General features: G+C 70.0%; 50 protein-coding genes and 6 tRNA genes (1 of these 56 only partly in view). 18 read left to right on the forward strand and 38 right to left on the reverse strand.

What is annotated here, in order from left to right; genetic code table 11:
* A partial coding sequence (locus IM725_RS05520; protein ID WP_193779580.1) for a J domain-containing protein occupies positions 1-407 on the reverse strand: 407 nt, incomplete at its 3' end.
* 117 nt (positions 408-524) lie between these two features.
* Here IM725_RS05520 and IM725_RS05525 point away from each other — a divergent pair.
* Positions 525-968, forward strand: a complete 444-nt coding sequence (locus IM725_RS05525) for a GNAT family N-acetyltransferase (RefSeq protein WP_193779581.1) — start codon at positions 525-527, stop codon at positions 966-968.
* A gap of 31 nt (positions 969-999) precedes the next feature.
* Here IM725_RS05525 and IM725_RS05530 read toward each other — a convergent pair whose 3' ends face one another.
* Both IM725_RS05530 and IM725_RS05535 read right to left on the reverse strand, forming a co-directional pair.
* The gene (locus IM725_RS05530; RefSeq protein WP_193779582.1) at positions 1,000-1,185 is read right to left on the reverse strand and encodes a CopG family transcriptional regulator; all 186 of its coding nucleotides are present in this window, start codon (positions 1,183-1,185) and stop codon (positions 1,000-1,002) included.
* Positions 1,186-1,235: 50 nt separating this feature from the next.
* Positions 1,236-1,415, reverse strand: a complete 180-nt coding sequence (locus IM725_RS05535) for a ribbon-helix-helix protein, CopG family (RefSeq protein ID WP_193779583.1) — start codon at positions 1,413-1,415, stop codon at positions 1,236-1,238.
* Positions 1,416-1,610: 195 nt separating this feature from the next.
* Here IM725_RS05535 and IM725_RS05540 point away from each other — a divergent pair, with 195 nt between their 5' ends.
* Complete coding sequence (locus IM725_RS05540) at positions 1,611-3,545, forward strand: PAS domain-containing hybrid sensor histidine kinase/response regulator (RefSeq protein ID WP_287066829.1); 1,935 nt, start codon at positions 1,611-1,613, stop codon at positions 3,543-3,545.
* A gap of 25 nt (positions 3,546-3,570) precedes the next feature.
* On the opposite strand, the gene IM725_RS05545 is transcribed toward IM725_RS05540, so the two are convergent.
* From IM725_RS05545 to IM725_RS05565, 5 genes are all read right to left on the reverse strand, one after another.
* A complete protein-coding gene (locus IM725_RS05545) occupies positions 3,571-4,416 on the reverse strand; it encodes a beta/gamma crystallin family protein (protein WP_193779584.1) in 846 nt (281 codons plus the stop codon).
* A gap of 103 nt (positions 4,417-4,519) precedes the next feature.
* Positions 4,520-6,061, reverse strand: a complete 1,542-nt coding sequence (locus IM725_RS05550; RefSeq protein WP_193779585.1) for a malonate--CoA ligase — start codon at positions 6,059-6,061, stop codon at positions 4,520-4,522.
* Positions 6,058-6,831: an enoyl-CoA hydratase/isomerase family protein gene (locus IM725_RS05555; RefSeq protein WP_193779586.1), complete on the reverse strand. Its 774-nt coding sequence runs from the start codon at positions 6,829-6,831 to the stop codon at positions 6,058-6,060. Before IM725_RS05555 ends, IM725_RS05550 begins: the two co-directional genes overlap by 4 nt.
* 79 nt (positions 6,832-6,910) lie before the next feature.
* Positions 6,911-7,747, reverse strand: a complete 837-nt coding sequence (gene lgt / locus IM725_RS05560; protein ID WP_193779587.1) for a prolipoprotein diacylglyceryl transferase — start codon at positions 7,745-7,747, stop codon at positions 6,911-6,913.
* 97 nt (positions 7,748-7,844) lie between these two features.
* On the reverse strand, positions 7,845-8,789 hold the full coding sequence (locus IM725_RS05565) for a LysR family transcriptional regulator (protein ID WP_193779588.1): 945 nt from the start codon (positions 8,787-8,789) through the stop codon (positions 7,845-7,847).
* Between the two features lie 96 nt (positions 8,790-8,885).
* Here IM725_RS05565 and ilvD point away from each other — a divergent pair, with 96 nt between their 5' ends.
* Positions 8,886-10,580: a dihydroxy-acid dehydratase gene (ilvD, locus tag IM725_RS05570; protein WP_193779589.1), complete on the forward strand. Its 1,695-nt coding sequence runs from the start codon at positions 8,886-8,888 to the stop codon at positions 10,578-10,580.
* 132 nt (positions 10,581-10,712) lie between these two features.
* On the opposite strand, the gene IM725_RS05575 is transcribed toward ilvD, so the two are convergent.
* Entirely contained in the window at positions 10,713-10,949 is a 237-nt protein-coding gene (locus IM725_RS05575) for a TIGR04438 family Trp-rich protein (protein ID WP_193779590.1), read from the reverse strand.
* Between the two features lie 122 nt (positions 10,950-11,071).
* On the opposite strand from IM725_RS05575, the gene IM725_RS05580 reads away from it, so the two are divergent.
* Complete coding sequence (locus IM725_RS05580) at positions 11,072-11,377, forward strand: c-type cytochrome (protein ID WP_193779591.1); 306 nt, start codon at positions 11,072-11,074, stop codon at positions 11,375-11,377.
* A gap of 110 nt (positions 11,378-11,487) precedes the next feature.
* On the opposite strand, the gene acs is transcribed toward IM725_RS05580, so the two are convergent.
* Complete coding sequence (acs, locus tag IM725_RS05585) at positions 11,488-13,473, reverse strand: acetate--CoA ligase (protein WP_193779592.1); 1,986 nt, start codon at positions 13,471-13,473, stop codon at positions 11,488-11,490.
* Positions 13,474-13,646: 173 nt separating this feature from the next.
* On the opposite strand from acs, the gene IM725_RS05590 reads away from it, so the two are divergent.
* Positions 13,647-14,261 carry a YqhA family protein gene (locus tag IM725_RS05590; protein ID WP_193779593.1) on the forward strand — a complete coding sequence of 205 codons (615 nt, stop codon included), beginning with the start codon at positions 13,647-13,649 and terminating at the stop codon, positions 14,259-14,261.
* Here the strand turns inward: IM725_RS05590 and fumC are convergent.
* Entirely contained in the window at positions 14,258-15,637 is a 1,380-nt protein-coding gene (gene fumC, locus IM725_RS05595; RefSeq protein ID WP_193779594.1) for a class II fumarate hydratase, read from the reverse strand. The genes IM725_RS05590 and fumC overlap by 4 nt on opposite strands.
* A 39-nt stretch (positions 15,638-15,676) precedes the next feature.
* A complete protein-coding gene (locus tag IM725_RS05600) occupies positions 15,677-16,291 on the reverse strand; it encodes a cytidylate kinase-like family protein (RefSeq protein WP_193779595.1) in 615 nt (204 codons plus the stop codon).
* Between the two features lie 171 nt (positions 16,292-16,462).
* On the opposite strand from IM725_RS05600, the gene IM725_RS05605 reads away from it, so the two are divergent.
* Positions 16,463-18,016: a fumarate hydratase gene (locus IM725_RS05605; protein WP_193779596.1), complete on the forward strand. Its 1,554-nt coding sequence runs from the start codon at positions 16,463-16,465 to the stop codon at positions 18,014-18,016.
* Entirely contained in the window at positions 18,013-18,795 is a 783-nt protein-coding gene (murI, locus tag IM725_RS05610; protein ID WP_193779597.1) for a glutamate racemase, read from the forward strand. The genes IM725_RS05605 and murI overlap by 4 nt, the downstream gene beginning before the upstream one ends.
* An 89-nt stretch (positions 18,796-18,884) precedes the next feature.
* Here murI and IM725_RS05615 read toward each other — a convergent pair whose 3' ends face one another.
* Entirely contained in the window at positions 18,885-19,514 is a 630-nt protein-coding gene (locus tag IM725_RS05615) for a DUF6806 family protein (protein WP_193779598.1), read from the reverse strand.
* A gap of 96 nt (positions 19,515-19,610) precedes the next feature.
* On the opposite strand from IM725_RS05615, the gene IM725_RS05620 reads away from it, so the two are divergent.
* A tRNA-Leu gene (locus tag IM725_RS05620) sits at positions 19,611-19,694 on the forward strand.
* Between the two features lie 59 nt (positions 19,695-19,753).
* Here IM725_RS05620 and IM725_RS05625 read toward each other — a convergent pair.
* The 10 genes from IM725_RS05625 to IM725_RS05670 form a co-directional block, all read right to left on the reverse strand.
* Positions 19,754-19,829 (reverse strand) — tRNA-Gly (locus IM725_RS05625).
* Positions 19,830-19,846: 17 nt separating this feature from the next.
* Positions 19,847-19,920, reverse strand: a tRNA-Cys gene (locus IM725_RS05630).
* 49 nt (positions 19,921-19,969) lie between these two features.
* A tRNA-Gly gene (locus IM725_RS05635) sits at positions 19,970-20,045 on the reverse strand.
* Positions 20,046-20,108: 63 nt separating this feature from the next.
* On the reverse strand, positions 20,109-22,529 hold the full coding sequence (gene lon, locus IM725_RS05640) for an endopeptidase La (protein ID WP_193779599.1): 2,421 nt from the start codon (positions 22,527-22,529) through the stop codon (positions 20,109-20,111).
* Between the two features lie 137 nt (positions 22,530-22,666).
* Complete coding sequence (clpX, locus tag IM725_RS05645; RefSeq protein WP_193779600.1) at positions 22,667-23,932, reverse strand: ATP-dependent Clp protease ATP-binding subunit ClpX; 1,266 nt, start codon at positions 23,930-23,932, stop codon at positions 22,667-22,669.
* A gap of 138 nt (positions 23,933-24,070) precedes the next feature.
* Entirely contained in the window at positions 24,071-24,679 is a 609-nt protein-coding gene (clpP, locus tag IM725_RS05650; protein WP_193779601.1) for an ATP-dependent Clp endopeptidase proteolytic subunit ClpP, read from the reverse strand.
* Between the two features lie 104 nt (positions 24,680-24,783).
* On the reverse strand, positions 24,784-26,094 hold the full coding sequence (gene tig, locus IM725_RS05655) for a trigger factor (protein ID WP_193779602.1): 1,311 nt from the start codon (positions 26,092-26,094) through the stop codon (positions 24,784-24,786).
* A 36-nt stretch (positions 26,095-26,130) separates the two neighbouring features.
* A tRNA-Leu gene (locus IM725_RS05660) sits at positions 26,131-26,217 on the reverse strand.
* A gap of 98 nt (positions 26,218-26,315) precedes the next feature.
* Positions 26,316-29,444 (reverse strand): efflux RND transporter permease subunit, encoded by a 3,129-nt coding sequence (locus tag IM725_RS05665; protein ID WP_193779603.1) that lies wholly within the window; start codon positions 29,442-29,444, stop codon positions 26,316-26,318.
* Between the two features lie 7 nt (positions 29,445-29,451).
* Positions 29,452-30,579, reverse strand: coding sequence for an efflux RND transporter periplasmic adaptor subunit (locus tag IM725_RS05670; protein ID WP_193779604.1), 1,128 nt, complete (start codon positions 30,577-30,579; stop codon positions 29,452-29,454).
* Between the two features lie 82 nt (positions 30,580-30,661).
* Here IM725_RS05670 and IM725_RS05675 point away from each other — a divergent pair, with 82 nt between their 5' ends.
* Together IM725_RS05675 and hpnD are read left to right on the forward strand one after the other, a co-directional pair.
* Positions 30,662-31,684: a phytoene/squalene synthase family protein gene (locus IM725_RS05675; protein WP_193779605.1), complete on the forward strand. Its 1,023-nt coding sequence runs from the start codon at positions 30,662-30,664 to the stop codon at positions 31,682-31,684.
* Complete coding sequence (gene hpnD, locus IM725_RS05680) at positions 31,681-32,520, forward strand: presqualene diphosphate synthase HpnD (protein ID WP_193779606.1); 840 nt, start codon at positions 31,681-31,683, stop codon at positions 32,518-32,520. Before IM725_RS05675 ends, hpnD begins: the two co-directional genes overlap by 4 nt.
* Before the next feature lie 69 nt (positions 32,521-32,589).
* Here hpnD and IM725_RS05685 read toward each other — a convergent pair whose 3' ends face one another.
* Positions 32,590-33,291 (reverse strand): HAD family hydrolase, encoded by a 702-nt coding sequence (locus tag IM725_RS05685; RefSeq protein WP_193779607.1) that lies wholly within the window; start codon positions 33,289-33,291, stop codon positions 32,590-32,592.
* 17 nt (positions 33,292-33,308) lie between these two features.
* Between IM725_RS05685 and hemH the strand changes: the two genes are divergently transcribed.
* Positions 33,309-34,412: a ferrochelatase gene (gene hemH, locus IM725_RS05690; RefSeq protein ID WP_193779608.1), complete on the forward strand. Its 1,104-nt coding sequence runs from the start codon at positions 33,309-33,311 to the stop codon at positions 34,410-34,412.
* Between the two features lie 28 nt (positions 34,413-34,440).
* Here hemH and IM725_RS05695 read toward each other — a convergent pair whose 3' ends face one another.
* From IM725_RS05695 to IM725_RS05725, 7 genes are all read right to left on the reverse strand, one after another.
* Complete coding sequence (locus IM725_RS05695; protein WP_193779609.1) at positions 34,441-35,343, reverse strand: alpha/beta fold hydrolase; 903 nt, start codon at positions 35,341-35,343, stop codon at positions 34,441-34,443.
* Positions 35,344-35,353: 10 nt separating this feature from the next.
* Positions 35,354-36,406 (reverse strand): branched-chain amino acid ABC transporter permease, encoded by a 1,053-nt coding sequence (locus IM725_RS05700; protein ID WP_193779610.1) that lies wholly within the window; start codon positions 36,404-36,406, stop codon positions 35,354-35,356.
* Between the two features lie 2 nt (positions 36,407-36,408).
* Positions 36,409-37,389 carry a branched-chain amino acid ABC transporter permease gene (locus tag IM725_RS05705; RefSeq protein ID WP_193779611.1) on the reverse strand — a complete coding sequence of 327 codons (981 nt, stop codon included), beginning with the start codon at positions 37,387-37,389 and terminating at the stop codon, positions 36,409-36,411.
* Positions 37,386-38,150 (reverse strand): ABC transporter ATP-binding protein, encoded by a 765-nt coding sequence (locus IM725_RS05710; RefSeq protein WP_193779612.1) that lies wholly within the window; start codon positions 38,148-38,150, stop codon positions 37,386-37,388. Before IM725_RS05710 ends, IM725_RS05705 begins: the two co-directional genes overlap by 4 nt.
* Complete coding sequence (locus tag IM725_RS05715; protein ID WP_193779613.1) at positions 38,147-38,938, reverse strand: ABC transporter ATP-binding protein; 792 nt, start codon at positions 38,936-38,938, stop codon at positions 38,147-38,149. Before IM725_RS05715 ends, IM725_RS05710 begins: the two co-directional genes overlap by 4 nt.
* Before the next feature lie 100 nt (positions 38,939-39,038).
* A complete protein-coding gene (locus IM725_RS05720; RefSeq protein WP_193779614.1) occupies positions 39,039-40,235 on the reverse strand; it encodes a substrate-binding domain-containing protein in 1,197 nt (398 codons plus the stop codon).
* A gap of 142 nt (positions 40,236-40,377) precedes the next feature.
* Positions 40,378-41,853, reverse strand: a complete 1,476-nt coding sequence (locus tag IM725_RS05725; protein ID WP_193779615.1) for a sigma-54 interaction domain-containing protein — start codon at positions 41,851-41,853, stop codon at positions 40,378-40,380.
* A gap of 71 nt (positions 41,854-41,924) precedes the next feature.
* On the opposite strand from IM725_RS05725, the gene IM725_RS05730 reads away from it, so the two are divergent.
* From IM725_RS05730 to IM725_RS05755, 6 genes are all read left to right on the forward strand, one after another.
* Positions 41,925-42,350 (forward strand): RNA-binding S4 domain-containing protein, encoded by a 426-nt coding sequence (locus IM725_RS05730; protein ID WP_193779616.1) that lies wholly within the window; start codon positions 41,925-41,927, stop codon positions 42,348-42,350.
* Between the two features lie 110 nt (positions 42,351-42,460).
* Positions 42,461-42,646, forward strand: a complete 186-nt coding sequence (locus IM725_RS05735) for a hypothetical protein (RefSeq protein WP_193779617.1) — start codon at positions 42,461-42,463, stop codon at positions 42,644-42,646.
* A 276-nt stretch (positions 42,647-42,922) separates the two neighbouring features.
* Positions 42,923-42,994, forward strand: a complete 72-nt coding sequence (locus tag IM725_RS20785) for an ESPR-type extended signal peptide-containing protein (RefSeq protein ID WP_193779632.1) — start codon at positions 42,923-42,925, stop codon at positions 42,992-42,994.
* A 24-nt stretch (positions 42,995-43,018) separates the two neighbouring features.
* Positions 43,019-47,260, forward strand: coding sequence for a beta strand repeat-containing protein (locus IM725_RS05745; RefSeq protein WP_193779618.1), 4,242 nt, complete (start codon positions 43,019-43,021; stop codon positions 47,258-47,260).
* Positions 47,261-47,274: 14 nt separating this feature from the next.
* Positions 47,275-48,927, forward strand: coding sequence for a ShlB/FhaC/HecB family hemolysin secretion/activation protein (locus tag IM725_RS05750; RefSeq protein ID WP_193779619.1), 1,653 nt, complete (start codon positions 47,275-47,277; stop codon positions 48,925-48,927).
* Between the two features lie 190 nt (positions 48,928-49,117).
* The gene (locus IM725_RS05755; RefSeq protein ID WP_193779620.1) at positions 49,118-49,903 is read left to right on the forward strand and encodes an SGNH/GDSL hydrolase family protein; all 786 of its coding nucleotides are present in this window, start codon (positions 49,118-49,120) and stop codon (positions 49,901-49,903) included.
* Here the strand turns inward: IM725_RS05755 and IM725_RS05760 are convergent.
* From IM725_RS05760 to tilS, 4 genes are all read right to left on the reverse strand, one after another.
* The gene (locus IM725_RS05760; protein ID WP_193779621.1) at positions 49,888-50,664 is read right to left on the reverse strand and encodes an SDR family NAD(P)-dependent oxidoreductase; all 777 of its coding nucleotides are present in this window, start codon (positions 50,662-50,664) and stop codon (positions 49,888-49,890) included. The two genes, IM725_RS05755 and IM725_RS05760, sit on opposite strands and share 16 nt — an antisense overlap.
* Before the next feature lie 178 nt (positions 50,665-50,842).
* Positions 50,843-50,935, reverse strand: a tRNA-Ser gene (locus tag IM725_RS05765).
* Between the two features lie 58 nt (positions 50,936-50,993).
* On the reverse strand, positions 50,994-52,262 hold the full coding sequence (locus tag IM725_RS05770) for an aspartate kinase (protein WP_193779622.1): 1,269 nt from the start codon (positions 52,260-52,262) through the stop codon (positions 50,994-50,996).
* A gap of 105 nt (positions 52,263-52,367) precedes the next feature.
* Positions 52,368-53,309 carry a tRNA lysidine(34) synthetase TilS gene (gene tilS / locus IM725_RS05775; RefSeq protein ID WP_193779623.1) on the reverse strand — a complete coding sequence of 314 codons (942 nt, stop codon included), beginning with the start codon at positions 53,307-53,309 and terminating at the stop codon, positions 52,368-52,370.
* 90 nt (positions 53,310-53,399) lie between these two features.
* Between tilS and IM725_RS05780 the strand changes: the two genes are divergently transcribed.
* Positions 53,400-54,155 carry a TonB family protein gene (locus tag IM725_RS05780; protein ID WP_193779624.1) on the forward strand — a complete coding sequence of 252 codons (756 nt, stop codon included), beginning with the start codon at positions 53,400-53,402 and terminating at the stop codon, positions 54,153-54,155.
* A gap of 9 nt (positions 54,156-54,164) precedes the next feature.
* Here IM725_RS05780 and IM725_RS05785 read toward each other — a convergent pair whose 3' ends face one another.
* The 3 genes in view from IM725_RS05785 to cysS are tightly spaced (at most 29 nt apart) and all read right to left on the reverse strand, a layout consistent with a single transcriptional unit that may run on beyond the window.
* Positions 54,165-55,142, reverse strand: a complete 978-nt coding sequence (locus IM725_RS05785) for an acetyl-CoA carboxylase carboxyltransferase subunit alpha (protein ID WP_193779625.1) — start codon at positions 55,140-55,142, stop codon at positions 54,165-54,167.
* 29 nt (positions 55,143-55,171) lie between these two features.
* A complete protein-coding gene (locus IM725_RS05790; protein WP_193779626.1) occupies positions 55,172-55,822 on the reverse strand; it encodes a DNA-3-methyladenine glycosylase family protein in 651 nt (216 codons plus the stop codon).
* Positions 55,819-56,091 carry the end of a cysteine--tRNA ligase gene (gene cysS, locus IM725_RS05795; RefSeq protein ID WP_193779627.1) on the reverse strand. Its footprint extends 1,104 nt past the window's final position, so only the last 273 of its 1,377 coding nucleotides appear in the window; its start codon lies beyond the right edge, outside the window; the stop codon is at positions 55,819-55,821. Before cysS ends, IM725_RS05790 begins: the two co-directional genes overlap by 4 nt.

Below are 56,091 nucleotides of genomic sequence, written 5' to 3' on the forward strand. Positions count from 1 at the left end.
GCCCCGCCGATCCCCACGTTGACCTTGCCCGTGCCCTCGCAGGTGGGGCAGGGCTTGCCGTCTTGCCGCCCGCTGCCGCCGCAATCGGGGCACAGGTCCTCGCCGGTGCCCGGCGCGCCCTCGGGGGCCTCGTCGCCGGGCTTCATCCGCGGGACGGCGGGTGCGCTGACGCCCTGCACGTGCGGCGCCCCCGGTCCCGCGGCGGCGCGCGCCGGGCCTGCGCCGGCCCGCCCGGGGGGCGCCCCAGTGCCGGGCTCGCCGCCGCGGACCTCGGCCGCGTCCTGCGAGGCCCGGTCGATGTCGATGGCGGCGCCCGGGTCTTCTTCACCGGCCACCGATTCGCCCAGGTCGGCGGCGTCCGTGCCGGGTGCGCCACCCAGCGGGGCCGTGGAAAACGGAGAGTTCATGCGGCCATTGCACCGCAGGCGCGCACATCGCGGGCCCCGCCGCGCTGCAAGAGTCGTAACGGTCCGCGGCCCGGCCGTGGGCCGGCCTGGGCCCGGCACCCGCGGCACAATCGGCGCATGGCCACCATCCGCTCCGCCCTGCCCTCCGACGAAGCCGACTGGCGCACGCTGTGGCGCGGCTATTGCGATTTCTACGGCCAGGACCTGCCCGAGGCGGTCACCCAGCGCACCTGGCAACGCATCCTGGACCCGGACTCGGCCTTGATGTGCCTGGTGGCCGAGCAGGACGGCCGGGTGCAGGGCTTCGCGAACTGCGTGGTGCACGAGAACACCTGGGAGGTGCAGCCGGTCTGCTACCTGGAGGACCTGTTCGTGAGCCCGCAGGCCCGGGGCCAGGGCTTGGGCGGCGCCTTGCTGGACTGGCTGCGCAATGCCATGCGCGCGGAAGGCTGGGCCCGCCTCTACTGGATGACGCGGCGCGACAACGCACGCGCGCGCAGCCTGTACGACCGCTTCGCGCAGGCCGACGATTACGTTCGGTACGTGATTCAGCAGCGCTGAGGCACGGGCCGGCGGCCGGTGCCCCGCATCCTCAGCGGGCGCTGCGCTTGCGGGTGGGCGACTGGACCAGGCGCACCCCGTGCTCTTCGAGATATTCCCGGATCAGCCGCCGCATCACCTGCGAGGGCGTCATCTCCTGGGAATGGCAAAGCTTCTCGAACGCTGCCTTGCGGCCGGGGTCGATGAGTACGGTCAGCCGCGCGGTCTTGTTCTCCATGGGCGAGTCTCGATGTGCATCAGATTCTAATGCGCAGCGGCTCGCCTTTTTCAACCGGCCGACTTTGTCCCTCCAGCCGAAGGCACGGCAACCCCGTGCTTCTCCAGGTATTGGCGGATCAGCTGTCGGACCACCTGTGATGCGTTGAGGTCCTGTTCCGAGCACAGCGCCTCGAAGGCGCGCTTCTTGTCGGGGTCGATCAGGACCGTCAGTCTTGCCTTGTCTTCCATGTGCAATAACCGATGAATAACATGATAATACTCTGCACTAGGCCATTGGTTCCCGCCATGTCTGCGATTCGCATGCGGACGCAAGATGCATCCGCCTCCAACGGCGTGGTGCGTCCGTCCCGCGCGTAGGACACCGCCGCATCCGCGTCCGCAATCGACCCGCCACGCGGAAGGCGCACCAATAATCCTTCACTGGTGTCTCCGTCCACGCTCACTTCCCCCGCGAACCCCGGCCTGCGCGTTCCGGGTGGCGATCCGTCTTTTGAAGACCGGTTCCGCCGACTCGTTGAATCCGTCATCGACTACGGCATCTTCATCCTGGACCCGCAGGGCCGGGTGATGTCCTGGAACTCGGGCGCCGGCAAGCTGCAGGGCTACACGGCGGATGAGATCGTGGGCCAGCATTTCTCCATCTTCTATCCGCCCGAGCTGGTCGCCAGCGGCTGGCCCGACGAGGAACTGCGGCGCGCGGTGGAGTTCGGACGCCTCGAGGACGAGGGCTGGCGCATACGCAAGGACGGCAGCCGCTTCTGGGCCAACGTCACCATCACGCCCATCCACGACGGCCAGGGGCGGGTCGCCGGCTTCGCCAAGATCACGCACGACCTCACGGAACGGCGCGCGCACGAGGAGGCCTTGCGGATCAGCGAGGAGCGCTTCCGGCTGCTCGTCAGCAGCGTGCGCGACTACGCGATCTTCATGCTGGACGAGGACGGCTTCATCCGCAGCTGGAACAGCGGCGCCCAGGCCATCTACGGCTACACGCCGGCCGAGGCCATAGGCCGCCATTTCGGCATCCTGTACACGCCCCATGACCAGCAGGCCCGCAAGACCGAGATCGAGCTGGCGGCGGCGCGCAACCACGGCCGTTGCGAGGACGAAGGCTGGCGCGTGCGCAAGGACGGCACGCTCTACTGGGCCGACGTGGTCATCACCGCCATGCACGGGCCGCAGCAGCACCTGCTGGGCTTCGCCAAGGTGACGCGGGACATGACCGAGCGGCGGCGCCTGGAAGAGCTGGAGCGCTCCAGCCGGCGCATGAACGAATTCCTGGCCATGCTCGCGCACGAGCTTCGCAACCCGCTGGCGCCCATACGCAACGCGGTGACCGTGATGCAACTGGAGCCGCTGGAAAGCCCGACGCTGCGCAACTGCCGCGACATCATCCATCGCCAGCTCACCCATGTGACCCGCCTGGTGGACGACCTGCTGGACATCGGGCGGCTCGCGAGCGGCAAGATCAAGCTTCGGCCCGAGGTGCTCAGCCTGTCGGAAGTCGTCTCGCGCAGCGTGGAGGCGGCGCGCCCGCTGGTCGAGTCGCGGCACCACCGGCTGCAGGTGGTGCAGCCGCCGGCGCCGGTGTTCGTCAACGGCGACGGCACGCGCCTGGCGCAGATCCTGCAGAACCTGCTGGTGAACGCCGCCAAGTACACGCCCGACGGCGGACGCATCGTGATCCGCGTGCAGCCCGGCGAAGGGCACGTGCACGTCACCGTCGAGGACAACGGGCGCGGCATCGCCCCGGACGAGCTGGAGGCCATCTTCGAGCTGTTCCGCCAGGGCGGCGAGCACACCCCCAACGAGAGCGGTCTGGGCATCGGCCTGACCCTGGCACGATCGCTGGCGGAGATGCATGGCGGCTCGCTGGAGGCGCGCAGCGCCGGGCCGGGCCACGGCAGCAGTTTCACCCTGAGGCTGCCCACCGTGCCGCCCAAGCCCTCCGAGGACTCCGACCCGGCCGAACGCCCACCCGGGGGCCAGCGCGTGCTGGTGGTGGACGACAACCGGGACGCGGCGGACACCACGGCCGCGGTGCTGCGCATGCTGGGCCATGAAGCCGGCTGCGCCTACTCCGGGGCCGAGGCGCTCGCGCTCGCGCCGGACTTCTCGCCCCAGGTCGTGATCCTGGACCTGGCCATGCCCGACATGTCGGGCTTCGAGGCCCTGGCCGGCCTGCGGCGGCAGGCCGGCGGGAACTCGCGCTTCGTGGTCGCCATGACGGGCTACGGCGCCGCCGAGGACCGGCAGCGCACCCGCGACGCCGGCTTCGACGCCCACCTCACCAAGCCGGTGGAACTGGACGCGCTGGTGAAGCTGCTGGGCGAGGCCGGCGGCCGCGCCACCGGTTGAGCAGCTGCGCGCGCCAGCCCCCGCCTCAGTTGCGCGGTTCGCCCTCGGCGTTCACCGCCAGCGTGGGACCCGGGGCGCTGGTCATCTGCACGCGGTGCTCGACGCCGCGCCAGTTGTAGGTGACGTCCCAGTAGTCGGGCGCTGCATTGCTGACGTTCTCGCAGCGCTGCACGTCGCGCGAGCCGGCCGGCGGCGCGGCGCCATTGGCGACGTTGCTGCCCACGGCCGCGCCGGCCACCACGCCGACGCCCGTGGCCACGTCGCGGCCCGCGCCGCCCCCCACCTGATGGCCCAGGATGCCGCCGACGATGCCGCCGATGATGGCGCCGGGCACGTTCGGCTGGGCCTGCTGCGGCGCCACCTGCTGGCGCTCGACCCAGCAGCGCTGCGTGGGCGGGCCCACCACGGCCCGCACCGAGGTCACCGGGGCCTGGTACACCGTCTCGCCACTGCGGCGCTGCCAGGGCTGCTGCGGGGGCAGCACAGGCGCCACCGGCTGCGGCACCACCGCCACGGTGGGCGGCGGGCCTCCCTCGTCGCCGTAGCGGCGCCCCGGCTCCAGCGGGCGGGCCGAGGAGATGCGGTGGTTCAGGCCGATCTCGCGCAGGGACGGGTAATTGCCGCGCAGCAGGACGACGCAGCGGCCCTGGAAGCGAACGTCCTCGCACACCTCCCAGCGGCCGTGGTCGATCACCACCGAAGCGGCACGGTCGTTGAAATCGATGCGGTTGAAGTTCCAGAGCCTGTCGTCGATGGTGACGGAGCGGCCCCGGAAGCCCTCATGCTCGTAGAAGGTGATCTGCGCCGCGGCGTGGCCGGCGGCCACGAGCGCTGCAGCGGCCACGGCCGCGCGGATGGACAAGGGGGTCATGCACTCTCCTGTTGTGTGAGGGGCCTCGCGGCCCACCCCTCATTCAACGCACGACCGCCAGCCCATGCGGACCCGGGCCGGGTGACAGCGAGGTGAAGTTCTGTCAGGCCGCGCGGCTTTTTGCAAAAAGCTCGCGGTACTGCTCGCGCAACAGGTTCTTCTGAACCTTGCCCATGGTGTTGCGCGGCAGTTCGTCGGCGACGAAGCAGCGCTTGGGGATCTTGAAGTTCGCCAGCTGCGCCTTGAGGGTGGAGATCAGGCGTTCGCCGTCGAGCTGGGCGCCGGGGCGCCCGATCACCACCGCCACGCCGACCTCGCCGAAATCCGGATGGGGCACGCCCACCACGGCGCTTTCGGCCACGCCGCTCATTTCGTTGATGCAGGATTCGATTTCAGCCGGATACACGTTGTAGCCGCCGCTGATGATGAGGTCCTTGCTGCGGCCCACGATGGTCACGTAGCCCTGCGCGTCGACCTTGCCCACGTCGCCGGTCTTGAACCAGCCGTCCGGGCTGAATTCCTCGCGCGTCTTCTCGGGCATCTGCCAGTAGCCCTTGAAGACATTGGGCCCCCGCACCTGGATGCCGCCGATCTCGCCGACCGGCACGTCCTGGCCGTGGTCGTCGCGCACGCGAAGTCCCACACCCGGCAGCGGGAAGCCCACCGTGCCGCCGCGGCGCTCGCCGTCGCCGGCGCGGTAGGGGTTGGAGGTCAGCATGATGGTCTCGCTCATGCCGTAGCGCTCGAGGATGGTGTGGCCGGTACGCGCCTTCCACTCGTTGAAGGTCTCGATCAGCAGCGGCGCGGAGCCGCTGATGAAGAGCCGCATGTTCGCCACCGCCTCGCGCGTCAGCGCGGGCTCGGCCAGCATGCGAACGTAGAGCGTGGGCACGCCCATGAAGACCGTGGCCTCGCGCAGTTTCGCCACCGCCAGCCTGGCGTCGAACTTGCCCAGCCAGATCATGCGGCTGCCGTTGAGCAGTGCGCCGTGCAGCGCCACGAAGAGTCCGTGCACGTGGAAGATCGGCAGCGCATGCACCAGCACGTCGCCAGGCACCCAGCCCCAGTAGTCGCGCAGAACCCGGGCGTTGGACAGCAGGTTGCCGTGCGTGAGCATGGCGCCCTTGCTGCGGCCCGTGGTGCCGCTGGTGTACAGGATGGCCGCCAGGTCGTCCTCGGCCACGACGGCGCATTCGTGCTGGTCGCTGTGGTGCATCGCGCGCTCGAGAAGGCTGCCCGTGCGGTCGTCGCCCAGCGTGAAGACATGGTGGGTGCCGGCCTTGAAGGCGATGCGGCTCACCCAGCCGAAGTTCTTCGGCGTGCACACCACCACCGCGGGGCTGGCATTGCCCACGAAATACTCGATCTCGCCGGCCTGGTAGGCCGTGTTGAGGGGCAGGAACACATGGCCCGCACGCAGCGTGGCCAGGTAGAGCATCACGGCCTCGACCGACTTTTCCACCTGCACCGCGATGCGCGAGCCCGGCGGCAGGGCCAGGCCCTGCAGCAGGTTGGCCATCATGGCCGAGCCGCGCTCCAGGTCGCGCCAGGAATAGGCCAGGCCGCTGTCGGTGTCGATTGCGACCTCGTCAAGGTTCGCGGGGAAGGCCGCACGCAGGGCGGCGAACAGGTTGTGCTGTCTCATGGTTGCTGGAAATCGGGTTTTCTCTTCTCGATGAAGGCCATCACGCCCTCCCGGTGCTCAGCCGTGCGGGCGTAACTGTACGCGCCTTCCAGGATGGCCGCCGGTACGGCCCGCGCCAGGGCCCCCAGGGTGCGCTTGTTGAGGCGGGCCGCCTGCGGCGCCAGAGACGCGATCCGGCGCACCGTGGATTCAGCGGCCGCGTGCAGTTCCTGCGCGGGCAGCACGCGGTTGAGGAAGCCGCGCGACTTCATCTCCTGCGCGTCCAGCACCGCCGCGTCGAGCAGGAACTCGCGCGCCGTCAGTGCGCCCACGGCCTGCGCCACCAGGGCCGCCTCGCGCGGGGCCATGGGGAAGCCCAGGCGTGCGATGGGCGCGCCGAAGCGGGCGCCGGCCTCGGCGTAGCGCAGGTCGCAGCAGCTGGCGATCTCCACCCCCGCGCCCATGCAGGCGCCTTCGATGCAGGCCACCAGGGGCAGCTCGCAGGCCAGCATGGCCGACAGCCCGCCCCAGACGTCCTCCTCGTGGAAGGCGGCGAGCGAGGCCTCGTCGAAGCGGAACGCCGGGTATTCGGCGATGTCGCCGCCGGCGCAGAAGGCGGCGCCCTCCCCGGCCACGAGCACGCAGCGCAGGCCGGGGGCCGTCTGCAGGAACTGGAAATGGGCGCGCAGCTCGCGCCACATGCTGCGCGACATCGCGTTCAGTTTGCCGGGATGCGCCAGGGTGACGCGGGCCAGCGGTCCCTCGATCGAAAGGCGGACGGTGCCTGCCATGCGGGTGTCTCCTCGGGCGCCATTGTGCCGGGGCCGGCGCCCGGCCCCGCCCGCGCCCGCCGGCCGCTGCCGACCGCCCTCAGGCCGTGCGGGTGGTGGCGCGCGGGGCGGGCCGCGAGCCGGCCCACAGGTACAGGCCGATGCCGGCGAGCACCATGGGCACGCACAGCCACTGGCCCATGGACAGGCCCAGGCTCAGCAGGCCCAGGAAGGCATCGGGCTCGCGGAAATACTCGGCAGTAAAGCGCAGCACGCCGTAGCCCACCAGGAACACGGCCGCGACTTGCGCGGGCTTGCGTTCCTTGCGGGCGTACAGCCAGAGCAGCATGAACAGCAGCAGGCCCTCCAGCAGGAACTGGTAGACCTGCGAGGGGTGCCGCGGCACCATGGAGCCGCTCTGCGGGAAGATCATCGCCCAGGGCAGCGAGGGGTCGGCCGGCCGGCCCCAGAGCTCACCGTTGATGAAGTTGCCCACCCGGCCGGCCGCGAGGCCCGTGGGCACGCAGGGGGCGATGAAGTCCATCACCTGCCAGAAGGGCTTGCCGCGCGAGCGCGAGAACCACCACTGCGAGACGATCACGCCCAGCATGCCGCCGTGGAAGCTCATGCCGCCCTGCCAGACGAAGAACACCTCCAGCGGATGGGCGGCGTAGTAGCCGGGCTTGTAGAACAGGCAGTACCCCAGCCGCCCGCCCAGCACGACGCCGAGCACGCCGAGGAAGAGCATGTCCTCCACGTCCCGGGGCGACCACGCGCCCGGGCCCTGGATGGATGCGAAGGGCTCGTGCTTCAGGCGCAGGCGCGCCAGCAGCATGAACAGGCCGAAGGCGGCGAGATAGGTGAGTCCGTACCAGTGAATGGCGACCGGCCCGACCTGCAAGGCGATCGGGTCGATGTGGGGATACATGAGGGCCATGGGGGCGTATTGTGGGGCCAGCCGGGATGCCACGGGCCCCGGGCGGGGGCTGGCTTCGCGCCTGCCCAGCCGTGCGCGTGCCGGCCGCCCCGCGCCCCTACGCGCCCGGCGGCGGGGACAGCCCCGGACGCGCAGCCGCCGTCTCGCGGGCGAAGGCGATGAAGCGCTCCAGCACCGGGGGCACGGCGGCCGGCGACCAGACCAGGCTGGTCTCGCACACCGGCACGGCCACGCCGCGATGGGCCGGCTGGCGGTAGGCCACGCCGGGCCGCTGGAACTGGCGCACGCTCTCGGGCACCCAGGCCAGCCCCAGGCCCGCCGACACCAGGTTGACGATGGTCTGCATCTGGATCGCCTCCTGCGCCACCTCGGGCGAGCGCCCGGCGGCGTGGTACATCGCCACGATCGCGTCGTGCAGGGAGGGCAGGCTGCGGCGCGGGAAGATCACCAGCGGCTCGTCGAGCACGCGGCGAAGGGCCGGCGCGCGCGCGGCCGCCAGCGCGTGCTGCTCGGGCAGGGCCAGCACCAGCGGTTCGCGGGCGATGCGCAGGTGCGCCAGGCCAGGCGGCTCGAAGCCGGGCGAATGCAGGATGACGCCGGCGTCCACCTCGCCCCGTGCCAGGGCGTCGAGCTGCACGTCGCCCGTGGCCTCGACCAGCTCGAAGGCGACCTGCGGGTGCAGGGCGCGGAACTCACGCACCCAGGCCGGCAGCAGGCCGAAACCCACCGTGGAGACGAAGGCCAGGCGCAGCCGCCCGCTTTCGCCGCCGGCCGCCGCGCGCGCGCGCTCCGGCAGCATCCGGGCGCGCGCCAGCAGCTCGCGCGCCTCGGGCAGCAGGGCCTCGCCCACCGCGGCCAGCCGCACGCTGCGCTTGTTGCGTTCGAACAGGCGCGCGCCCAGCAGCGCCTCCAGCTGGGCGATGCCCTGCGTCAGCGGCGGCTGCGTCATGTGCAGGCGCGCGGCCGCGCGGCCGAAGTGCAGCTCTTCGGCCACGGCCAGGAACTGGCGCCACAGGCGCAACTCGATCAGCGGCTCATTCATATACCAAGCATATTACTGGAGTCGATTTATTGGATTGGAAAGAATCACAGGCAGGGCGCATACTCGCCCGCATCCAACCCGCCAGGAGATTCGTTCGTGGAAGAAAAGCCGATCCAGATCAACCGCCGCAGCGCCAACATCACCGAAGGCAAGTCGCGCGCACCCAACCGCTCCATGTACTACGCGATGGGCTACGAGGAAAGCGACTTCCGCAAGCCCATGGTGGGCGTGGCCAACGGCCACAGCACCATCACGCCCTGCAACAGCGGCCTGCAGAAGCTGGCCGATGCCGCCATCGCCGGCATCGAGGAAGCCGGCGGCAATGCCCAGGTCTTCGGCACGCCGACGATCTCCGACGGCATGGCCATGGGCACCGAGGGCATGAAGTACTCCCTGGTCAGCCGCGAGGTGATCTCGGACTGCATCGAGACCTGCGTGCAGGGCCAGTGGATGGACGGCGTGGTGGTCGTCGGCGGCTGCGACAAGAACATGCCCGGCGGCATGATGGGCATGCTGCGGGCCAACGTCCCGGCCATCTACGTCTACGGCGGCACCATCCTGCCCGGCAGGTGGAAGGGCGAGGACCTGAACATCGTCAGCGTGTTCGAGGCCGTGGGCCAGAACGCCGCCGGCAAGATGAGCGACCAGGAGCTCAAGGACATCGAGCAGCACGCCATTCCCGGCACCGGCTCCTGCGGCGGCATGTACACGGCCAACACCATGTCCTCGGCCTTCGAGGCCATGGGCATGTCCCTGCCCTACTCCTCGACGATGGCCAACCCCCACGACGAGAAGATGAACTCGGCCAAGGAATCGGCCCGCGTGCTGATCGAGGCCATCAAGAAGGACCTGAAGCCGCGCGACATCGTCACGCGCAAGTCCATCGAGAACGCGGTCGCCGTGATCATGGCGACCGGCGGCTCGACGAACGCGGTGCTGCACTTCCTGGCCATCGCGCACGCGGCCGAGGTCGAGTGGACCATCGACGACTTCGAGCGCGTGCGCCAGCGCACCCCGGTCATCTGCGACCTCAAGCCCTCGGGCAAGTACCTGGCGGTGGACCTGCACCGCGCCGGCGGCATCCCGCAGGTGATGAAGCTGCTGCTAAACGCCGGCCTGCTGCACGGCGATTGCATGACCATCACGGGCAAGACCATCGCCGAGACGCTGAAGGACATCCCCGATGCGCCGCCGGCCGGCCAGGACGTGATCCGCCCCATCGCCGAGCCCATGTACAAGCAGGGCCACCTGGCCATCCTCAAGGGCAACCTGTCGCCCGAAGGCTGCGTGGCCAAGATCACCGGCCTGAAGAACCCGGTCATCACCGGCCCGGCGCGCGTGTTCGACGACGAGCAGTCCGCGCTCAAGGCCATCCTGGACGGCAAGATCAAGCCGGGCGACGTGATGGTGCTTCGCTACCTGGGCCCCAAGGGCGGCCCCGGCATGCCGGAGATGCTGGCGCCCACGGGCGCCCTGATCGGCGCCGGCCTGGGCGAGAGCGTGGGCCTGATCACCGACGGCCGCTTCTCCGGGGGCACCTGGGGCATGGTGGTGGGCCACGTGGCGCCCGAGGCCGCGGTCGGCGGCACCATCGCGCTGGTGAACGAGGGCGACTCCATCACCATCGACGCGCACCAGCTGCTGCTGAACCTCAACGTCCCCGACGAAGAGATCGCGCGCCGCCGCGCGGCATGGAAGGCACCGGCCCCGCGCTACACGCGCGGCGTGCAGGCCAAGTTCGCGTTCAACGCGTCCAGCGCCAGCAACGGCGCCGTGCTCGACAACTATTGATCCAGAGGTCGGGCGCCCCAGGCGCGCAGGGCCAAGCCCTGCGCCCTTCCATGGTCACCACGGAACCGGCTTTGCCGGGCCGTCGGTGACGCCCCCTTGAGGGGGAAGCGCCGCAGGCGCTTCGGGGGTGGCTCATCTTCTTGTCTTGATCCCGATGTTCGCCTTGGCCTTGTCGATGCGGGCCTGCTTCTTCACGTTCTCGCGTTCCACGGCCTTGCGCTTGGTGTAGCCCGACCAGTCGGCCCAGGCCCACCAGGCCACGGCAGCCCCGAAAGGTGCCAGCACCATCCACCAGGCCCAGCCCGCGACGGGGCCGAACTCCAGGTACTTCATGGCCAGCAGGATGACCCCGAGCCCGAGCAGATACATACGTCTTTCTCCAAGGATGAGCGGCGAAGCGGCACCGGCTGTGGGGTTGTTGTCCCGGGGTCAACCGGGGCCACTACAATCGCGTTAAAAGCAATGTAACCCAACCTCTCACGGAACCTCAAATGAAGAGCACCCTGATCGCCCTGCTGGCCGTCGCTGCCCTGCCCGCCATGGCCGCCGACGGCATGGCCCTGGCACAGTCCAAGAACTGCCTGGCGTGCCACGCCGTGGACAAGAAGCTGGTCGGTCCCGCCTACAAGGACGTGGCCGCCAAGTACGCCGGCCAGAAGGATGCCGCCGCCAAGCTGGCGGACAAGATCATGAAGGGCGGTTCCGGCGTCTGGGGTCCCGTGCCCATGCCCGCCAACACGCAGGTGAACGCGGCCGAGGCCAAGCAGCTGGCCGAGTGGGTGCTGTCGCAGAAGTAAGCCTTCCGCGATCCCCGGCAAGGCCCGCCTCGGCGGGCCTTTTGCTTGGGCAACACGCCGCATGAAAAAAGGCCCGCATCTGCGGGCCTTGTCGTTTCCGGGTGCGGGCGTCAGTTGGTTTGCGCCAGCTGCTCCAGGATGGCCGGGTTCTCCAGCGTGGAGGTGTCCTGCGTGATGGCCTCGCCCTTGGCGATGGAGCGCAGCAGGCGGCGCATGATCTTGCCGGAGCGGGTCTTGGGCAGGTTATCGCCAAAGCGGATGTCCTTGGGCTTGGCGATGGGCCCGATCTCCTTGGCGACCCAGTTGCGCAGCTCGTTGGCGATCTGTTTGGCTTCCTCGCCGGTGGGGCGCGGCCGCTTGAGCACGACGAAGGCGCAGATCGCCTCGCCGGTCAGGTCGTCCGGGCGGCCCACCACCGCGGCTTCGGCCACCAGGTCGGTCTTGGCGACCAGCGCGGACTCGATCTCCATGGTGCCCATGCGGTGGCCGGAGACGTTCAGCACGTCGTCGATGCGGCCGGTGATGCGGAAATAGCCCCGGTCGGCGCTGCGCACCGCGCCGTCGCCCGCGAGGTACAGGCCCTTGAGCTCCTCGGGGAAGTAGCTCTTCTTGAAGCGCTCGGGGTCGTTCCAGATGGTGCGGATCATGGACGGCCAGGGGCGCTTGACCACCAGGATGCCGCCGGCCCCGTTGGGCACGTCATGGCCGGCCTCGTCGACGATGGCGGCCATGATGCCGGGCAGCGGCAGCGTGCAGGAGCCCGGCACCAGCGGCGTGGCACCCGGCAGCGGCGTGATCATGTGGCCGCCGGTCTCGGTCTGCCAGAAGGTGTCCACGATGGGGCAGCGCTCGCCGCCCACATGGCGGTGGTACCACATCCAGGCCTCGGGGTTGATCGGCTCGCCCACCGAGCCCAGGATCCGCAGCGAGGACAGGTCCCAGTTCTTCGGATGCACCTTCTCGTCGCTGTCGGCGGCCTTGATCAGGGAGCGGATGGCCGTGGGCGCGGTGTAGAAGATCGTCACCTTGTGCTTCTCGATCATCTGCCAGAAGCGGCCCGCGTTCGGGTACGTCGGGATGCCTTCGAAGACCACCTGCGTCACGCCGGCGGCGAGCGGGCCGTAGGCGACGTAGGTGTGGCCGGTGATCCAGCCGATGTCGGCGGTGCACCAGAAGACGTCGCTGGGCTTGACGTCGAAGGTCCACTGCATGGTGAGGTTGGCCCACAGCAGGTAGCCGCCGGTGGCGTGCTGCACGCCCTTGGGCTTGCCGGTGGAGCCCGAGGTGTAGAGGATGAACAGCGGGTGCTCGGCGCCCACGGGCTCGGGCGCGCAGGTGGTCGACTGGCCCTGCAACACCTCGTCGAAGGTCTTGTCGCGCCCGGCCACCATGTTGCAGGGCGTCGCCGTGCGCTGGAACACCAGCACCGACTTGATGCACTCGCAGCCGCCCATGGCGATGCCCTCGTCCACGATGGACTTGAGCGGCAGTTCCTTGCCGCCGCGCATCTGGAAGTTGGCGGTGATCACGGCCACGGCGCCGGCGTCGATGATGCGCTCGTTCAGCGCCTTGGCCGAAAAGCCGCCGAAGACCACGCTGTGCGTCGCGCCGATGCGGGCGCAGGCCTGCATGGCGATGACGCCCTCGATGGTCATCGGCATGTAGACGATGACGCGGTCGCCCTTCTTGATGCCCTGCGCCTTGAGCGCGTTGGCGAACTGGCTCACGCGGGCGAGAAGTTCCTTGAAGGTGACGGTGGTGACCTTGCCGTCGTCGGCCTCGAACACGATGGCCGCCTTGTTCTCCGTCGGCGTGCCCATGTGCTTGTCCAGGCAGTTGGCCGAGGCGTTGAGCTCGCCGTCGTCGAACCACTTGTAGAAGGGGGCATTGGACTCGTCCAGCACGCGGCTGAAGGGCTTGTTCCAGACCACGTTCTCACGCGCCAGCCGGGCCCAGAACCCCTCGAAGTCCTGCTCGGCTTCGCGGCACAGGGCCTCGTACCCGGCCATGCCGGAGATGCGGGCCGCCTTGACCACCGCCTCGGGGGGCGGAAAGACGCGGTTTTCGACCAGGACGGATTCGATGTTGCTGCTCATGGCATTGTCTCCACTGCACAAGTTGGTTTGCGGCGCAACTGTCGGGTGCCGCACTTACACGCCACTGACGCTGGGGGCCTGCGCGCCATTCCTAACACGGGCCTGACAAAGCGGCGACGGGGATGTCCCGGACGCAACCCATCCGTAGAATGCACGCAAACCCGGACCCACGCATGGACCCCCAGCAACAGCCCCGACCCGCTCCCAGGCTCAGGCCCCTGCCCGGCCTGATCTTCGCCAGCCGCTGGCTGCAGCTGCCACTCTACCTGGGCCTGATCGCCGCGCAGGGCGTGTACGTCTACCACTTCTGGGTCGAGCTGGTGCACCTGCTGCAGGCCGCCTTCGGCAGCCAGGCCGCGCTCCAGAGCCTGGTGGACAGCATAGGCTACAAGCCCGGCGCGGCCGGGCCTGCGCTGAACGAGACCATGATCATGCTGGTGGTGCTGGCGCTGATCGACGTGGTGATGATCTCCAACCTGCTGATCATGGTGATCGTGGGCGGCTACGAGACCTTCGTCAGTCGCATGAACCTGGAAGGCCACCCCGACCAGCCCGAGTGGCTGGACCACGTCAATGCGTCGGTGCTCAAGGTGAAGCTGGGCATGGCCATCATCGGCATCTCCTCCATCCACCTGCTCAAGACCTTCATCAACGCCGACAACTATTCGGACAAGGTGCTCATCGCCCAGACCGCGATCCACATCACCTTCCTGCTGTCGGCCATGGCGATCGCCTACACCGACCGCCTGATGACGGGCACGGCGGCGCAGGCCGGCGGCCACCACTAGACCATCTTCTCCGGGCGCACCCAGGCGTCGAACTGTTCCGCGCTGACGAAGCCGGAGGCGATGGCCGCCTCGCGCAGGCTGCTGCCCTCGGTATGCGCCTGCTTGGCGATCTGCGCCGCCTTGTCGTAGCCGATGTGCGGGTTGAGCGCGGTGACCAGCATCAGCGAGCGCTCCACCAACTCGGCGATGCGCGCGCGGTTGGGCGCGATGCCCGCGGCGCAATGGGTGTCGAAACTCTCCATGCCGTCGGCCAGCAGGCGTGCACTCTGCAGGAAGTTGTGCGCGATCAGGGGCCGGAACACGTTCAGCTCGAAATTGCCCGAGGCGCCGCCGAAGTTGATCGCCACGTCGTTGCCGAAGACCTGGCAGCACAGCATGGTGAGGGCTTCGCACTGGGTCGGGTTCACCTTGCCGGGCATGATGGACGAGCCCGGTTCGTTCTCGGGGATGGAGAGCTCCCCGATGCCGCTGCGGGGCCCGCTGGCCAACCAGCGGATGTCGTTGGCGATCTTCATCAGGCTGGCGGCCAGGGTCTTGAGCGCGCCGTGGGCGTGCACCAGCGCATCGGCCGCCGCCATCACCTCGAACTTGTTGGGCGCGGTGACGAAGGGCAGCCCCGTGAAGCGGGCCAGCTCCGCCGCCACGCGCTCGGCGTAGCCGGGCGGTGCATTCAGGCCGGTGCCCACCGCCGTGCCGCCCAGGGCCAGCTCGCACAGGTGGGGCAGCGCGGCGTGCAGGTGGCGGTCGCACTGCTCCAGCTGCGCCACGTAGCCGGAGAATTCCTGCCCCAGGGTGAGCGGCGTCGCGTCCTGCAGGTGGGTGCGGCCGATCTTCACGATGTCCTGGAACTCGGCCGCCTTGGCCTGCAGCGTGGCCCGCAGCCGGGCCAGCGCCGGCAGCACCCGCTCGCGGATGGCCGCCACCGCCGCCACGTGCATGGCAGTGGGGAACACGTCGTTGGAGGATTGGCTGCGGTTGACCTCGTCGTTGGGGTGCACCCGCCGCTGCTCGCCGCGCGGCCCGCCCAGCAACTCGCTCGCGCGGTTGGCCAGCACCTCGTTCACGTTCATGTTGGTCTGGGTGCCCGAGCCGGTCTGCCAGACCACCAGCGGGAACTCCTCGTCGTGCTCGCCCGCCAGCACCTCGTCGGCAGCGGCCACGATGGCCCCCGCCTTGTCCTGCGGCAGCAGGCCCATGAGGTGGTTGGTGACGGCGGCGGCCCGCTTGACCTGGACCAGCGCGCGCACCAGTTCGCGCGGCTGGCGCTCACCGGAGATGGCGAAGTTCTGCAGCGAGCGCTGCGTCTGGGCGCCCCACAAGCGGGACGCCGGCACCTCGATGGGGCCGAAGGTGTCGTGTTCGATGCGCGTGGCCATGGGGCAGTCTAGCCCCGTGACGCGCGCTGCGGGGACCGCTCAGTCGATCAGCGGCACCGTCGCCAGGATGAGCTGCTTGATGGCCGGCGGCTCCAGCGCGTCGGTGGACAGGCACAAGTCGTAGTGCTCGGGCGACTCCACCTTCACGTCGTAGAAACGCTTGAGGTAGTTGGCGCGGGCGGCGTCGCTCTCGCGGATCGCCTCCTGCGCTTCGCGAGGGCTGCGGCCGCCGCTGGTCTTGGTCCAGCGCGTGACGCGGCCGAACTCGGAGCCGGTGATCAGCACCCGCAGCACGCCCTTGCGGCGGGCCAGGGCATAGGAGGCGGCATGCGCCACGATCACCACGTTGCCCTCGTCGGCCGTCTCGGTGATGGCCTGGCGGATCAGCTCGCGCATGTCGTCGGTGGCGGGCGGGGCCTTGGGGTTCTTGATGAAGTTGATCACATCGGCGCTGCCGTCCGCGATGTCGCGCAGCAGGGTCGCCAGGGAGGACTTGCGCCGCTCCGCGCTGGCCACTTCCTCGGGCGAAAGGTGACGGCGCTGGGCCGCACGGGCCACGATCTCCTCGTCGACGTAGCGGAAGCCCAGATCGCGCGCCACCTCGGACGCGATCTCCTCGGCACCCGTGAACTTGGCCCGGGAAATGCAAATCACGTTCGCACCCATACCGCACCCCTGTGTGTTGATGTAACGATTATGGAGGGTCGTTCCCGGTGTCGCAAGGGATGTGCCAGGCTTGGCCGGCGCCCCGCCGCCCCAGCTCGTCCGCGGGGGCGTGGAGTGGCTCTGGGATAATCCCTGTCAGCTTCCACCTCCCCCGAGACCATGCCGACGACCATCAAGCAAGCCGACCTGATCGAATCCATCGCGGCCGCGCTGCAGTACATCAGCTACTACCACCCCGCCGACTACATCGCGCACCTGGCGCGCGCCTACGAGCGCGAGCAGAGCCCGGCGGCCAAGGACGCGATCGCGCAGATCCTGACCAACAGCAAGATGAGCGCGACCGGCCACCGGCCGATCTGCCAGGACACCGGCATCGTCAACGTGTTCCTGAAGGTGGGCATGGACGTCCGCTTCGAGGGCTTCTCGGGCAGCCTGGAGAACGCGGTCAACGAGGGCGTGCGCCGTGGCTACAACCACCCGGACAACACCTTGCGCGCTTCCGTGGTGGCCGACCCGCAGTTCGCGCGCAAGAACACCAAGGACAACACGCCCGCGGTGATCTTCACCGAGATCGTGCCGGGCGACAAACTCGACATCACGGTCGCGGCCAAGGGCGGCGGCAGCGAGAACAAGAGCAAGATGATCATGCTCAACCCCAGCGACTCGGTGGTCGACTGGGTGCTCAAGACCGTGCCCACCATGGGCGCCGGCTGGTGCCCCCCGGGCATGCTGGGCATCGGCATCGGCGGCACCGCGGAGAAGGCGGTGCTCATGGCCAAGGAAAGCCTGATGGACGACCTGGACATGTACCAGCTGCTGGAGAAGTCCGCCAAGGGCGAGAAGCTGTCCCAGGTCGAGGAACTGCGCCTGGAGCTGTACGTGAAGGTCAACGCCCTGGGCATCGGTGCGCAGGGCCTGGGCGGCCTGACCACGGTGCTGGACGTGAAGATCAAGATGTACCCCACCCACGCGGCCAGCAAGCCCGTGGCCATGATCCCCAACTGCGCTGCCACCCGCCACGCGCACTTCGTGATGGACGGCTCGGGCCCGGTGTACCTGGACGCGCCCAGCCTGGACCTGTGGCCCAACGTGCAGTGGGCGCCCGACACGCAGAAGAGCAAGCGCGTGAACCTGGACGCGCTGACCAAGGAGGAAGTGGCGAGCTGGAAGCCCGGCGACACCCTGCTCCTGAACGGCAAGATGCTCACCGGCCGCGATGCGGCGCACAAGCGCATCCAGGACATGCTGGCCAAGGGCGAGAAGCTGCCCGTGGACTTCACCAACCGCGTCATCTACTACGTGGGCCCGGTGGACCCGGTGCGCGACGAGGCCGTGGGCCCCGCCGGCCCGACCACGGCGACCCGCATGGACAAGTTCACCGAGATGATGCTGGCGCAGACCGGCCTCATCGCCATGATCGGCAAGGCCGAGCGCGGGCCGGTCGCGATCGAGGCGATCCAGAAGCACAAGAGCGCCTACCTGATGGCCGTCGGCGGGGCCGCCTACCTGGTGTCCAAGGCGATCAAGCAGGCCCGCGTGGTCGGCTTCGAGGACCTGGGCATGGAGGCGATCTACGAATTCGACGTGGTGGACATGCCGGTCACCGTGGCGGTGGATGCGGGCGGCACCTCGGCCCACATCACCGGCCCCGCGCAGTGGCAGAAGCGCATCGCCAGCGGCGAGTTCAAGAGCATCCCGGTCGCGGCCGCTTGAAGACGGGGCCCATCGGGGTCTTCGATTCAGGCATCGGCGGCCTGTCCATCCTGCGCGCCCTGCGCAGGGCGATGCCGCACGAGGACTTCCACTACATCGCGGACGCCGCGCACGCCCCCTACGGCGAGCGCGGCGACGCCTTCGTCGCGCAGCGCGCGCACGCGATCACGCAGTCCCTGGTGCACGATCACGGCGCGCGGCTGGTGGTGGTCGCCTGCAACACCGCCACGGCCGCGGCCGTGCAGGGCCTGCGCCAGGCCTTTCCCGAGGTTCCCATCGTCGGCGTGGAGCCGGCCCTCAAGCCCGCACTGGCGGTGACGCGCAGCGGGCGCATCGGCGTGATGGCCACGCGCACGACGCTGGCAAGCGCCAAGTTCCAGGCCCTGCTGGCCGGCCTGCAGGGGCAGGCGGACTTCAGGCTGCAGCCCTGCGACGGCCTGGCCGATGCGATCGAGCAGGACGACGCGGCGCGCATCGCGGCCGGGGCCCGGACGCACCTGCAGGCTCTGGGGCTGCCCGCGGCCGGCGGCGAGGCGCCGGACACGGTCGTCCTGGGCTGCACCCATTACCCGCTGGCGCTGGACGTGCTGCAGGCCGCTGCCGGGCCGGGCGTGGCCTTCGTGGAGCCGGGGGACGCGGTGGCGCGCCGGGTGCAGGCGCTGCTGGGGCGGGAAGGCAGCCCGCGCAGCGCAACCGCGCAAGGCCGGCTCAGCCTGTCATCGACCGGGGACGTGGCGACGCTGGAGGCCGCCGTGAGGCGGTTCGGGGCCGGCGACTGAGCAGTTCCCTGCGGGAAAGGCTGCGCAACGCGGTGGGCGACTGGCGGCCGGAACCCCGGGGACCGTCGCCGCTGGGAAGCCCTTGAATGTCAGTGCAGGTGGCGCGGCCGGCGGCCGCCGTGGTTGCCGCCGCCACCCCCGCCACTGCCGCGCGGCGGTTTGCCCAGCTCCAGCGAGCTCACCAGCGCGTCGAAGCGCTGGTTGAAGAGCTTGTCGATCTCGGCGACCACGCCGCCCAGCTCGGCGCCGTCGAAGTGGCGCTCCATCAGGGCCACCACGTCCTCGACCAGCAGGTCGCGCTGCACCTGCATGATGGCGGCGGGCGTGGGCCCCACGAACAGCATCACGAAGTCGTCGCGCGCCTCGGCCTCGGGCGGCTCCTCGTCCTCGTCGAACTCGGCGTCGTAGAAGGTGACTTCGATGGCCGCGCCCTGCTGTGCCAGCTCGTTCAGGCTCATGCACATCTCGTCCAGCGACTGGCGGAAATCCTGGTCACCCGGCACGGTCCAGCACATGCGCAGCAGGTGCTCGGGGGCGTCGAACTCGATGCCCGGCTCTTCTTCGTAGGCGCTCTCGGCGGCGTCGGCCAGCGACTTGGCGCCGGCATAGGTCCACAGCGGCTTGAGCGCTTCCTGCAGCTGCGCGTAGGTCACGTCGGCGCGCACGGGCACCTCGCCATGCACATGGATCTCGAAGGGGGCGTTGTTGTAGTGGGGCATGGGCTGGAGCTGGCTTTGTGCGCAGTGGCGACCGCGCGCGAAGCGGAGAAACGATTCTAAGGCAGGGGGCGCGGGCCGACTATGATCCACGGCTGCGCGCGGGTGGCGGAATCGGTAGACGCAGCGGCCTTAAAAGCCGCAGTCCTCACGGGCGTACGGGTTCAAGTCCCGTCCTGCGCACACTTCATGGATCACCATGAAAAAGGGAAGCCTGGGCTTCCCTTTTTCGTTGCGATCCATGGAGCGGGAAACGAGACTCGAACTCGCGACCTCAACCTTGGCAAGGTTGCGCTCTACCAACTGAGCTATTCCCGCGGTGTACCGTGAATTCCTGGAGGCGCGGCCCGGAGTCGAACCGGGCTGGACGGATTTGCAATCCGGTGCATAACCGCTTTGCTACCGCGCCAGGGATTCCCGATAAAAAAGGGAAGCACAGGCTTCCCTTTTTTGGAATCTGGAGCGGGAAACGAGACTCGAACTCGCGACCTCAACCTTGGCAAGGTTGCGCTCTACCAACTGAGCTATTCCCGCGTCAGACAAAAATTATAGCAAGCTTTTTGGGGTGCTTCGGGACGCGCCCCAAAAAACTTCGCTTCAGTGCTTCACGCCCGTGGGCTCGGTGGCCGGCACGGCCGCGACGGCTGCCGTGGTGGCGGGCTCGTCGTCGGGCAGGGGCGTGGGCATGCGCTCCAGCGCCACTTCCAGCACCTTGTCGATCCACTTCACCGGCACGATCTCCAGGCCGTTCTTCACGTTCTCCGGGATCTCCTGCAGGTCCTTGGTGTTCTCCTCGGGGATCAGCACCGTCTTGATGCCGCCGCGCAGGGCGGCCAGCAGCTTTTCCTTCAGGCCGCCAATGGCGGTGACCTCGCCGCGCAGCGTGATCTCGCCGGTCATGGCGACATCGCTGCGCACCGGGATGCCGGTCAGCGCCGAGACCAGCGCCGTGGTCATCGCGGCGCCCGCGCTGGGGCCGTCCTTGGGGGTGGCGCCGTCGGGCACGTGGATGTGGATGTCCTTCTTCTCGAAGAACTCGTCCTTGATGCCCAGCATGCGCGAGCGGCTGCGCACCACGGTGCGCGCGGCCTCCACGGACTCCTTCATCACGTCGCCCAGCGAGCCGGTGCGCAGGATGTTGCCCTTGCCCGGCATCAGCGCGGCCTCGATGGTGAGCAGGTCGCCGCCCACCTCGGTCCACGCCAGGCCGACCACCTGGCCCACCTGGTTCTGCTGCTCGGCGCGGCCGTAGTTGTACTTGCGCACGCCCAGGAAGTCGTTCAGGTTCTCGGCGGTCACGACCACCTTGCCCGTGTACTTCTTCAGCTGCAGGCCCTTGACCACCTTGCGGCAGATCTTGGAGAGGTCACGCTCGAGCGAGCGCACGCCGGCTTCGCGGGTGTAGTAGCGGATGACGTCGCGAATGGCGTCGTCCGTCACCTCGAGCTCTTCTTCCTTGACCCCGTTGTTGGTCATCTGCTTGGGCAGCAGGTACTTGCGGCCGATGTTGGCCTTCTCGTCCTCGGTGTAGCCCGACAGGCGGATCACTTCCATCCGGTCCAGCAGCGCCGGCGGGATGTTCATCGAGTTCGAGGTGGCCACGAACATCACGTCGGAGAGGTCGAAGTCGACCTCGACGTAGTGGTCGCTGAAGGTGTGGTTCTGTTCCGGGTCCAGCACTTCGAGCAGCGCGCTCGAGGGATCGCCGCGGAAGTCGGTGCCCAGCTTGTCGATCTCGTCCAGCAGGAACAGCGGGTTGCGCGTGCCCACCTTGGAGAGCGACTGCAGCACCTTGCCCGGCAGGGCGCCGATGTAGGTGCGGCGGTGCCCGCGGATCTCGGCCTCGTCACGCATGCCGCCCAGGGCCATGCGCACGTACTTGCGGCCCGTCGCCTTGGCGATGGACTGGCCCAGCGAGGTCTTGCCGACGCCGGGAGGGCCGACCAGGCACAGGATGGGCGCCTTGACCTTGTCCACGCGCTGCTGCACCGCGAGGTACTCGAGGATGCGGTCCTTGACCTTCTCCAGGCCATGGTGGTCTTCGTTGAGCACGTCCTCGGCGTGGCCGAGGTTGTGCTTGATCTTGGTCCGCTTGCTCCAGGGCAGGCCCGTGAGCACGTCGATGTAGTTGCGCACCACGGTGGCCTCGGCCGACATGGGCGACATCAGCTTGAGCTTCTTGAGCTCGGCCTCGGCCTTCTTGCGGGCGTCCTGCGGCATCTTGGCGGCCTTGATCTTCTTCTCGATCTCCTCGATGTCGGCGCCCTCTTCGCCTTCGCCGAGTTCCTTCTGGATCGCCTTGACCTGCTCGTTGAGGTAGAAGTCGCGCTGGTTCTTCTCCATCTGGCGCTTCACGCGGCCACGGATGCGCTTGTCGACGTTGAGGATGTCGACCTCGCGCTCGATCTGCTCGAACAGGTTCTCCAGCCGGGCCTTGACGTCGGCGAGGTCGAGCACGACCTGCTTGTTGTCCAGCTTGAGCGGCAGGTGCGCGGCGATGGTGTCGGCCAGGCGGCCCGGGTCGTCGATGCTGGAGATGGAGGTAAGGATCTCCGGCGGGATCTTCTTGTTGAGCTTGACGTACTGGTCGAACTGCTGCATCACGGCGCGGCGCAGCGCCTCGATCTCGGCCGACTTCGCGTCCACGCCCTCGGCGCCCACGGGCACCACGTTGGCGCTGAAGTGCTCCTCGCCTTCGGTGATGCGGTTGACGCGCGCGCGCTGCTGGCCCTCGACCAGCACCTTCACCGTGCCGTCGGGCAGCTTGAGCATCTGCAGGATGGTCGACACGCAGCCGACCTCGAACATGTCGTTGACCGAGGGCTCGTCCTTGGCCGCGGCCTTCTGGGCCACCAGCATGATGCGGCGCTCCGCCTCCATCGCCGCCTCCAGGGCCTTGATGCTCTTGGGCCGGCCGACGAACAGCGGGATCACCATGTGGGGAAAGACCACGACGTCCCGCAGCGGCAGCAGCGGCAGGTCCAGGGGTTCCGAAGGCAGGGGGGTGTTACCGGACATGAAAGGTCCTTCTGGGTTTTCTGTCAGTCGAATATGGACCGCATGGGACCATTTTCAAGGCGCCGGCGCAAACCGGCCCTCGAATGAGCGGGGTAAACGGCGGGTATTTGCTGTTCGGCCACCCGCCATGCACCGGCTCAGGCCTTGCGGGCCGCCTCGCGGTAGACGAGGAGCGGTGGCTTGCTTTCCTCGATCGTCGACTCGTCCACCACCACCTTGTCCACGTTGGGGGTGTTGGGGAGTTCGAACATGGTGTCGATCAGCGATTGCTCCAGGATGGAGCGCAGGCCGCGGGCGCCGGTCTTGCGCGCCAGCGCCTTGCGGGCGATCGCGCGCAGGGCATTGGGGCGGATCTCCAGGTCCACGCCCTCCATGGAGAGCAGCTTGCCGTACTGCTTGACGAGCGCGTTCTTGGGCTCGGTGAGGATCTGCACCAGCGCGTCCTCGCTCAGTTCGGCCAGCGTGGCGACGACCGGCATGCGGCCCACCAGCTCGGGGATCAGGCCGAACTTGATCAGGTCCTCCGGCTCCACCTCGCGGAACACGTCCGTGAGGCTGCGCTCCTTCTTGCTGCGCACCGCCGCGCCGAAGCCGATGCCCGAGGCTTCGGTGCGCTGCTCGATGACCTTCTCCAGGCCGGCGAAGGCGCCACCGCAGATGAACAGGATGTTGGTCGTGTCGATCTGCAGGAAGTCCTGGTTGGGGTGCTTGCGCCCGCCCTGCGGCGGCACGCTCGCCATGGTGCCCTCGATGAGCTTGAGCAGCGCCTGCTGCACGCCCTCGCCCGACACGTCGCGGGTGATGGACGGGTTGTCGGACTTGCGCGAGATCTTGTCGATCTCGTCGATGTAGACGATGCCGCGCTGCGCCCGCTCCACCTCGTAGTTGCAGCTCTGCAGCAGCTTCTGGATGATGTTCTCGACGTCCTCGCCCACGTAGCCGGCTTCCGTCAGCGTGGTGGCGTCGGCCATCACGAAGGGCACGTCCAGCATGCGCGCGAGGGTCTGGGCCAGCAGGGTCTTGCCGGAGCCGGTGGGGCCGATCAGGAGGATGTTGCTCTTGGTGAGCTCGACGTCGTCCTTCTTGGCCTTTTCCTTGTGGCGCAGGCGCTTGTAGTGGTTGTAGACCGCCACCGACAGGCCGCGCTTGGCGGCCTCCTGGCCGATCACGTAGTTGTCGAGGTTGGCCTTGATCTCGGCCGGGGTGGGCAGGTCCCCGCGGGCCTCGCGCGACTCCTCGCCCGCGGGCAGTTCGTCGCGGATGATTTCATTGCACAGGTCGATGCACTCGTCGCAGATGAAGACCGAAGGCCCTGCGATGAGTTTCTTGACTTCGTGCTGGCTCTTCCCGCAAAACGAGCAGTAAAGCGTTTTCTCGCTGGAAGAGCCCTTCTTGTCGGCCATGGGTCCGCCTTGTGTCCTGTGGGTCAATGATAGCGAAAAGGCAACGGCGCCACCCGCAGGGCGGGGAGCGCCGTTGCTGCGCTGCAACCGGGGCTTGGACCCCGGTTGCAGCGGGGGGTTCCGGGCCTTGGGGGCCCGTCAGGGACGCTTGGCAATCACCTGGTCCACGATGCCGTAGGCCTTGGCCTCCTCGGCGTCCAGGAAGTAGTCGCGCTCGGTGTCACGCTCGACCTTCTCCAGCGGCTGGCCGGTCTGCTCGGCCAGGATGCGGTTCATGGTCGCCTTGGTCTTCAGGATGTCGCGGGCGTGGATCTCGATGTCCGTCGCCTGGCCCTGGGCACCGCCCAGCACCTGGTGGATCATGATCTTCGAGTTGGGCAGCGAGAACCGCTTGCCCTTGGCGCCCGCGGCCAGCAGGAAGGCGCCCATGCTGGCGGCCATGCCGGTGCACAGCGTGGACACCGCCGGCTTGATGAAGTTCATGGTGTCGTAGATCGCCATGCCGGCGCTCACGCTGCCGCCCGGGCTGTTGATGTACAGCGAGATGTCCTTGTCGGGGTTCTCGCTCTCCAGGAACAGCAGCTGGGCGACCACCAGGTTGGCGGTCTGGTCGTTGACGGGGCCGACCAGGAACACCACGCGCTCGCGCAGCAGGCGCGAGTAGATGTCGTAGGACCGCTCGCCGCGGCCGGACTGCTCGATGACGATCGGCACCATGCCGAGGGCCCGGGTATCAAGTGCGCTCATGGGTGGATTCGCTTTCCAAACTCTGGGAGGTACTGTATCGCCAAAACAGATGGGGCCCGGGCGGCCCTTCACAAGACCGCCCGGGCCCCATGGACGCGCCTGCCTCAGGCGGCGTTCATCAGTTCGTCGAAGGCGAGCTGCTTCTCGACGGTCTTGGCCTTGGAAAGCACGAACTCCGTGACGTTGTTCTCGATCACCACGGCCTCGACCTCGGCCAGGCGCTGCGGGTCACCGAAGTACCAGCGCACCACTTCAGCGGGCTTTTCGTAGCTGGCGGCCAGCTCTTCCACGTGCGCCTTCACCTGTTCGGGCTTGGCGTGCAGGCTGTTGGACTTCACCAGCTCGGCAACCACCAGGCCCAGGCGCACGCGGCGCTCGGCCTGCGGGCGGAAGATGTCGTCCGGGATGGGGGCGCTGTCGGCGTCCTTGATGCCGCGCTGCTTCAGGTCGGCGCGGGCACCCTGCACCATGCGCTCGACTTCGGCCTGCACCGCCGCGTTGGGCAGGTCCAGTTCGGCCTTGGACACCAGTGCGTCCATGGCGGCCTGCTTGTTGCGGGCCAGCAGGCGGAACTTGACCTCGCGCTGCAGGTTCTTGCGGATGTCGGCGCGCAGGGCCTCGACCGTGCCCTCGGGAATGCCCAGCGACTTGGCGAAGGCCTCGTCGACCTCGGGCAGGTGGGCGGCTTCGATCTTCTTCACGGTGACCAGGAAGTCGGCGGTCTTGCCGGCCACGTCCTTGCCGTGGTAGTCCTCGGGGAAGGCCAGCGGGAAGGTCTTGCTCTCGCCGCTCTTCATGCCGCGCACGGCGTCCTCGAACTCCTTGAGCATCTGGCCTTCGCCGACCAGGAACTGGAAGTCCTCGGCCTTGCCACCCTGGAAGGTCTCGCCGTCGATCTTGCCTTCGAAGTCCACGGTGACGCGGTCGCCGTCCTGGGCGCCGGCGTCGGCCGGGCGCTGGGCGAAGGTGCGGCGCTGCTTGCGCAGGATCTCCAGGGTGCGGTCGATGGCTTCGTCGGTCACTTCGGTGCTGACCTTCTCGACCTCGGCGCCCGCCAGGTCACCGATCTTGACCTCGGGGTAGACCTCGAACACCGCGTCGAAGGCCATCTCGCCCTCGGGCGCGCCGTCCTTCTCGGTGATCTTGGGCTGGCCGGCGACACGCAGCTGCGCCTCGTTGGCGGCCTGGGCGAAGGCTTCGCCGACCTTGTCGTTCAGCACCTCGTAGTGCACCGAGTAGCCGTAGCGCTGGGCCACGACGGACATCGGCACCTTGCCGGGGCGGAAGCCGTCCATCTTGACGGTGCGGGCGAGGCGCTTGAGGCGCGAATCGACTTCGGACTGGATGGACGCGACGGGCAGCGTCAGCGTCATCTTGCGTTCCAGCTTGTCCAGGGTTTCAACGTTCACGGCCATGTCTATCTCTCTGTCTGAAGGAATCTGGTTTCTTCGTGGTGCGCGGGGGGGGACTCGAACCCCCACACCATCGCTGGCGTCAGGACCTAAACCTGGTGCGTCTACCAATTTCGCCACCCGCGCTACGCACCTGCATGCAACACGGGCGCCCGCTGACGGACGCCCGCTACGAGAAAGGGCGCCTGGGTTTCCCCGGGCGCCCGCTCGGTCAACCCGGTATTTTACTGCGCCCGGGCCGCCCCTTCCGGCCGCTCGTCGCGGCGCACCCGGAACCAGGCGGCGTACATGGCCGGCAGGGCCAGCAGCGTGAGCACCGTGGCGACGATCAGCCCGCCCATGATGGCTACTGCCATGGGCCCCCAGAACACCGAGCGCGAGAGCGGGATCATGGCCAGCACCGCCGCCGCCGCGGTGAGCACGATGGGGCGCAGCCGGCGCACCGCCGCCTCCACGATTGCGTCCCAGGCCGGCACCCCGCGCGCCCGGTCCTGCTCGATCTGGTCGATCAGGATCACCGAGTTGCGCTGGATCATGCCCATGAGCGCGATCACGCCCAGCAGTGCCACGAAGCCGAAGGGCCGGTCCAGCGCCAGCAGCGCGCCGGCCACGCCGGCGATGCCCAGCGGGCCGGTGATGAAGACCAGCACCGCGCGGCTGAAGCTCTGCAGCTGCAGCATCAGCAGGGTGAAGACGATGAACAGCATCACCGGCAGGCCGGCGGCGATCGAGGCCGAGCCCTTGGCGCTCTCCTCCACCGCGCCCGCCACCTCGATGCGGTAGCCCGGGGGCCACTGCGCCTCCAGCTTCTTCAGCGCCGGCAGCAGCTCGTCGGTGACGGTCGCGCCCTGCAGGCCCTCGACGATGTCCGCCTGCACCGTGATGGCGTAGTCGCGGTTCTCGCGCCACATCACGCCCGGCTCCCAGCCGAACACCGGCCGCGCGATCTGCGTCAGCGGAATGGCTTGGCCGGACGCGGTGGGCAGGTAGGCGCTGGCCAGGTCGGTGATCGCGTCGCGCTCCTCGCGCGGCTGGCGCAGCACGATGTCGATCAGCCGGTCACGCTCGCGGTACTGGCCGACGTTGAAGCCCGACAGCATGGTGGCCGCGGCCTGGGCGATGGATTCGCTGCTCACGCCCAGCGCACGCGCCTTGGCCTGGTCGACCTCCAGGCGGATGGTCTTGACCGATTCGTTCCAGTTGTCGTTCACGCCCCGCGTGTGGGGGCTGGCGCGCATGGCCGCCTTCACCTCGTCGGCACGCTCGCGCAGGGCGCTGGGCACGGGCGGGCCGTTGGGCAGCAGCTTGATGCGCGCGCGCACCTCGGGAAACTCGCGGGCCATCAGCGCCGGCAGGGCCAGCCGCACCCGCTCGCGCACCTTCAGGTCGGTGGGCTGGATGATGAACTGCGTGACGTTGGTCTGCGGGAAGACCTGGTCCAGCGGCAGGTAGAAGCGCGGCACGCCGGAGCCCACCCACTCGGTGACGGACACGATGCCGGCCTGCTCGCGCAGCCGCTTCTCGACCCGCTTGGCCAGCGCCTCGTTGGCAGCGAAGGAGGTGCCCTCCGGGAACCAGATGTCCATCATGACCTCGGGCCGGCTGGAATCGGGGAAGAACTGCTGCTGCACCTTGCCCATGCCGGCGATGCCCAGCGCGAAGAGCAGCACGGTCGCGCCTATGGTGGCCCAGCGGTGCGCCACGCACCAGTTCACCGTGCGACGGAAGACCCGGTAGAAGGCCGTGTCGAAGTGCTCGTGGTGTTCTTCATGCGCGCCCGGCGGCAGCGGCTTCTGCTTGAGCAGCAGCGTGCCCAGGTAGGGCACGAAGTAGACCGAGACGAACCAGCTCAGCACCAGCGCGATCACTGTCACCGCGAAGATGGCGAAGGTGTACTCGCCCGTCAGCGACTTGGCCAGCCCGATCGGCAGGAAACCGGCGGCCGTGATCAGCGTGCCCGTGAGCATGGGCATGGCCGTGATCTCGTAGGCGAAGGTGGCGGCGCGGAAGCGGTCGTAGCCCTCCTCCATCTTGCGCACCATCATCTCGACCGAGATGATGGCGTCGTCCACCAGCAGGCCGAGCGCGATGATCAGCGAGCCCAGCGAGATCTTGTGCAGGCCGATGCCCCAGTAGTCCATCGCCAGGAAGGTCACCGCCAACACCAGGGGGATGGTGATGGCCACCACCAGGCCGGGGCGCATGTCCACGGTCCAGCGGCGCCACGGCGGCCGGCGGGCCGCATCCTCGTGCTTGTGCAGGCCCAGCGCCACGAAGCTCACCGCCAGCACGATGGCCAGGGCCTCGACCAGGGTGCGCACGAATTCGTTGACGGAGGTCGCCACCGCGTGCGGCTGGTCCTGGAACTGCACCAGGCGCACGCCCGCCGGCAGCCCGGCGGAAATCCGCTTCGAGGCCACGCCCAGCGCCTTGCCCAGGCGGATGATGTCGCCGCCCTTGGCCATGGACACGCCCAGCGCGATGGCCTCCTGCCCGTCGTGGCGCACCTTCACCTGCGGCGGGTCCACGAAGCCACGATACACCCGCGCCAGGTCGCCCAGGCGCAGCTGGTTGCCGTTCGCGGCACGGATCGGCATGGCGCGCAGCTGCTCCACCGAATCGAACTGGCCGGCCACGCGCACCTGCACCACGTCCAGCGGGGTCTGCACCGCGCCGGCCGAGGCCACCGCGTTCTGCGAGCGCAGCTGGGCCAGCACCTGGTTCAGGTCCAGCCCCAGCTCGGCCAGCCGCTTCTGCGAGATCTCGACGTAGAGCTTCTCGTCCTGCACGCCGAACAGCTGCACCTTGGCCACGTCGGGCACGCGCAGCAGCTGCTGGCGCACCTCGTCGGCCAGCACCTTGAGCTCGGCCGGGCTGTAGCCCTCGCCCTGCAACGCGTACATCACGCCGTACACGTCGCCGAATTCGTCGTTGAAGAAGGGGCCGTTCACGCCCGGCGGCAGGGTGCCGCGCATGTCCCCCACCTTCTTGCGAACCTGGTACCACACCTGGGACACCTCGCCCGGTGGGGAGGAGTCCTTGATCTGGAACAGGATCAGCGATTCGCCGGGCTTGGAGTAGCTGCGGATCTTGTCCGCGTACGGCGCCTCCTGCAGCGTGCGCTCGATCTTGTCGGTGACCTGCTCGGCCATCTGCTGCGCGGTGGCGCCGGGCCAGAAGCTCTGCACCACCATCACCCGGAAGGTGAAGGGCGGGTCCTCGTCCTGGCCGAGCTGGAAGTAGGCGGCGAAGCCCAGCAGCATCAGCACCACCATCAGGTAGCGCGTCAGCGCCGGGTGCTCCAGCGCCCAGCGTGAGAGGTTGAAGGAGGCGCTGGGGTCGGGGCGGCTCATGCGCGCCTCACCGGGCCACCGAGGCCGCGGGCAGGGCCGGGTCCTGCCACAGGCTCACCTTCTGCCCGGGGGCGAGCACGTGCACGCCCGCCACCACCACCGTCATGCCCGGGGCCAGCCCCGAGGCGATCACGGCCTCGTTGCCGTCGGCCGTGGCCACCTGCACCGGCTGCGACTTCACCGTCATGGAGCCCCGGTCCAGCACCCACACCGCACTGCCCTGCCCTTCCTGGCGCAAGGCACTGGTGGGCAGCTTGATGACCGGCGTGCCCGCCAGGCTGAGGGACTGCGGCGACACGTAGACCGTGGCCCCCAGCGGCGGTGCCAGGGCCGGATCGATGCCGACCTTGACCTGGAAGGTGCGGGTGACCGGGTCGGCGCTGGCGGCGACTTCGCGCACCTTGCCCTCGAAGCTGCGGTTGTCCGACCAGCTGCGGATGCTCACGGGCGAGCCCGGCTTCACGGCCGCGATGCGGTCTTCGCCGACCACGAACACCACGTCGCGCGCGCCGTCCTGCGCGACGCGGACCACGGGCGTTCCCGCGCTCACGACCTGGCCCGCCTCGGCCTCCACCGCGGTCACCACGCCCGCCACGTCGGCGACCAGGTTGGCATAGCCCGCCTGGTTGCCCTGGGCGGCAAGCTGCGCCTGGGCCTGCTCGAGCTGGGCCTGCGCCGCCTTCAGCGTGGTGTCACGCCGCTCGAGTTCGGCGCCGCTGATGAAGTTCTGCTCCCGCAGCGCGGCATAGCGTTTGTAGTCGGCGGCGGCGAGGTCGCGGTTGGTCAGCGCGGCCGCCACCTGGGCCTTGGCCGCTTCGGCCGCCAGCTGCAGGTCGCGCGGGTCCAGCTGCGCCAGCACCTGGCCTGGCTTGACCCGCTGGCCCAGCTCGGCCTCGCGCCGGACGATCTTGCCGCCGACGCGGAAGCCCAGGCGCGACTCCACGCGCGCCCGCACCTCGCCGGCGAACTCATGGCCCGCCGCGTAGCGGTCCACGCCCACCGTCATCACCTTCACCGCGCGGACCGGCTCCGGCGCCGGCTCGGGCCGGGAACAGCCCGAGAGCGAGGCCCCCAGCAACACAGGGACGAACAGGGAGGCGGCCCGGACCGCGAGGCGGGATGAAGTGGCGCTCATGGGATGCTCGCTTCAGTTAATGACTGACTGGTTAGTAATCTAAAAGCGCAGCCCGGCCGTGTCAAGCGACAATACCGGCGCCATGCCCAGCGCCGCCCCCACCGCTGCCGAACTGCTCCCGCTGCTGCGGGGCGTCTCGCGGTCCTTCTACCTCTCCGTGCGCGTGCTGCCCGGGCCCCTGCGGCATCCGATCGGCCTGGCCTACCTGCTGGCCCGCGCCACGGACACCGTGGCGGACGCGCCCGGCCTGCCCGCGGCGGCGCGGCTGGAACTGCTGGACGCGCTGGACGCCGCGATCCAGGCCGCCGCCATGCCGCTTTCGCTGGCGCAGCGCCTGGCCCAGGCGGGCGAGGGCTTGCCGGATGCCTGCGAAGCCGCCTTGCTGCGCGCGCTGCCGGGATGCTTCGCGGCACTCGCGGGCCTGTCCGCCGGTGACCGCGCCGCCACGCAGGCGGTGCTGCGCGAGATCGCCAGCGGCCAGCGGCTGGACCTGCAGCGCTTTCCCGGCACGGGCGCGCCGCGGGCGCTGGCGGACGAGGCCGAGGCGGTGGACTACATGCAGCGCGTCGCCGGCTGCGTGGGTGGCTTCTGGACCGCGATGTGCGCCGCCCACCTGCCGGGCTTCGCCGAGCTGCCCGAGGCGCAGATGCGGGCACTGGGCGAATCCCTGGGCCGGGGCCTGCAGCGAATCAACATCCTGCGCGACGCCGGGGCCGACCTGGCGGCCGGACGCTGCTACTTCCCGGCCAGCCGCCTGCAGGCCCTGGGCCTGACGGCGGCGACGCTGGCGGCCCGGCCCGGCGCGCTGCGCCCGCTGTGGGACGACTGGATCGCACAGGCGGCCGTGGCCATGGACGACGGCATGCGCTATGCGCTGGGGCTGCGCAGCCGGCGCCTGCGCGTGGCCTGCGCGCTACCAGCCCTGGTCGGCCTGCGCACGCTGGCCCTGCTGCGCGCCGCCGGCCCGGCGCAGGCGCTGGCGCAGCGGGTGAAGATGCCGCGTGCGGAACTGCGGGCGCTGCTGGCCGGCATCGCCCTCACGCTGGCGGGCCGGGGCCACCTCGAGCGCACCTGGCACCGCCTGCGGGACAATGGCGCCCCATGACCCCGCAAGAGTACGTCCAGCAGAAGGCCGCAGCGTCGGGCAGCAGCTTCTATTACGCGTTCCTGTTCCTGCCGCGGCCGCGCCGCGCCGCGATCACCGCCTTCTATGCCTTCTGCCGCGAGGTCGACGACGTGGTCGACGAGGTCAGCGACCCCGGCGTGGCCGCGGCCAAGCTGTCCTGGTGGCAGCAGGAGGTCGCCAAGTCCTTCCGCGGCCAGCCCGAGCACCCGGTGATGAAGGCGCTGATGCCCTGCGCGCGGGAGTTCGGCATCGAGGAGCGCCATCTCCACGCCGTGATCGACGGCTGCCGCATGGACCTGGAGCAGACCCGCTACCTCGATTTCCCCGGCCTGCAGCGCTACTGCCACCTGGTGGCCGGCGTGGTGGGCGAGGTGTCGGCGCGCATCTTCGGCCAGACGCAGCCCGCCACCACGCAGTACGCCCACACCCTGGGCCTGGCCTTCCAGCTGACCAACATCATCCGCGACGTGGGCGAGGACGCGATGCGCGGCCGCATCTACCTGCCGGTCAGCGAGCTGCAGCAGTTCGACGTCAAGGCCCATGAGCTTCTCAAGCGGGAGTACTCGCCCCGCTTCAAGGCCCTGATGCAGTTCCAGGCCGAGCGCGCGCGCGGGCTGTACCGCGAGGCCTTCGCCCTGCTCCCCGACGCCGACCGGCGGGCCCAGAAGCCCGGGCTGATGATGGCCAGCATCTACCGCACCCTGCTCGACGAGATCGAGCGCGACGGCTTCCAGGTGCTGCACCAGCGGGTGAGCCTGACGCCGCTGCGCAAGTTCTGGCTGGCCTGGAAGGTGCAGGCCCTGGGCCGGGCGTAAGGCCGGGCCGCCGGGCGGCCGGCCAGGCCGCAGGCGCCCAGCGCGATGCCGGCCACGCCGGCACGGGTCTCAGGCGCCCTGCCCCAGCCACTCGCACAGCTGCGTCAGCGACGCGACCTGCGGCGGGGCCTCGCCCTCGTGCGGCCAGGGGTGGCCACCGCGGTTCAGCCAGACCGCCTGCATGCCCGCCTGCACCGCCCCCAGGGCGTCCAGGGTGGCGTCGTCGCCCACGTGCAGCACCTCGTGGGCCTGCGCCTGGGCCGCCCCGGCCGCGGCGTGGAAGATGCGCGGATCGGGCTTGCCGACGCCGAACTCGCGCGCCGACAGCGAAGCGCCGAAGAAGGCCGACAGGCCCACCCGCGCCAGGTCCGCGTTGCCGTTTGAGACGCTCACCAGCGGCCAGCGGCGCGAGAGGAATTCCAGCGCCGGCAGGGCATCCTCGTACAGCTCCACCCGCTGGCGCTCGGCGAAGAAGGCCTCGAAGGCCGCTTCGGCCAGCAGCGGGTCCTCGCCGGCCCGCAGCAGGGCCAGGCGGATGGACTCGCGCCGCAGCGCGCTCAGGTCGTTGCGCAGGTCGGGGCGGCGGCTCGCCATGTGTTCCCGGATCTCGCGCAGCGCGGCCGGGCTGGAAAACAGGGCCGCAGCCATGGGCGCGTGCTCGGCGAGCCAGTCGTGGAGCACCTTCTCGGCGCGTTCGATCGTGGGCCAGATCGGCCACAGGGTGTCGTCAAGGTCCAGGCTGATGGCCTTGATTCTCGTCGGGTCCAGCATGGCGGCGAGAATAGCGCATGGCCCCGTCCCCCCGTTATCGACCCGAACCCGCATTCCGCCACGGCCGCGAGGCCACCACCGGCCTGCTGTTCTGCAACCTGGGCACCCCGGATGCGCCCACCACGCCGGCGGTCCGGCGCTACCTGCGGGAATTCCTTTCCGACCCGCGGGTGGTTGAAATCCCGCGCCTGCTCTGGCTGCCGCTGCTGCACGGCATCATCCTGCCGCTGCGGTCCTCGCGCTCGGCCGCCAAGTACGCCAGCATCTGGGACCCGAAGGGCTCGCCGCTGGCGCTGTGGTCCGCCCGCCAGGCCGGGCTGCTGCAGGACTGGCTGGACGCGCGCGGCCATCGCGTGATGGTGCGCCACGCGATGCGCTACGGCACCCCCAGCATCGCCGCCGAACTGGACGCCCTCAAGGCCGCCGGTGCCAAGCGCATCCTGGTGCTCACCGCCTACCCCCAATATTCCGGCACCACCACCGCCAGCGTGTTCGACGCCGTGGGCGACTGGGCCCGTTCCACGCGCCACCTGGCCGACCTGCGCCTGTGCAGCCGCTACCACGACCAGCCCGCCTACATCGACGCCCTGGCCGCGCGCATCCGCGATCACTGGGCGGCGAACGGCCAGGCCGAGCACCTGGTGCTCAGCTTCCACGGCGTGCCGCGCCGCACCCTGGACCTGGGCGACCCCTACCACTGCGAATGCCTGAAGACCGCGCGGCTGCTGGCCGAGCGGCTGGGGCTGGCACGCGATCGCTACACCGTCACCTTCCAGTCGCGCTTCGGCAAGGCCGAATGGCTGCAGCCCTACACCGAGCCCACGGTGCGCGAACTGGCCCGCAAGGGCGTGCGTTCCCTGGACGTGGCCTGCCCCGGCTTCACCAGCGACTGCCTGGAGACGCTGGAGGAGATCGGCATGGAGGTGCGCGACGCGTTCCTGGAGGAAGGCGGCACCGAGTACCGCTACATCCCCTGCCTGAACGACCAGCCGGCCTGGATCGACGCCCTGGGGCAGCTCGCGCTGGACCAGCTGGCCGGCTGGCCGACACAGGACGCGCCCGACACGGCCGCACTGGCCGCCAGCGCCGAGCGTGCCCTGGCCCTGGGCGCCGAGGCCTGAGCCCTACCCGGCCGGCCGCGCGGCCCCCTCAGGGGAAGGCCGCGGCGCCGGCGCCGCTGGCGCGCATCTCCTGCCGGTCGATGAAGCCGGCCACCAGGTCCAGCTGCTCGGGCACGTTCAGCGCGGGCGCGTGGCCGCAGCCCGGCACCTCCACCACCTGCAGCAGGCCGCGCGCGCCGGGACCGCGCCGCCCCATCTCGGCCACGGTGTCGCTCAGCACCAGGTCGGACTCGGCCCCGCGCAGGCACAGCACCGGGACCTGGATCGCGTCGTAGTGCGGCCAGATGCGGTAGTCGTCCGCATGGTCGGTGAACTGGCGGACCATCTGCGGGTCGTAGTGCGGCGTCACGCGCCCGTCCGGCAGGCGGCGCATCGAGCTCTCCGCCAGCCGCCGCCACTGCGCGTCGCTCAACCAGCCGAAGGGCCGGTAGACCTGCCGGAAGAAGGCCTCCAGCTGCGCCATGGTGTCGAAGGCCGGCGGGCTGCCGGCATAGGCCTTGATGCGCTCCAGCGCGGGGGCCGCGAGCTCGGGCGCGTTGTCGTTGAGCACCAGGCTGGCGACGCGGCCGGCCAGCCGCGGCTCGGCCAGGCCCGCCGCGGCCACAGTGCCGATCGCCCCGCCCATGGAGGTGCCCACCCAGTGCACGCGCGCCACGCCGAGCTGGTCCAGCAGGTCGGCTGCGATGCGGGCGTAGAAGCCCAGCGTGTACTCCACCCCGGGGTCGGGGCTCCACTGGCTCAGGCCCCGGCCCAGGGTGTCCGGGCACAGCACCCGGAAACGGGGCGCGAGGTGGGCCGCCAGCTCGTCGAAATCGCGCCCCGTGCGGGCCAGGCCGTGCCAGGCCAGGACGACGGGCGCATCGGCCGGGCCCCAGTCCATCAGGTGGATCTCGCGGCCGGCGCAACTCAGGTAGCGGGACATCGGTGGCATGGCGGGCTCCTCAGGACTTGGGCAGCGCGCCCGTGCGAAGGCGGCCGACGATACCGGTGGGGAAGTGGTAGACGGAGAGCACGAACAGCAGGCCCAGCCACAGCAGCCAGCGGTCCGGCGAGAGCAGCGCGGCCAGCCAGGGCAGGCCGGACGCGGCCTCGCTGGCCTGCCGCAGCAGGTCCTGCAGGTAGCTCTGGGCGACGATGAAGAGGCCGGCGCCCACGGCGGCGCCGTAGATCGTGCCCATGCCGCCGATGACCACGATCAGCAGCACGTCCAGCATGATCTCGAAGGACAGCGAGGTGTCCGGGCCGTTGTAGCGCAGCCAGACCGCCAGCATGGCGCCGGCCAGCGTGGCGAACAGGGCCGACAGGATGCTGGACAGCGTGCGGAACCAGACCACCCGGTAGCCGATGGCCTCGGCGCGGAACTCGTTCTCGCGGATCGCCTGCAGCACGCGGCCGAAGGGCGAATTGACGATGCGCAGCATGGCCAGCACCAGCACCACGCCCAGCGCGAAGAGGAGCCAATAGCACAGCAGGCGGCCGTCGATGCTGGGCGTGAGCTCGAAGGACGGCGAGAGCAGCTCGGGCATGCGGAAGGTGAGCCCGTCCTCGCCGCCGGTCAGGTCCGACAGCTGCGAGGCCAGGGTCTGGAAGGCGGCCGCCACGGCCAGCGTGATCATGGAAAAGAAGATCGCGCGCACGCGCAGCGAGAACAGGCCCACCAGCAAGGCCAGCACGAAGGACAGCGCCAGCGCCGCCGCCAGGCCGACGGCCAGCGCGCCCCAGCCCGCGCCCATGCGCGAGGACGCGATCGCGATGCCGTAGGCGCCGATGCCGAAGAACATGGTGTGGGCGAAGCTCACGATGCCGGTGTAGCCCAGCAGCAGGTCGAAGCTGGCGACCAGCACCACGAAGACGATCACCTTGGCGGCCACGTTCAGGGCCTTCACACCGGGGAAGATGAAGGGCGTGAAGGCGAGCGCCAGCAGCAGCGCCACCAGGAGGACAGCCAGCAGGCGGCTGCGCGGCAGGTCGTGCGAGAGGATGCGGCCCAGCATGGCTATTTCGACAGCGAGTACACGCCCTGGGGCCGCCACAGCAGGATGGCCATCATGAGCGCGATGTTGGAGAAGAGCGCCGCCTTGGGCACCAGGAAGCCGGTGTAGTTGGCCGTCAGGCCCACCAGCAGCGCGCCCACCAGCGCGCCGGTGGTCGAGCCCAGGCCGCCGATGATGAGCACGATGAAGATCAGCACGTTCACCTGCGCGCCCATCTGCGGCACCACGTTCTGCTGGTACAGGCCCCACATCACGCCGCCCAGGCCCGCCAGCGCACTGCCGACCACGAACACGCCGATGAACAGCCGGCGGATGCGGTAGCCCAGGGCCTCCACCATCTCGCGGTCCTGCACGCCGCCGCGGATCAGCAGGCCGACCTTGGTGCGCGTGAGCACCCACAGCAGCACGGCGAACACCAGCACGCCCACCACCATGGCGAACAGCCGGTACTTCTCGATGGCCGCGTCGCCCAGGAAGATCGACCCGCGCATGCCCTCGGGCAGCGGCAGCGGGATCTGCAGCGGCCCCCAGATCACCTTGATCAGCTCCTCGCCGATGATCATGCCGCCCATGGTGATCAGGATCTGCTTGAGGTGGTTGCCGTACACCGGGCGCACGATGAAGCGCTCGAAGGCCAGGCCCAGGCCGCCGGCCACGGCCATGGCCACCAGCATGGCGGGGAGCACGGCAAGCAGGTTGACCCACAGGCTTTGTGAGCCGGTGTAGTCGCCCATGCTGCCGAGCACACTCGTCGCGATGAACGCGCCCAGGGCGATGAACACCCCATGGCCGAAGTTCAGCACGTCCATCAGGCCGAAGACCAGGGTCAGGCCCGAGGCGATGATGAAGATGATCATGCCCATCGCGAGGCCGGCCACGGTGAGCGTGAGCCAGGTCGAGCCCGAGCCGATGAAGGGGAAGACCGCCAGCGCGAGCGCGGGCACCAGGGCCAGGGGCTTCCAGTCGAGGTCGGTGCTTTTCACAGCGACAGTCCCAGCAGCGAGCGCTGCAACCCAGTGTCCTCGGCCAGCTCGCGCATGGCCCCGGCGTGGACCACCACACCGTTGTCCATCACGGCCACGCCGTCGCCCAGCCGCTTGGCGAAGTTGATGTTCTGCTCCACCAGCAGCAGCGTGACGCCGCTGCGCTTGAGTTCGGCGAAGGCCTCGATCATGTTGTTGATCATCACGGGCGCGAGGCCCTTGCTGGGCTCGTCGATCACCAGCAGCTCCCGCGGCTCGACGATGGCGCGCGAGACCGCCAGCATCTGCTTCTGGCCGCCCGAGAGCTTGCCCGCCGGGTGGTTCCAGAACTTCTTCACCGCCGGGAACAGGCCGAAGATCCACTCCAGGCGCTGGGTGTCCACCTGCTCGATGCGGCGCGCGCCGCGCGCGGCCAGCAGCATGTTCTCCTTCACCGTGAGGTCGGCGAAGATGCCCATGTTCTCGGGCACGTAGGCGATGCCCAGGCCCGCCACCTGGGGCGTGGGCAGGGCCGTGATGTCGCGGCCGGCGAAGGCGATGCGGCCCTGCGAGGCCCGCCACAGGCCGAGGATGGTGCGCAGGGTGGTCGTCTTGCCGGCGCCGTTGCGGCCCAGCAGCATGGTGAGCTCGCCGCGCGGCACCGAGAGATCGACGCCGTGCAGGATGTGGTACGCCCCGATGTGCGTGTGCACGCCTTCCAGCGTGAGCAGCGGCTCGCCGCGCACGGGGCCTGCCGTGGGGGACGCGGTGGCAGCGCTCATGCGCCCTCCCCTTGCACCGCCCCGGCGTCCGCGGGGATGCCCAGGTAGGCTTCCTGCACCACCGGCGAGGCGATCACCGTCGCCGGGTCGCCGTCAGCCACCAGGGTGCCGTTGTGCAGCACGATGATGCGGTCGGCCAGCTCGCGCACCACGTCCATCTTGTGCTCCACCAGCAGGATGGTCTTGCTGCGGTCCGCCTTGAGGCGGCGCACCAGGTCCAGGATGACGGGCGCCTCGGCCGCATTCATGCCCGCGGTCGGCTCGTCGAACATATAAACCTGCGGGTCCAGCGCCATCAGCAGGGCGACCTCCAGCTTGCGCTGGTCGCCGTGCGGCAGGTTGGCCACCAGCTCGTGCTCGCGGCCGGCCATGGCCACCGCATGCAGGATCGCGTCGGCGCGCTCGCGCACCGCGCGGTGGTCGCTCCACACGCTCCACAGGTTGCGGCCGCGCCGGTGCGGGCCGTCGGTGGCCGCCTGCACGGCGAGGCGCACGTTCTCCAGCACCGGCAGGTGCGGGAACAGGTTGGTCAGCTGGAAGGCCCGCCCCAGGCCGGCGCGGGTGCGCGCCGAGGCCGGCAGGTGGGTGAGGTCGCGCCCGCCCAGGCTCACGCGGCCGGCGCTCGCGCGCAGCTGCCCGGAGATCAGGTTGAAGTAGGTCGTCTTGCCGGCACCGTTGGGGCCGACGATGGCCGTGAGCGTGCCCGGCTCGAAGGCGCAGGTGACGCCGTTCACGGCCACGTGGCCGCCGAAGCGCACGGTCAGGTCATGGGTCGCAAGCTGGCTCATGGGGTCCGGGTCGCGGGCCGTCCCGGCCCGCATGCGGTGGCGGGCCCGTCAGGCGTTTGCACAGAGGGGGCGGAACGGGCGCCCGCAGGCGCCCGCCGGTTCAGCGCTTGTTGCGGATGGGCACGTCCATCTCGGACGGCTTGATCTCTTTGACCAGTTCCAGGTCAGCCAGCGCGCCGACCTTGGCCTTGGGCGAGACGCGGAAGTGGTACATGGACTGCATGGCCTGGTGGTCTTCCTTGCGGAAGGTCATGGTGCCCTTGGGCGTGTCGAAGCTCATGCCCTCCATGGCCGGGATCAGCTTGGCGGCCGTGGCGTCGCCGTTGGTCTTCTTGAGTGCCGTCACCACCGCCATCGCGGCCGAGAAGCCGCCGGCGGTGAAGAAGTCGGGCGGCGACTTGAAGCGGCTGTAGTGGTTGGTCACCAGCCACTGGTTGGCCGGGTTCTTGGGGAAGCCGAAGTAGTAGTAGCTCGCGCCTTCCATGCCGGGAAAGTTGTTGTAGGCCACCATGGCCGGCAGGATGTTCCCGCCAGTCACCACCTCGATGTTGTAGCGCTTCTTCAGGTCCAGGTCGGCCAGCTTGGCGAAGGGCGGGTTGGCACCCGCCCAGATGACGAAGATCACCTTGCGGCCGGGTTTGTCCTTCATCGCGTCGACGATGCGCTGAAAGCCCGCGGTGAAGTCGGTCGTGGTCGGCGGCAGGTACTCCTCGTGGACGATCTTGGCCTTCTTGAGCGCGTCCTTGAAGGCCTTCACGCCGTCACGGCCGAAGGCGTAGTCCTGCGCCAGGGTGGCGACCTGGGTGTCGGTCTGGTCCACCGTCACCGCGTTGGAGATCGCGTCCTGCGAGCTGCTGCGGCCGGTGCGGAAGATGTACTTGTTCCACTTGTCGCCGGTGATGGAGTCGGCCACGGCGGGTTCCACCAGCAGCACCTTCTTGTACTCCTCGGCCACCGGCAGCATGGCCAGGGCCACGCCGGAGGACGTGGGGCCGATGGCCAGGTCGACCTTGTCGTCGGCATAGGCCGCGGCCAGCAGCGACTTGCCCAGGTCGGGCTTGCCCTGGTCGTCCTTTTCCAGCAGCACGATCTTGCGGCCGGCGACCATCATGGTGCCGCCCGTGGCGTACTCCAAGCCCATCTGCAGGCCGGTCTGGGTCTGCTTGCCGTAGGCCTCGAGCGGGCCGGTGCGGCTGTAGATGTGGGCGATCTTGATGTCCTTGGCCTGGCCGAAGGCGAGCGGGCTGGCCAGGGCGCAGGCGGCGGCCGCGAGCGCGACCCAGGTTCGACGGTTCATGCTTTGTCTCCTTGTGTGTCCAGTCCGTGGATGCACCGTGATTGCACGCGCCGTGCCACCTTGCAAGCCCTTGATCCGATTGACTATTTCAGCGACTCCTCCCGTGATGTCTGAAAATCAGACAATCGAATATGCCTGAGTTTCAGACATATGTCTGCTTTTCAGACATTTCCTCCAGCCGCTCGTAGAGCGTCGCGCGGGAGATGCCGAGCATGCGCGCCGCCGCGACCTTGTTGCCGCCGCAGGCCGACAGCGCGGCCTGGATCGCCCGGCGCTCGACTTCGGCGACCTGCGCCGCCAGGGGCCGCAGCAGGGCCTGGGCGTCGCCCCCTGGCGCTGCACAGTCCGGCGGCGCCGCCGGCAAAATCTCCTCCAGGCCGGATTCGCGCAGCACCTCCTGCACGTGGCGAGCCTCGATGCGCTGCGACTCGGTGCGCATGGCGGCCTGCTCCAGCACGTTGCGCAGCTCGCGGATGTTGCCGCGCCAGGCCTGGGCCTGCAGCAGCGAGAGCGCGGCCGGGCTCAGCTCGGGCGGCGGCGTGCCGCCGCGCAGGCCCATGTCCTCGGCGATCACTTCCAGCAGGGCCGGGATGTCCTCGCGCCGCTCGCGCAGCGGGGGCACGCGCACCGGCAGCACGTTCAGGCGGTAGTACAGGTCCTCCCGGAAGCGCCCTTCGCGCACCAGGGCGGCGAGGTCGCGCGAGGTCGCGGCGATGACCCGGGCGTCGAAGCGCACCAGCTTGTTGGAGCCCAGCGGCTCGATCTCGCCCTCCTGCAGCGCGCGCAGCAGCTTGGGCTGCAGGCTGGGGGGCATGTCGCCGATCTCGTCCAGGAACAGCGTGCCGCCATCAGCCAGCTTGAACTTGCCGTCCCGGCCCTTGCGGTCGGCCCCGGTGTAGGCCCCGGGCGCGACGCCGAAGAATTCGGCCTCCAGCAGGGTGTCGGGCACGGCGGCGATGTTCACGCTCACCAGGGGCGCGGCCGAGCGCGCCGACGCGGCGTGGATGGCATGGGCCAGCAGCTCCTTGCCGGTGCCGGTCTCGCCCAGGAGCAGCACCGGGCTGGACGACATCGCGGCCCGCCGGGCCTGGCGCTTGACCTCCACCGCCGCCGGGCTGCCGCCCACGAAGCTGGCCAGCGTGTACTTGGTGCGGCGCTGGCTGGCCAGTTCGCGCCGGGCCTCGTCGAGGTCGCGCTGCAGGCGGGCAAACTTGCTGATCAGCGGCTGCAGCGTGGTCTCGGGATGGTCGAACAGCACGATGCCGATGGCGCCTATCAGCTCGCCCTGCTCGTCACGCAGGGGCAGGCGGCTGACCACGAAGGTGCCGGCCCGGTTGGTGAGCAGGTCGATCAGGATGGCCTCGCCCGTCTCCAGCACGCGCCGCATCTGGGTGTTGGGCACCACGTCCTCGACGAGGTGGCCCACCACCTGGTCGGGCGAGGAGAACCCCAGCAGCGGCAGGAAGCGGGCGTAGCCTTCGTTGAGCCAGACGATGCGGCCCGTCCGGTCGACCAGGAACATGCCCTGGCTGATGCTGGAGAACAGGTGGAACATGGAGCGCGCGGCCAGCTCCAGGATGGATTGGCCGTCGCGCGGCAGCGTGTCGTCGCCTTGCATGGGCCCATGGTAGCGCCGCGCGTGCATGTGGATACCGCGCCGGACCCGGGCTCGCGCACAATCCGGGGCGCATGGACCGACTGCGCATCGACAAGTGGCTCTGGGCCGCCCGCTTCTACAAGACCCGCACGCTCGCCGCCGAGGAGGTGGACCGCGGGCGCGTCACGGTCAACGGCCAGCCCGTGAAGCCGGCCCGTGAAGTGAAGGCGGGCGACACCGTGGCCGTGCGCATCGGCCCGGTGGAGCGCAGCGTCCTGGTGCGCGGGCTGTCGGCCCAGCGCGGACCGGCCCCCGTGGCGCAGCAGCTCTACGAGGAAACGGCGGACAGCGTGGCGGCGCGCGAGAGGGCCGCGGAGCAGCGCCGCCTGGCGCCCGAGCCGGCCCTGGCCATCACCCAGGGCCGCCCCACCAAGCGCGGCCGCCGCGAGCTCGACAGCGCGGCGGGGGGCTGGGGCGACCGCTGGAGCGCCACCCTGGACGACGACGCGGACCGCTGAGCGCGGGGCGCTGTCCGACGCGACTTGCTGGGCTGCGCTGTCACGGCGCTGACGTCCACCCTGGCCAGAATCCGTGGTTTTCGCAGTTCCAAGAAGACCAGGAGGATTCCATGAAGCCCACCACCCAGCGCACCCTGTCCATCCTGCAGCGCCTGCCGGTCATCCTGGCCGTCACCGCGGCCTCGTACGGCCTCGCGCAGCCCCAGCCGGGCACCCGAAGCCAGGCCCACAGCTCGCAGGCCAGCGGGCAGCATGGCCCCCTGGCCGGCCAGCCGCTGCGAGCCCTGCCGCGCTGAACCGGCCGCGCGCCACCCGACCAGCCGCCTGAGGGCGGCTTTTTTGCGTCCTTTGGTACTCAGTACGCCGGTAAGAGCCGCAGGCAACGGCCTTTTCCCCGCTTCGCGTCGCGGCCCGATCGTGACAATTTGTGACTGAAGCTCTACAATGAAGATCACGTTTAAATCGCTTATTGCATATTAATTGCGATGAACGACAATTAAACGCTTTAGACACGAGCGCGATCGCATCGAGGCCCGCTTCCGGGCCGGCGCAATTTCCCAGCGAGGACGAGGATGAACCGGACATATCGAGTGGTGTGGAACAGTGCCATGGGCGCCTGGCAGGCCGTGGCGGAAACGGCCTGAGGGCGGGGCAAGGCACGGTCGGCCGTGGCGGCGGCGGGCCTGGCCCTGCTGGCCACCTTGGCGGCTGGCGGGGCCCAGGCGCAGACCCTGCCCACGGGCGGACGCGTGGCCGCCGGAACGGGCAGCCTCAGCCAGTCGGGCAGCACCCTCACGGTCAACCAGTCCAGTTCGCGCCTCGCCGTGGACTGGCAGACCTTCTCGGTGGGCCAGGGCGCGACCGTGAACTTCGTGCAGCCTTCCAGCACCGCCGTCGCGCTGAACCGGGTCCTGGGCGCGGACGTCTCCGTCATCCAGGGCGCGGTGAAGGCCAACGGCCAGCTGTTCCTGCTCAACCCCAATGGCGTGCTGTTCACGCCCACGGCCCAGGTCAACGCCGGCGCCATCGTGGCCTCCACGCTGCAGATGGGCACCGAGGACTTCATGGCCGGCCGCTACCGGCTGTCGGGCAGCAGCCTGGCCCCGGTGGTGAACCAGGGCAGCCTCGCCGCCACCGGCGGGGCCCAGGGCGGCGCGGTCGCGCTGATCGCCGCCCAGGTGGTGAACACCGGCAGCATCACGGCCGACGGCGGCGCCGTCCTGCTCGCGGCCGCCCGTGACGTCACCCTGGACCTGGGCGGCCCGGCGCAGTTGCAGGTGAACGCCGGCGTGCTGGACGCGCTGGTGGACAACGGCGGCGCGATCCGCGCCGACGGCGGCCGGGTGTACCTCACGGCCCGGGCCGTGGATGCGCTGGCCAGCGCCACCGTGAACAACACCGGCGTGGTCCGCGCCCAGACCCTGGCCAGCGGCGAGAAGGGCGAGATCCGCCTGATCGCGGACATGCAGTCGGGGACGGCCCGCATCGGCGGCACCCTGGACGCCAGCGCGCCCCGGGGCGGCGACGGCGGCTTCATCGAGACCTCCGGCGCGGCGGTGCAGAACCTGCCCGGCCTGCAGGTCAGCGCCGCCGCGCCCGCCGGCCGGGGTGGCGAATGGCTGGTCGACCCGTACGACTACACCATCGACCTCGCGGCCGCCACCACCATCTCGAACAGCCTGAACGGGGGCACCAGCGTCACCGTCACCACGGCCAGCGCCAACGCAGGCTATGGCAGCACCGGCACTGGCCTGGGCGACATCACGGTCGCCAGTCCCATCGCCAAGACGGCCGGCGGCGACGCCGCGCTGGTGCTGCGCGCCGACCACAGCGTGCTGGTCAACCAGCCCATCACCTCGACGGCCGGCAAGCTGGACATCACGCTGAGCTCGGCCAACGCAGGCGGCAACGTCGGCGGGGTGAGCGTCAAGGCCAACCTGGGCTCCAACGGCGGCGACATCCTCATCGGCGGCGCCCTCACCGGCGGCAGCCAGCTCAACGGCATCGGCTATGCGCAGAACCTGGACGAGGGCGCAACGCTGAACCCGGCCGTGCTGATCGGCACCGGCACCGCGATCCGCGCCGGGGGCGGCAACATCGTGATCAACGGCCAGTCGCACATCCCCCAGAGCGGCAACAACAAGGTCGACGCCGTCTACATCGCCGACAGCACGACGATTTCGTCCGGCGGCGGCAACGTGCTGATCACGGGCGACGCCACCGCGGCCAACGACACGGGCACCTTCGGCGTGAAGTTCGCGCCCATCTCCAACACGCTGACCAAGATCGAGACCTCGCCCACCAGCGGCTACATCCAGGTCACCGGCATCAACCCGAACTTCCCCACCAGCGCGATCAACCTGGTGAACAACGGCAGCCTGGACCAGCTGATCTTCCTCGCGCCCTCGGTCGCCCAGATCGTCATCGACATCAACGGTAACATCCTGGGCAACGCGTTCCAGTACCAGCCGCCGAACAGCGGCTGCAACTCCGCCTACCCGAACTGCGGCTACTTCTCCACCCAGCTGCCGGGCGGCAACAACTCCAACCTCTACGCCTCGTACGGCGCCCTGGTGAACGCCCAGAACGCGATCTACGTGCTGGCGGGCGGCAGCCGGACCTACGACGGCCTCACCGCCATCGACCGCAGCACCCTGGACCCCTGGACGTCCGCCACCGGCTACACGACCACCGACCTCAAGGTGAAGATCGGCGGCGGTGCCAGCTCGCTGCCCAGCGGCCTGAGCCTGGACGCCTTCGCGGGCGCGGGCGGGCTGGTGAGCTTCTCGACCTCCAGCAAGAACGCCGGCACCTACAACATCGGTGGCTCGCCCGCCACCTACGGCCCGATCAACGCGGCCGTGAACGGCGTCTACCCGGCCCCGGCGGCCAACAGCTATGCCATCGGCTACTACGGCAAGTACGTCATCAACAAGAAGAGCGTGTCCAACCTGAGCGTGGACTCCAAGTACTACGACGGCACGACGACGGCCACGCTGCGATCCTCCGACTTCATCGCCGGCGACGTGGTGAACGCACTGGGCGGCTTCAGCTCGCCCAATGCCACCTCGACCTACCTTGCGGGCACCGTGGATGCCAACCACCTGAGCGCCAACGCCCAGGCCGTCACCGTCACCGGCTTCACCGGCGCCGATGCCGGCAACTACACCCTGGCGTCCACGCCCAGCGGCCTGAGCGCCGACATCTGGAAGGCTGCGCTCACGCTCACCGCCAGCAACGCCTCCAAGACCTATGGCGACCTCGCCAGCTTCGCCGGCACCGCCTTCACGCCCACCGGCCTGAAGCACGGCGAGACCGTGGGCTCGGTGTCGGAATCGAGCACGGGCGCGGCCGTCGGCGCGAACGTCGGCAGCTACGACATCGTGCCCAGCGCGGCCACGGGCGGCACCTTCGACCCGGGCAACTACGTCATCACCTACGCGCCTGGCACGCTCACGGTCAACGGCCGGTCGATCACCGTCACGGCCGACAACAAGACCAAGGTCTACGGCGACAACAACCCCACGCTGAGCTTCCAGGTCACCTCGGGCAGCCTGGTCAACGGCGACACGCTCTCGGGCGGCGTGGCCACCAGCGCCACCCAGTACAGCGACGTGGGCCACTACGACATCGCCCGCGGCACGGTGGGCAACGCCAACTACATCATCAGCTTCACCAATGGCACCCTGACGGTGAACGGCCGACCCATCTCGGTCACGGCCGATGGCAAGACCAAGGTCTACGGCGACAGCAACCCCACGCTGAGCTACCAGGTCACCGCGGGCAGCCTGGTCAACGGCGACACGCTCTCGGGCGGCGTCGCCACCAGCGCCACCCAGTACAGCGACGTCGGACGCTACGACATCACCCGCGGCACGCTGGGCAACGCCAACTACGTCATCAGCTTCACCAATGGCACCCTGGCGGTGAACGGCCGGCCCATTTCGGTCACGGCCGATGACAAGACCAAGGTCTACGGCGACAGCAACCCCGCGCTGAGCTTCCAGGTCACCGCGGGCAGCCTGGTCAACGGCGACACGCTCTCGGGCAGCCTCGCCACCATTGCCACCCCGTACAGCAACGTGGGCAGCTACGGCATCACCCGGGGTAACCTGGACAACGGCAACTACGTCATCAGCTTCGTGGACGGCGCGCTTCGCATCGCCCCGCGGCCGCTGACGGTCGCGGCGGATGACCAGTCCAAGCTGCAGGGTGCGCCCGACCCCGCCCTCACCTACCGACTGGTGCAGGGCAATCTGGTCGGCCAGGACGGCCTGGGCGCGCTCACGCGCGCGCCGGGCGAAGCGCCCGGCAGCTACCGCATCAATGCGACCGCGCTGTCCAACCCGAACTACCAGATCACCGCCATCGACGGCCAGCTGGCCATCGTCGCGGTCGACAGCCAGCCGGCGCCCGCGCCGGCGCCGCTGCCGCCCCTGCCGCAACTGGTCGCGCCCATCGTCGTGCCGAATTTCGCCGACAACGCGGCGCAGGCCCTGGGCGCGGACACCGCATCCACCGGCATGGGCAGCCTGAACTACATCACGCTGGGCGCTGCGACGCAGGCCCTGCCGGGCAGCACCGCCGGCGCGGCCTCCTCGGCAGCGCCTGCCGGCTTCGCCAGCGCCGCTGCGCCTGCGGCCGCACCCGAAGCCGGCGCAAGCCCGGCCCCGGCCCGTTCGGGCGACACCGCGCGCGAGGAACGCGCCGCCGCCGCGCAAGCCAGCAGCCCGGCCGCGGGCGCGCTCAACTTCGTCGAAGCCAACGCGGACGGCAGCCGCAAGGGCGGCAGCGAACTCAACGTCAACAACGTCACCGTCCCCAGCGCGAACGGCCCGCTGGACGTGTTCGTGGTCGACACCGGTGTCAACCGCAGCGGCGTGCAGGTCATGCGCGCCCTGGGCAACTGAGACAGCAGACTTTCATGAACAGGAACATCCTCGCCACCTCCCTGGCCCTGGCGCTCGCCGCCTGGGCCGTTCCCGCCCAGGCCCAGCAGGCGGGCCTGCAGGGCGCCACGCCGCCCCAGGCCCCGCAGGACAAGGCCTCGGTGCTGCCGACCCTGCCGGGCACCGCCACGCCCGCGCCAGCCCCCGGCGGCGCCACGGTCACGCTGCGCCAGGTCGTCATCGAAGGCAACCGCGCACTGGACACCGACACGCTGCTCTCGAAGCTCGGCAAGGTTCAGGGCCAGGCCCTGGACATGGCCGGCCTGGAGGCGCTGGCGGCTCGCGTGACCGCGGCCTACCGCGCGGCGGGCTACCCCTTCGCGCAGGCCTGGCTGGCCCCGCAGGACCTGAAGGACGGGGTGCTGCGCATCCAGGTCCAGGAAGGCCGCTGGGGCACGGTGCGCGCCCAGACCCTGCCGGGCAAGCCCGGCGATGCGGCTGGCGCCCAGCCCTTCCTGGACGCGGGGCTGCAGCGCGGCGACGCGATCCGCAACGCCCCGCTGGAGCGCACGCTGCTGATCCTGGACGACCAGCCGGGGATGAAGATCCGCCCGGTGATCCGTCCCGGCGCGGCCCAGGGCGAGGCCGACCTGGACGTGTACACCGAACGCGTGAGCCACGTGAGCGGCGAAGCCGGCCTGGACAACACCGGCCCGCGCTCCACCGGCGAATACCGGGTGCACGGCATGGTGGCGATCAACAGCCCCTTCAGCTACGGCGACAAGGTGACGCTCAACGGCATGGTCACCAACGAATCGCTGTGGCTGGGCTCGGCCGACTACGAGTGGCCCCTGGACGCCTCGGGCTGGCGCGGCCATGCCGGCCTCGCGCACACCAGCTACCAGCTGGCGGCCCAGTTCAGTGCGCTGGACGCGGTGGGCGTGGCGGACGTGCTGACCCTGGGCGTGAGCTATCCGCTGGTGCGCTCGCAGGCGGCCAACCTGCTGCTCAGCGCGGGCCTGACGGCGAAGAAGCTGCGCGACGACTACCGCGCCGTGTCCACCACCGTCGACAAGCGCAGCCAGGCACTGCCGCTGGCCCTGCAGTTCGACCGGCGCGACACGCTGCTGGGCGGCGGCGTGAGCTACGGCTCGCTGACGCTCACGCTGGGCCACCTGCATCTGGACGACGCAGCGGCCGCCGCGGACGCCGCCGGCGCGAAGACGGCCGGCAGCTTCTCGCGCCTGAACCTGGACGTGGCCCGCATCCAGGCCCTGCCGGCCGGCTTCAGCGCCTACGGGCGCTTTTCGGGCCAGTGGGCGAGCAAGAACCTGGACGCCTCCGAGAAGTTCAACCTGGGCGGCTTCTACGGTGTGCGCGCCTACCCGCTTGGCGAAGGCACCGGCGACCAGGGGTGGCTGGGCCAGCTGGAGCTGCGCCATGCGCTGGGGGCCTTCACGCCCTTCCTGTTCGTGGACGCCGGCCATGCCACCACCAACGCCAGGCCCTGGGGCAGCAGCGCTGCGGCGGGCCGCAGCGTGGGGGCGGCCGGCGCCGGGGCGCGCTACCTCCAAGGCGTGTGGACGGCGGAGGCCACGCTGGCCACGCGCACCCATGGCGGCACCGCCACCAGCGATTCGCGCGACCGCAACCCGCGCCTGTTCTTCACGCTGGCGCGGCGCTTCTGAGCCGCTCGCGGCCCGGTCGCCCCAGCCGGGCCACCGCCCTCCCCGTGCGGTCGCGGCCTCGCGCGCCCGTGTCAGCGCAGGCCGTCAGCTGCCGCGCCTGCGCCGCCGCAAGGGTCCTTCCCGCTTTCACTACAGGGGCTGGCGCCGGCGCCGCACAGGGGCCGGCCGCGGCCGCGGCCATGCTGTCGCCATGTTCCGCCCCGCCTCATTCCACCGTTTCGCTCCCCCGGCCTGGCCGCGACACGCCGGCTGGCTGCTGGCCGCCGCCGCCGGGCTCGCCATGGCCGATGCCGCCCGGCGCCAGCTGGACGGGATCGCGCGGGCGCGGGCCGATGCCGCCGCCGCGCGCGGCGCCTGGTCGCGCCCGGTCGGGGAGCCGCTGCGGCGCGTGCTGGTGCTGGGCGACAGCACGGGCGTGGGCGTGGGCGCGGACCCCGGGCGGGACTCGATCGCCGCCCTGCTGGCGCGCGAGCACCCGCAGGCCCACGTGCTGAACCTGAGCGCGTCCGGCGCGCGGGTGGCCGACATGCTGGCGCAGGCCCGGCAGGCGGCGGCGCAGGGGCCCTGGGACCTGGTGCTGGTGCTGGGCGGCGGCAACGACGTGCTGCAGCGCACCCCCTGGCCCGCGCTGGCCGCCAGCGCCGATGCGCTGCTGGCGACCTTGCGCGGCCGGTCGGGACGGGTGGTGTGGGCCGGCATGGCCAACGTGGGCCTGGCGCCGCTCTTCCTGCGACCGCTGGGCTGGTGGGTCAGCCTGCGCACCCGGCGCGCCGTGCGCCTCTACCGCGCGGCCTGCGCACGGCAGGGCGCGCGCTTCGTGGACTTCTTTTGCGAGGCCGGCGAGGACCCCTTCTCCGCCGAGCCCGCTCGCTACTACGCGCGCGATGGCGTCCACCCCAGCGCGGCGGCCTACGCCCTGTGCTGGCAGCGGCTGCGCCCCGCCGTGGCGGGCGCGCTGGCTCAGAACTTGGTGTAGCCGCCGTCGATGACGAACTGCTCGCCCGTGGCGTAGGCGGAGGCGCGGCTCGCGAGGTACACGGCGATGCCGCCGAAATCGTCGATGCTGCCCCAGCGACGCGCCGGGATGCGCGGCATCACGGCATCGGCGAACTTCGGGTTGCCGACCGACTTCTCCGTCATGTCGGTGACGATCCAGCCCGGCAGGATGGAATTGACGCGGATGCGGTGGCGCGCCAGCTCCACCGCCAGCGCCCGCACCATCGAGGTCACCGCGCCCTTGGACGCGCCGTAGTGGCTGTTGCGCGCCGCGCCCTCGATAGCCGCGGTGCTCGCGGTAGCGACCAGTGAGCCGCCCTGCCCGTGCGCCGCCATGTGCCGCGCCGCCGCGCGGAAGGTGAGGAACACGCCCTCCACGTTGATGCGCTGGACACGGCGGAACTCGTCCAGGCTCATCTCGGTGAGCGGCGTGCCCTTGCTGGACACGCCGGCGTTGGCGAAGCAGGCGTCCACGCGGCCCAGCCAGGCCGCGCTCGCGGCGAAGGCGGCCTCGACCTGTGCCTCCTCGCCCACGTCGCAGACCTGGTACTGCACCCGCGCCGCGTCGCCGCAGCCCTGGGCCAGCCCGGCCGCGGCGGCCTCGGTCTTGCCGGGATTGGAACCCCAGATGCTCACCCGCGCGCCGGCCGCCAGCAGCGCCCGCGCCATGCCCAGCCCGATGCCGCCGTTGCCACCGGTGATGACGACGCCCTGGCCGCTGAGATCGAAGTCCTTGTACATGCCGTGTGTCTCCTGCAGGCAGTGTGTCCGCCCGCGGTCGCGAGCGTCAAGGCAGCGATGTCGCCCAGGTGGCGGGGCCGGCCAGCTCAGCGGCGGCCGCAACCCGGCGCAGGATGCTTTCACAGGGGACCGGCCAAGAAAAAACCCCGCCAGCGATGGGCTGGCGGGGTCGGGTCTCTGGCGGAAACGGAGGGATTCGAACCCTCGATGAGGCTCTACACCCCATACTCCCTTAGCAGGGGAGCACCTTCGGCCACTCGGTCACGTTTCCTGAGGGCCACATTATGCCCCATCCGGCGCCCGGCGGGACGGCCGGGCACCCCATCCGTTCAGGCCGTCGGCTGGTCCAGGTCGAAGGCGCGGTGCAGCGCGCGCACCGCCAGCTCCATGTACTTCTCGTCGATGACGACGGAGGTCTTGATCTCGCTGGTGGAGATCATCTGGATGTTGATGCCTTCCTCGGACAGCGCGCGGAACATCTTGCTGGCGATGCCCACGTGGCTGCGCATGCCGATGCCCACGATGCTCACCTTGCAGATGCGGGTGTCGCCCTCGATGCTGTCGGTGCCCAGGCTGGGCAGCACCTTGCCCTTGAGCAGGTCCACGGTGCGGGCGTAGTCGTTGCGGTGCACCGTGAAGCTGAAGTCGGTCTTCCCATCCTTGGAGATGTTCTGGATGATGACGTCGACCTCGATGTTCGCGTCGGCCACCGCGCCCAGGATGTTGTAGGCGATGCCGGGCTTGTCGGGCACGCCGAGCACGGAAATCTTGGCTTCGTCGCGGTTGAAGGCGATGCCGGAAACGACGGCTTGTTCCATTTGCGTGTCTTCCTCAAAAGTGATCAGGGTGCCGGACTTGGCCTCTTCCTCGATCGCGATGTCCCAGGGCGTGAAGCTCGACAGCACGCGCAGGGGCACCTTGTATTTGCCGGCGAATTCCACCGAGCGGATCTGCAGCACCTTGGAGCCCATGGAGGCCATCTCCAGCATCTCCTCGAAGCTCACGGTCTGCAGGCGGCGGGCCTCGGGCACCACGCGCGGGTCGGTCGTGTAGACGCCGTCCACGTCGGTGTAGATCAGGCACTCGGCCGCCTTCATGGCCGCCGCCACCGCCACGGCGGAGGTGTCGCTGCCGCCGCGGCCCAGGGTGGTGATGTGGCCCTTGTCGTCCACGCCCTGGAAGCCGGTGATGATGACCACCTTGCCGGCCTCGAGCTCGGCGCGCACCTTGCGGTCCTCGATGGACTCGATGCGGGCCTTGGTGTAGGCGCTGTTGGTGTGGATGGGCACCTGCCAGCCGGCGAAGCTGACCGCGGGCACGCCCTCGGCCTGCAGCGCGATCGCCAGCAGGCCGACCGAGACCTGCTCGCCGGTGGAGGCCAGCATGTCCAGCTCGCGCAGCAGCTCGTCGGTCTGCTTCGGGGGCGAGAGCTCCTTGGCCAGGCCGAGCAGCCGGTTGGTCTCGCCGCTCATTGCGCTGGGCACGACCACCATCTGGTGGCCGGCGCGGTGCCACTTGGCCACGCGCTTGGCGACGTTGCGGATGCGCTCCGTGGAGCCCATGGACGTGCCGCCGTATTTGTGAACGATCAGTGCCATTCGAAGGGAGGAGGAAGGACGGGGAACCGGCCAGGCCGGGGTGCCGTTCAGGCCGCGCGGCGCGGGCCCCGAAGACGGGCGCTGCAGAGCGGCAAAACCCCGGGATTATACCGAGGCGGTGTAGGCGAGCCGCTCGCCGTCGCGGGTGACGAAGCCCAGGCCCACCTTGAGGCGGATCGCATGGCCACGGGTGGTGCAGGCCTGCACCTGGTCCAGCAGTTCCTCCATCTGCGCCTCGCTGGCCTGGGTGCCGTGGACGCTGCGCAGCCAGTGCCGCAGCAGGTTGGCCTGGCGTGCCCGGCCGAGCGCACGCAGGGCCTGCAGGCGGGGCGGCGCGCCGGCGGCCGCCAGGTCCAGCGCGCCGAACTCCTCCAGCAGGGCCTGGGCCTGGGCGGCATGGCGGGCGCTGCGGGCGAAGGTGTCGCGAAAGCCCGGGAAGGCCTGGTCCAGCGCCGGCGTCAGCCGGGCCCGGATGCGGTTGCGCGTGAAGCGCACGTCCTGGTTGCTGGGATCCTCGACCCAGGCGATGGCCTGGGACCGCAGGAACTCGCGCAAGGCGGCGCCCGGCACGTCCAGCAGCGGCCGCGCGAAGCGCATGCCGCCGGCGGTCCAGTCCGGGCGCATGCCCGCCAGGCCCGCCAGGCCGGCGCCGCGGGAGAGCGCCAGCAGCAGGGTCTCGGCCTGGTCGTCCGCGTGCTGGGCCAGGGCCACCATGGCACAGCCGGCCTCGTGCGCCGCCGCCGCGAGCGCGGCGTAGCGGGCCCGGCGCGCGGCATCCTCGGGGCTCTCCCCGGCCGCGTGGCGCGCGTCCACGTGCAGGGTGTGCAAGGGAAGGTCCAGCGAACGGCACAGCGCCTCGCAGTGCGCCTGGAAGCCGTCCGCGGCCGGCTGCAGGCCGTGGTGCACGTGCAGGGCGCGCACCTGCCCGGGCCAGCGGCGCGCGCAGGCCACCAGCAAGGCACAGGAATCGGCGCCACCGCTCAGCGCCACGGCCAGCGGCAGGGCCGGCTGGAAGCGCTCTAGGGCCTGGTCCAGGGTGAGGGACATGGGGACGGTGGACGCGCGTGCATGTGAAATTATGCGGCTGGCGCCCGGGTGGACGGCCCGGGTCGCCGGGGCCGCAGAGAATCGCGCCCCATGCGTGCCCCCGCCCCGCTTGCGCCGCTGGTCCTGGGCCTGCTGCTCCTGAACCCCGGCGCCGCCCTGGCCCAGGCCGCGGTGCCCGCGGTGTCCGCCGCCTCGGAGACGATGCACCGCGCAGCCGACGCGCCCTTCCGCTTCATCCTGCGCCACGCCAGGCCGGCAGCCCCCGCCGCACAGCCCGCCAAGGCGGCATCCGCCCCCTCCCGCGGCACGGGCCCGGCCAGCGCCAGCGCGCGTGCGCCCGGTCCGGCGGGCACGGCGCCAGGTCCCGAAGCGGCGGCGGTGCCTGTGCCCGGCGCGGGCCCTGCGGCTGCGGCCGCCCGCGGGGCCTCCGGCGCGGCCCCGCGCGCCAGCGCATCCGCCCCGTCCAGCGCGGTCGCGACGGCCGGAGGTGCCGCCGCGTCCGCCGCGTCGCGAGTCACCGGCCTCGCTCCGCTGCCCGGCGCCTCGGGCACCGGGGCCGCCCCGGCCGCTGTCGCGGCCAGCGCCTCACGCCCGTCGGGCGATCCCGTGCCCGTGCAGACCGGCATGCCGAAGCTGCGGCCCGAGCAGATCCGCCAGGGCCTGCGGGGCACGGTGCGCGTCCAGTTCGAGGTGCTGCCGGACGGCAGGACGGGGAATGTGCGCGTGCTGGAGAGCACGCTGCGCTCGCTCAACCGGGCGAGCGTGGAAGCCGTGCAGGGCTGGCTGTTCCAGCCCCAGGAGGGCACGCGCACGCTGGAGACCGAGCTGGTCTTCGACCTGCGCTGAGGCCGGGCTTCAGCGGGCCTCGGCCTTGGTGTCGTTGAAGCGGCCGCAGCCCTGCAGGCGGTCGTAGCGGCGGTCCAGCAGTTCGCGCGGCTTCAGGTCCGCGAGCTGGCGCCAGGCGTCGTTGAGCGCGCGCTTGAGGAAGGCCGCCATCTGCTTGTGGTCGCGGTGGGCGCCGCCCACCGGCTCGCTCACGATCTTGTCCACCAGGCCCAGGGCCTTGAGGCGGTGCGCGGTGATGCCCATGGCGTCGGCCGCTTCCTGCGCCTTCTCGCCCGTCTTCCAGAGGATGGAGGCGCAGCCCTCGGGGCTGATGACGGAATAGATCGAGTACTGCAGCATCAGCACCTGGTCGCCCACGGCGATGGCCAGCGCGCCGCCGGAGCCGCCCTCGCCGATGATGGTGGTGATGATGGGCACTTCCAGCTGCGCCATCTCGAAGATGTTTCGGCCGATCGCTTCGGACTGGCCGCGCTCCTCGGCGTCGATGCCGGGGTAGGCGCCGGGCGTGTCGACAAAGGTGAACACCGGCAGCTTGAACTTCTCGGCCGTCTTCATCAGGCGCAGCGCCTTGCGGTAGCCCTCGGGCCGGCTCATGCCGAAGTTGCGCAGGCCGCGCTCCTTGGTGTCGCGACCCTTCTGGTGGCCGATCACCATGCAGGCGTTGCCGTTGAAGCGGGCCAGGCCGCCGACGATGGAGAGGTCGTCCGCGAAGTGGCGGTCGCCGTGCAGCTCGATGAAGTCCGTGAAGATCTCGTTCACGTAGTCCAGCGTGTAGGGCCGCTCGGGATGGCGCGCGATCTTGGTGATCTGCCAGGGCGAGAGCTCGCTGTAGATGTCCTTGGTGAGCTGCTGGCTCTTCTTGGACAGCTGGTCGATCTCTTCGGAAATGTCGACCGCGGATTCGGTCTGTACGTAGCGAAGTTCCTCGATCTTGGACTCCAGCTCCGCGATGGGTTGCTCGAAATCCAGAAAGGTTTTCTTGGCCAAGGTGTGTGCTCCTCGGGGGTGTTGTACCGTCAGTACTCGACCGGCAGGGGGTCCAGCGAGCGCCAAATATACCAAGTGGCGACGCTGCAGTAGGGGGCCCAGGCGGCGGCCACCTCGCGCGCATCGCTGCGGCTGACGGCCTCGCCCGAGAAATAGTTGCGGCTGATGCCGTTGATGAGGCCCACGTCGTCCAGGGGCAGGACGTTGGGACGCATCAGGTGGAAGATGAGGAACATCTCGGCCGTCCAGCGGCCGATGCCGCGGATGCCGACCAGCTCGGCGATGATGTCCTCGTCGCCCATGTCCTTCCAGGAATCGACGTGGATCGCACCGGAGTCGAAGTGAAGGGCCAGGTCGACCAGGTATTCGATCTTGCGCGCCGACAGGCCGGCCTCGCGCATGTCGTCGACCTTGAGCTTGAGCACGTTGGCCGGTGCCATGCGGCGCGGCAGCTTGGCGAAGCGGTCCCACACGGTCTGCGCGGCCTTGACCGAGATCTGCTGGCCCACGATGCTGCGCGCCAGCGTGGTGAAGGCGTCGCCGCGCGACTGCAGGCAGGCGTCGCCGAACTGCGGGATCAGCCGCTTCATCACGCGGTCCTTGCGAGAGAGGTGGCGGCAGGCCTCCTCCCAGTAGCCCGGCGTGGTGAACACCACCGGCTCTTCGGGTGCTGCGCTCAAGAGGCGGCCTCCCAGGTCGTGCCCGTGGGCGAATCCTTGAGCACGATGCCCTGGGCCAGCAGGTCGGCGCGGATGCGGTCGGCCTCGGCGAAGTCGCGCGCCTTCTTGGCTGCGGCACGCGCCTCGATCAGGCGCTCCACGGCCTGGGCGTCCACGGCCGTGCCCGCGCGCAGGAAGGCCTTGGGGTCCGACTGCAGCAGGCCCAGCGTGCCGCCCAGCGCAGCCAGCAGCCCGGCCAGGCGCGGCGAGCGCGTGCGGTTGACTTCGGC

This window comes from Ramlibacter aquaticus (assembly GCF_015159745.1).
GTDB lineage: Bacteria > Pseudomonadota > Gammaproteobacteria > Burkholderiales > Burkholderiaceae_C > Ramlibacter > Ramlibacter aquaticus.

Coding starts and splice junctions, on each gene's coding strand:
- IM725_RS05590 (WP_193779593.1), top strand. CDS start 13,647: ATGGACCCCCAGCAACAGCCCCGACCCGCTCCCAGGCTCAGGCCCCTG.
- IM725_RS05710 (WP_193779612.1), bottom strand. CDS start 38,150: ATGAGCGCTGCCACCGCGTCCCCCACGGCAGGCCCCGTGCGCGGCGAG.
- IM725_RS05545 (WP_193779584.1), bottom strand. CDS start 4,416: ATGACCCCCTTGTCCATCCGCGCGGCCGTGGCCGCTGCAGCGCTCGTG.
- IM725_RS05770 (WP_193779622.1), bottom strand. CDS start 52,262: ATGGCACTGATCGTTCACAAATACGGCGGCACGTCCATGGGCTCCACG.
- IM725_RS05725 (WP_193779615.1), bottom strand. CDS start 41,853: ATGCAAGGCGACGACACGCTGCCGCGCGACGGCCAATCCATCCTGGAG.
- IM725_RS05755 (WP_193779620.1), top strand. CDS start 49,118: ATGTTCCGCCCCGCCTCATTCCACCGTTTCGCTCCCCCGGCCTGGCCG.
- tilS (WP_193779623.1), bottom strand. CDS start 53,309: ATGTCCCTCACCCTGGACCAGGCCCTAGAGCGCTTCCAGCCGGCCCTG.
- IM725_RS05760 (WP_193779621.1), bottom strand. CDS start 50,664: ATGTACAAGGACTTCGATCTCAGCGGCCAGGGCGTCGTCATCACCGGT.
- clpX (WP_193779600.1), bottom strand. CDS start 23,932: ATGGCCGACAAGAAGGGCTCTTCCAGCGAGAAAACGCTTTACTGCTCG.
- IM725_RS05670 (WP_193779604.1), bottom strand. CDS start 30,579: ATGAGCGCCACTTCATCCCGCCTCGCGGTCCGGGCCGCCTCCCTGTTC.
- IM725_RS05730 (WP_193779616.1), top strand. CDS start 41,925: ATGGACCGACTGCGCATCGACAAGTGGCTCTGGGCCGCCCGCTTCTAC.
- IM725_RS05685 (WP_193779607.1), bottom strand. CDS start 33,291: ATGCTGGACCCGACGAGAATCAAGGCCATCAGCCTGGACCTTGACGAC.
- hemH (WP_193779608.1), top strand. CDS start 33,309: ATGGCCCCGTCCCCCCGTTATCGACCCGAACCCGCATTCCGCCACGGC.
- IM725_RS05695 (WP_193779609.1), bottom strand. CDS start 35,343: ATGCCACCGATGTCCCGCTACCTGAGTTGCGCCGGCCGCGAGATCCAC.
- IM725_RS05700 (WP_193779610.1), bottom strand. CDS start 36,406: ATGCTGGGCCGCATCCTCTCGCACGACCTGCCGCGCAGCCGCCTGCTG.
- IM725_RS05535 (WP_193779583.1), bottom strand. CDS start 1,415: ATGGAAGACAAGGCAAGACTGACGGTCCTGATCGACCCCGACAAGAAG.
- lon (WP_193779599.1), bottom strand. CDS start 22,529: ATGTCCGGTAACACCCCCCTGCCTTCGGAACCCCTGGACCTGCCGCTG.
- IM725_RS05580 (WP_193779591.1), top strand. CDS start 11,072: ATGAAGAGCACCCTGATCGCCCTGCTGGCCGTCGCTGCCCTGCCCGCC.
- IM725_RS05530 (WP_193779582.1), bottom strand. CDS start 1,185: ATGGAGAACAAGACCGCGCGGCTGACCGTACTCATCGACCCCGGCCGC.
- clpP (WP_193779601.1), bottom strand. CDS start 24,679: ATGAGCGCACTTGATACCCGGGCCCTCGGCATGGTGCCGATCGTCATC.
- tig (WP_193779602.1), bottom strand. CDS start 26,094: ATGGCCGTGAACGTTGAAACCCTGGACAAGCTGGAACGCAAGATGACG.
- IM725_RS05615 (WP_193779598.1), bottom strand. CDS start 19,514: ATGCCCCACTACAACAACGCCCCCTTCGAGATCCATGTGCATGGCGAG.
- IM725_RS05735 (WP_193779617.1), top strand. CDS start 42,461: ATGAAGCCCACCACCCAGCGCACCCTGTCCATCCTGCAGCGCCTGCCG.
- IM725_RS05675 (WP_193779605.1), top strand. CDS start 30,662: ATGCCCAGCGCCGCCCCCACCGCTGCCGAACTGCTCCCGCTGCTGCGG.
- IM725_RS05715 (WP_193779613.1), bottom strand. CDS start 38,938: ATGAGCCAGCTTGCGACCCATGACCTGACCGTGCGCTTCGGCGGCCAC.
- IM725_RS05780 (WP_193779624.1), top strand. CDS start 53,400: ATGCGTGCCCCCGCCCCGCTTGCGCCGCTGGTCCTGGGCCTGCTGCTC.
- acs (WP_193779592.1), bottom strand. CDS start 13,473: ATGAGCAGCAACATCGAATCCGTCCTGGTCGAAAACCGCGTCTTTCCG.
- IM725_RS05550 (WP_193779585.1), bottom strand. CDS start 6,061: ATGAGACAGCACAACCTGTTCGCCGCCCTGCGTGCGGCCTTCCCCGCG.
- fumC (WP_193779594.1), bottom strand. CDS start 15,637: ATGGCCACGCGCATCGAACACGACACCTTCGGCCCCATCGAGGTGCCG.
- IM725_RS05750 (WP_193779619.1), top strand. CDS start 47,275: ATGAACAGGAACATCCTCGCCACCTCCCTGGCCCTGGCGCTCGCCGCC.
- IM725_RS05665 (WP_193779603.1), bottom strand. CDS start 29,444: ATGAGCCGCCCCGACCCCAGCGCCTCCTTCAACCTCTCACGCTGGGCG.
- IM725_RS05525 (WP_193779581.1), top strand. CDS start 525: ATGGCCACCATCCGCTCCGCCCTGCCCTCCGACGAAGCCGACTGGCGC.
- IM725_RS05555 (WP_193779586.1), bottom strand. CDS start 6,831: ATGGCAGGCACCGTCCGCCTTTCGATCGAGGGACCGCTGGCCCGCGTC.
- hpnD (WP_193779606.1), top strand. CDS start 31,681: ATGACCCCGCAAGAGTACGTCCAGCAGAAGGCCGCAGCGTCGGGCAGC.
- IM725_RS05720 (WP_193779614.1), bottom strand. CDS start 40,235: ATGAACCGTCGAACCTGGGTCGCGCTCGCGGCCGCCGCCTGCGCCCTG.
- lgt (WP_193779587.1), bottom strand. CDS start 7,747: ATGGCCCTCATGTATCCCCACATCGACCCGATCGCCTTGCAGGTCGGG.
- IM725_RS05565 (WP_193779588.1), bottom strand. CDS start 8,789: ATGAATGAGCCGCTGATCGAGTTGCGCCTGTGGCGCCAGTTCCTGGCC.
- IM725_RS05605 (WP_193779596.1), top strand. CDS start 16,463: ATGCCGACGACCATCAAGCAAGCCGACCTGATCGAATCCATCGCGGCC.
- IM725_RS05575 (WP_193779590.1), bottom strand. CDS start 10,949: ATGTATCTGCTCGGGCTCGGGGTCATCCTGCTGGCCATGAAGTACCTG.